General features: G+C 59.1%; 46 protein-coding genes (1 of these 46 only partly in view). 21 read left to right on the forward strand and 25 right to left on the reverse strand.

The window, feature by feature from the left end; genetic code table 11:
* Nucleotides 1–561 precede the first annotated feature (561 nt).
* The 3 genes from EIY72_RS30395 to EIY72_RS21055 all read left to right on the forward strand — a co-directional run bounded on the left by EIY72_RS30395 (nt 562) and on the right by EIY72_RS21055 (nt 2,589).
* The gene (locus EIY72_RS30395) at nt 562–1,266 is read left to right on the forward strand and encodes a methyl-accepting chemotaxis protein (RefSeq protein ID WP_425048631.1); all 705 of its coding nucleotides are present in this window, start codon (nt 562–564) and stop codon (nt 1,264–1,266) included.
* Between the two features lie 196 nt (nt 1,267–1,462).
* Nucleotides 1,463–1,852, forward strand: a complete 390-nt coding sequence (locus EIY72_RS21050) for a hypothetical protein (RefSeq protein WP_093226782.1) — start codon at nt 1,463–1,465, stop codon at nt 1,850–1,852.
* Between the two features lie 263 nt (nt 1,853–2,115).
* Nucleotides 2,116–2,589 (forward strand): hypothetical protein, encoded by a 474-nt coding sequence (locus EIY72_RS21055; RefSeq protein WP_170290047.1) that lies wholly within the window; start codon nt 2,116–2,118, stop codon nt 2,587–2,589.
* 63 nt (nt 2,590–2,652) lie between these two features.
* Here EIY72_RS21055 and EIY72_RS21060 read toward each other — a convergent pair whose 3' ends face one another.
* Both EIY72_RS21060 and cra read right to left on the reverse strand, forming a co-directional pair.
* A complete protein-coding gene (locus EIY72_RS21060) occupies nt 2,653–3,429 on the reverse strand; it encodes a TatD family hydrolase (protein ID WP_093226781.1) in 777 nt (258 codons plus the stop codon).
* Nucleotides 3,430–3,432: 3 nt separating this feature from the next.
* The gene (cra, locus tag EIY72_RS21065; RefSeq protein ID WP_093226780.1) at nt 3,433–4,428 is read right to left on the reverse strand and encodes a catabolite repressor/activator; all 996 of its coding nucleotides are present in this window, start codon (nt 4,426–4,428) and stop codon (nt 3,433–3,435) included.
* Between the two features lie 290 nt (nt 4,429–4,718).
* Between cra and ptsP the strand changes: the two genes are divergently transcribed.
* The 4 genes from ptsP to EIY72_RS21085 all read left to right on the forward strand — a co-directional run bounded on the left by ptsP (nt 4,719) and on the right by EIY72_RS21085 (nt 11,964).
* Complete coding sequence (gene ptsP / locus EIY72_RS21070) at nt 4,719–7,580, forward strand: phosphoenolpyruvate--protein phosphotransferase (protein WP_093226779.1); 2,862 nt, start codon at nt 4,719–4,721, stop codon at nt 7,578–7,580.
* A complete protein-coding gene (pfkB, locus tag EIY72_RS21075) occupies nt 7,580–8,521 on the forward strand; it encodes a 1-phosphofructokinase (RefSeq protein WP_093226778.1) in 942 nt (313 codons plus the stop codon). The genes ptsP and pfkB overlap by 1 nt, the downstream gene beginning before the upstream one ends.
* A gap of 11 nt (nt 8,522–8,532) precedes the next feature.
* Entirely contained in the window at nt 8,533–10,272 is a 1,740-nt protein-coding gene (locus tag EIY72_RS21080) for a PTS fructose-like transporter subunit IIB (protein WP_093226777.1), read from the forward strand.
* 150 nt (nt 10,273–10,422) lie between these two features.
* On the forward strand, nt 10,423–11,964 hold the full coding sequence (locus EIY72_RS21085; protein WP_093226776.1) for an alkaline phosphatase D family protein: 1,542 nt from the start codon (nt 10,423–10,425) through the stop codon (nt 11,962–11,964).
* Between the two features lie 249 nt (nt 11,965–12,213).
* Here EIY72_RS21085 and EIY72_RS21090 read toward each other — a convergent pair whose 3' ends face one another.
* The 3 genes from EIY72_RS21090 to EIY72_RS21100 form a co-directional block, all read right to left on the reverse strand.
* Nucleotides 12,214–12,585: an endonuclease domain-containing protein gene (locus EIY72_RS21090; RefSeq protein WP_093226775.1), complete on the reverse strand. Its 372-nt coding sequence runs from the start codon at nt 12,583–12,585 to the stop codon at nt 12,214–12,216.
* Between the two features lie 231 nt (nt 12,586–12,816).
* Nucleotides 12,817–15,345, reverse strand: a complete 2,529-nt coding sequence (locus EIY72_RS21095) for a PepSY domain-containing protein (protein ID WP_093226774.1) — start codon at nt 15,343–15,345, stop codon at nt 12,817–12,819.
* Between the two features lie 169 nt (nt 15,346–15,514).
* Nucleotides 15,515–17,851, reverse strand: a complete 2,337-nt coding sequence (locus EIY72_RS21100) for a TonB-dependent receptor (RefSeq protein ID WP_093226773.1) — start codon at nt 17,849–17,851, stop codon at nt 15,515–15,517.
* 197 nt (nt 17,852–18,048) lie between these two features.
* Here EIY72_RS21100 and EIY72_RS21105 point away from each other — a divergent pair, with 197 nt between their 5' ends.
* Together EIY72_RS21105 and EIY72_RS21110 are read left to right on the forward strand one after the other, a co-directional pair.
* Nucleotides 18,049–18,729 carry a Fe2+-dependent dioxygenase gene (locus tag EIY72_RS21105; protein WP_093226772.1) on the forward strand — a complete coding sequence of 227 codons (681 nt, stop codon included), beginning with the start codon at nt 18,049–18,051 and terminating at the stop codon, nt 18,727–18,729.
* A complete protein-coding gene (locus EIY72_RS21110; RefSeq protein ID WP_093226771.1) occupies nt 18,726–19,487 on the forward strand; it encodes a tetratricopeptide repeat protein in 762 nt (253 codons plus the stop codon). The genes EIY72_RS21105 and EIY72_RS21110 overlap by 4 nt, the downstream gene beginning before the upstream one ends.
* A gap of 193 nt (nt 19,488–19,680) precedes the next feature.
* On the opposite strand, the gene EIY72_RS21115 is transcribed toward EIY72_RS21110, so the two are convergent.
* The 5 genes from EIY72_RS21115 to EIY72_RS21140 form a co-directional block, all read right to left on the reverse strand.
* On the reverse strand, nt 19,681–20,844 hold the full coding sequence (locus EIY72_RS21115; protein ID WP_093226770.1) for a type III PLP-dependent enzyme: 1,164 nt from the start codon (nt 20,842–20,844) through the stop codon (nt 19,681–19,683).
* A gap of 655 nt (nt 20,845–21,499) precedes the next feature.
* Nucleotides 21,500–22,657, reverse strand: a complete 1,158-nt coding sequence (locus tag EIY72_RS21125) for an osmoprotectant ABC transporter ATP-binding protein OsmV (RefSeq protein WP_093226769.1) — start codon at nt 22,655–22,657, stop codon at nt 21,500–21,502.
* A complete protein-coding gene (locus tag EIY72_RS21130) occupies nt 22,654–23,307 on the reverse strand; it encodes an ABC transporter permease (protein WP_093226768.1) in 654 nt (217 codons plus the stop codon). Before EIY72_RS21130 ends, EIY72_RS21125 begins: the two co-directional genes overlap by 4 nt.
* Before the next feature lie 12 nt (nt 23,308–23,319).
* Nucleotides 23,320–24,213 carry a glycine betaine ABC transporter substrate-binding protein gene (locus EIY72_RS21135; protein WP_093226767.1) on the reverse strand — a complete coding sequence of 298 codons (894 nt, stop codon included), beginning with the start codon at nt 24,211–24,213 and terminating at the stop codon, nt 23,320–23,322.
* Nucleotides 24,214–24,233: 20 nt separating this feature from the next.
* A complete protein-coding gene (locus EIY72_RS21140; protein WP_197678875.1) occupies nt 24,234–24,923 on the reverse strand; it encodes an ABC transporter permease in 690 nt (229 codons plus the stop codon).
* Nucleotides 24,924–25,395: 472 nt separating this feature from the next.
* Here EIY72_RS21140 and EIY72_RS21145 point away from each other — a divergent pair, with 472 nt between their 5' ends.
* Nucleotides 25,396–26,979: a peptide chain release factor 3 gene (locus EIY72_RS21145; protein ID WP_093226765.1), complete on the forward strand. Its 1,584-nt coding sequence runs from the start codon at nt 25,396–25,398 to the stop codon at nt 26,977–26,979.
* Between the two features lie 63 nt (nt 26,980–27,042).
* On the opposite strand, the gene EIY72_RS21150 is transcribed toward EIY72_RS21145, so the two are convergent.
* Both EIY72_RS21150 and EIY72_RS21155 read right to left on the reverse strand, forming a co-directional pair.
* On the reverse strand, nt 27,043–27,390 hold the full coding sequence (locus tag EIY72_RS21150; RefSeq protein ID WP_093226764.1) for a nuclear transport factor 2 family protein: 348 nt from the start codon (nt 27,388–27,390) through the stop codon (nt 27,043–27,045).
* 37 nt (nt 27,391–27,427) lie between these two features.
* Complete coding sequence (locus tag EIY72_RS21155; protein WP_093226763.1) at nt 27,428–28,081, reverse strand: HD domain-containing protein; 654 nt, start codon at nt 28,079–28,081, stop codon at nt 27,428–27,430.
* A 272-nt stretch (nt 28,082–28,353) separates the two neighbouring features.
* Between EIY72_RS21155 and EIY72_RS21160 the strand changes: the two genes are divergently transcribed.
* Both EIY72_RS21160 and EIY72_RS21165 read left to right on the forward strand, forming a co-directional pair.
* On the forward strand, nt 28,354–28,611 hold the full coding sequence (locus tag EIY72_RS21160) for a hypothetical protein (RefSeq protein WP_093226762.1): 258 nt from the start codon (nt 28,354–28,356) through the stop codon (nt 28,609–28,611).
* Nucleotides 28,612–28,918: 307 nt separating this feature from the next.
* Complete coding sequence (locus EIY72_RS21165; RefSeq protein ID WP_132680167.1) at nt 28,919–30,805, forward strand: hypothetical protein; 1,887 nt, start codon at nt 28,919–28,921, stop codon at nt 30,803–30,805.
* 245 nt (nt 30,806–31,050) lie between these two features.
* Here the strand turns inward: EIY72_RS21165 and EIY72_RS21170 are convergent, their stop codons facing one another.
* The 9 genes from EIY72_RS21170 to EIY72_RS21210 form a co-directional block, all read right to left on the reverse strand.
* On the reverse strand, nt 31,051–32,031 hold the full coding sequence (locus tag EIY72_RS21170; RefSeq protein ID WP_093226761.1) for a peptide ABC transporter ATP-binding protein: 981 nt from the start codon (nt 32,029–32,031) through the stop codon (nt 31,051–31,053).
* Complete coding sequence (locus EIY72_RS21175; RefSeq protein ID WP_093226760.1) at nt 32,031–32,999, reverse strand: ABC transporter ATP-binding protein; 969 nt, start codon at nt 32,997–32,999, stop codon at nt 32,031–32,033. The genes EIY72_RS21170 and EIY72_RS21175 overlap by 1 nt, the downstream gene beginning before the upstream one ends.
* Nucleotides 33,000–33,009: 10 nt before the next feature.
* Nucleotides 33,010–33,921: an ABC transporter permease subunit gene (locus EIY72_RS21180; protein ID WP_093226759.1), complete on the reverse strand. Its 912-nt coding sequence runs from the start codon at nt 33,919–33,921 to the stop codon at nt 33,010–33,012.
* 10 nt (nt 33,922–33,931) lie between these two features.
* Entirely contained in the window at nt 33,932–34,942 is a 1,011-nt protein-coding gene (locus EIY72_RS21185; protein WP_093226758.1) for an ABC transporter permease subunit, read from the reverse strand.
* Nucleotides 34,943–35,015: 73 nt separating this feature from the next.
* The gene (locus tag EIY72_RS21190) at nt 35,016–36,611 is read right to left on the reverse strand and encodes an ABC transporter substrate-binding protein (RefSeq protein ID WP_093226757.1); all 1,596 of its coding nucleotides are present in this window, start codon (nt 36,609–36,611) and stop codon (nt 35,016–35,018) included.
* Nucleotides 36,612–36,691: 80 nt separating this feature from the next.
* Entirely contained in the window at nt 36,692–38,107 is a 1,416-nt protein-coding gene (locus EIY72_RS21195; RefSeq protein ID WP_093226756.1) for an OprD family porin, read from the reverse strand.
* Nucleotides 38,108–38,279: 172 nt separating this feature from the next.
* A complete protein-coding gene (locus EIY72_RS21200) occupies nt 38,280–39,881 on the reverse strand; it encodes an ABC transporter substrate-binding protein (RefSeq protein ID WP_093226755.1) in 1,602 nt (533 codons plus the stop codon).
* Between the two features lie 305 nt (nt 39,882–40,186).
* Nucleotides 40,187–41,812 carry an ABC transporter substrate-binding protein gene (locus EIY72_RS21205; protein WP_093226754.1) on the reverse strand — a complete coding sequence of 542 codons (1,626 nt, stop codon included), beginning with the start codon at nt 41,810–41,812 and terminating at the stop codon, nt 40,187–40,189.
* Nucleotides 41,813–42,281: 469 nt separating this feature from the next.
* Nucleotides 42,282–42,998, reverse strand: a complete 717-nt coding sequence (locus EIY72_RS21210; protein WP_093226753.1) for an SIMPL domain-containing protein — start codon at nt 42,996–42,998, stop codon at nt 42,282–42,284.
* A 355-nt stretch (nt 42,999–43,353) separates the two neighbouring features.
* On the opposite strand from EIY72_RS21210, the gene EIY72_RS21220 reads away from it, so the two are divergent.
* From EIY72_RS21220 to EIY72_RS21235, 4 genes are all read left to right on the forward strand, one after another.
* Nucleotides 43,354–44,616 (forward strand): ATP-binding protein, encoded by a 1,263-nt coding sequence (locus EIY72_RS21220; protein ID WP_093226752.1) that lies wholly within the window; start codon nt 43,354–43,356, stop codon nt 44,614–44,616.
* Nucleotides 44,609–45,169, forward strand: coding sequence for a response regulator transcription factor (locus EIY72_RS21225; protein ID WP_093226751.1), 561 nt, complete (start codon nt 44,609–44,611; stop codon nt 45,167–45,169). Before EIY72_RS21220 ends, EIY72_RS21225 begins: the two co-directional genes overlap by 8 nt.
* A 97-nt stretch (nt 45,170–45,266) precedes the next feature.
* The gene (locus tag EIY72_RS21230; protein WP_093226750.1) at nt 45,267–46,994 is read left to right on the forward strand and encodes an ABC transporter ATP-binding protein/permease; all 1,728 of its coding nucleotides are present in this window, start codon (nt 45,267–45,269) and stop codon (nt 46,992–46,994) included.
* Between the two features lie 130 nt (nt 46,995–47,124).
* Nucleotides 47,125–47,874 carry a FadR/GntR family transcriptional regulator gene (locus EIY72_RS21235; protein WP_093226749.1) on the forward strand — a complete coding sequence of 250 codons (750 nt, stop codon included), beginning with the start codon at nt 47,125–47,127 and terminating at the stop codon, nt 47,872–47,874.
* A gap of 6 nt (nt 47,875–47,880) precedes the next feature.
* On the opposite strand, the gene EIY72_RS21240 is transcribed toward EIY72_RS21235, so the two are convergent.
* Nucleotides 47,881–48,027 carry a hypothetical protein gene (locus tag EIY72_RS21240; protein WP_231985507.1) on the reverse strand — a complete coding sequence of 49 codons (147 nt, stop codon included), beginning with the start codon at nt 48,025–48,027 and terminating at the stop codon, nt 47,881–47,883.
* Nucleotides 48,028–48,493: 466 nt separating this feature from the next.
* Here EIY72_RS21240 and kdgD point away from each other — a divergent pair, with 466 nt between their 5' ends.
* From kdgD to EIY72_RS21270, 5 genes are all read left to right on the forward strand, one after another.
* Nucleotides 48,494–49,405: a 5-dehydro-4-deoxyglucarate dehydratase gene (kdgD, locus tag EIY72_RS21245; protein WP_093226747.1), complete on the forward strand. Its 912-nt coding sequence runs from the start codon at nt 48,494–48,496 to the stop codon at nt 49,403–49,405.
* Nucleotides 49,406–49,464: 59 nt separating this feature from the next.
* Complete coding sequence (locus tag EIY72_RS21250; protein WP_093226746.1) at nt 49,465–50,910, forward strand: aldehyde dehydrogenase family protein; 1,446 nt, start codon at nt 49,465–49,467, stop codon at nt 50,908–50,910.
* An 87-nt stretch (nt 50,911–50,997) separates the two neighbouring features.
* Nucleotides 50,998–52,362: an MFS transporter gene (locus tag EIY72_RS21255; RefSeq protein WP_093226745.1), complete on the forward strand. Its 1,365-nt coding sequence runs from the start codon at nt 50,998–51,000 to the stop codon at nt 52,360–52,362.
* Nucleotides 52,363–52,373: 11 nt separating this feature from the next.
* Nucleotides 52,374–53,927 carry a galactarate dehydratase gene (garD, locus tag EIY72_RS21260; RefSeq protein WP_093226744.1) on the forward strand — a complete coding sequence of 518 codons (1,554 nt, stop codon included), beginning with the start codon at nt 52,374–52,376 and terminating at the stop codon, nt 53,925–53,927.
* 209 nt (nt 53,928–54,136) lie between these two features.
* The gene (locus EIY72_RS21270; RefSeq protein ID WP_093226743.1) at nt 54,137–55,078 is read left to right on the forward strand and encodes an AEC family transporter; all 942 of its coding nucleotides are present in this window, start codon (nt 54,137–54,139) and stop codon (nt 55,076–55,078) included.
* Here the strand turns inward: EIY72_RS21270 and EIY72_RS21275 are convergent.
* The 3 genes from EIY72_RS21275 to EIY72_RS21285 all read right to left on the reverse strand — a co-directional run.
* The gene (locus EIY72_RS21275; RefSeq protein WP_093226742.1) at nt 55,075–56,550 is read right to left on the reverse strand and encodes a PhoPQ-activated pathogenicity-related family protein; all 1,476 of its coding nucleotides are present in this window, start codon (nt 56,548–56,550) and stop codon (nt 55,075–55,077) included. The two genes, EIY72_RS21270 and EIY72_RS21275, sit on opposite strands and share 4 nt — an antisense overlap.
* 225 nt (nt 56,551–56,775) lie before the next feature.
* Nucleotides 56,776–57,156, reverse strand: coding sequence for a carboxymuconolactone decarboxylase family protein (locus tag EIY72_RS21280; protein ID WP_093226741.1), 381 nt, complete (start codon nt 57,154–57,156; stop codon nt 56,776–56,778).
* A protein-coding gene (locus EIY72_RS21285) for a calcium/sodium antiporter (RefSeq protein WP_093226740.1) crosses the window boundary here: on the reverse strand, nt 57,153–57,671 show its final stretch. The gene runs 543 nt beyond the window's last position; the window shows 519 of its 1,062 coding nt (coding positions 544–1,062); the start codon falls outside the window, past its right edge; its stop codon occupies nt 57,153–57,155. The genes EIY72_RS21280 and EIY72_RS21285 overlap by 4 nt, the downstream gene beginning before the upstream one ends.

The raw sequence follows: 57,671 nt of genomic DNA on the forward strand, positions 1-57,671 counted from the left end.
GCTGAAAGCAGTCGAGCCTCTTTGAAGAAAACCAGCGAGTTGTTCGAAGAGAAGGTGGTCATGGCCGACACCCTCGATACGCCGTGGCAGAGCTTTTACGATCAGGTCAGCGACCTGATGGACCGGACCTATCAGCTCAATGACGCGACGCTGAAGTTTCTCGGACCGCAATTGCAGGAACGGCTGGAGCAGAACCGCACGCACATGATCCTCCAGGCCGTGGCGTTGTCGGTGGTGTTCGTGCTGATTTTCTATCTCTATGGCGGCTTCTATGCCTCGACCCGCACCACACTCAAACGCCTGGGCGGAGTCATGGACAAAGTCGCGGCCGGCGACATGACCGTGACCTTCAGTGCACACAGTCAGGATGAACTGGGTGAGTTGGGCGAGGTGTTCAACGGCACCGTGAAGAAGATCCATGATTTGATCGAGCGTGTTGGCCACACCGTCAGCGAAGTCGAGCGTCAGGCCGGGCAAGTCGAAAACGTTTCGGCGCAGAGCAACCAGGCGGTTGCCGGTCAGCGCACGCAGATCGAACAAGTGGCCACTGCGATGAACCAGATGTCGGCGACCTCCCAGGAAGTTGCGCGCAGCGCGGCGGCGGCGGTCAGCAGCGCCCACAGCGTCAATCAGGAAACCATCAGTGGTCGCGGACTGGTGGAATCCCAGCAGGGCAGCATTGCGGCCCTGGCCAGCGAGATCGATCAGTCGGTGCTGGTGATCAATCAACTGGCCAGCGACAGCCAGGCCATCAGCCGTGTGCTTGAAGTGATCAAGAGTATTGCCGAGCAAACCAACCTGCTGGCCCTCAACGCCGCGATTGAGGCGGCGCGGGCCGGTGAGCAGGGCCGCGGGTTTGCAGTGGTGGCGGATGAAGTGCGGACGCTGGCCAAGCGCACCCAGCAATCGACCGAAGAGATCGAACAGATGATTGCCAAGCTGCACAGCGGTGTCGGTGCGGCGGTCAAGGCCATGGGCACCAGCCATGAAATGGCCAACGGCACGGTGGGGCAGTCGGAAAAAGTCCAGCGGGCGCTGGAAAACATCCTCGGTGCGGTGGGCATGATCGTTGACCAGAACCAACAGATTGCCGCAGCGGTCGAGCAGCAAACCGCCGTAGCCCACGACATCGATCAAAACATCGTCGAGATCAATCGCGCCGGCGAGCGCACCGCCGAAGGCGCGCATCAGACTGAGGACGCCAGCCGTGCCTTGACGGTTCAGGTGGTGGAGTTGAAGCAATTGATCAGCGCATTCCGGGTTTAACCGGGCACCTTGGAATACGGGGGCTAGCAGGCTCGCTCCCGCATCTGGCGAGCCTCCAGTAGAGGATATTGCTGAATTTTCTGTAATACATTTTCCCTTTCGGAGTAGGCATCCGCCTGTTTTTCTTTACGCCCTGATTTTTGGTCTTCAATGGTGGAAGATCCGCATCACTGACAACATGGAGGGAGGTCCGGTCATGTCCGCTGCAACGACAGGCATCCAGGGACACTGCGCCCATTGCCAGCGCACGCTGTTACTCAAGCCTTGGCAACTGAACGCCATTGCCATCAACGAACCCTTTACCTGCACCTATTGCCAGAAAACCTTGCGGTTGAATGATCCGAAACAGATCAAGCGCTTCAAGTCCCTCGACTCATTGGCCCTGTTGAAGGCAAGTCTGTTGATCATGATTTGTACGGCGCTGTTGGTGGCGTTGGTGCTGGAGTGGATGGGTCTGATCAGCGTCCTAGAGCAACTGAACTTCTCGCTGGGGGCGATTTTCGTTTACTTCATCGCTCTTCGATTGGCCCGTCAACGTCAGCACATGACGCTAATTCTTGAGGCCGCCAAGGCTCATATCGAATGACAACTAGTGTTTTTTGACCTGCGGAGAATCCTCGATTCTGCGGGGTAACTTGTAGCGAGCCTTCTCGCTGTCATGATATTTCCCTAACGGTCATGCTGGCCACCCGATCCATCTGTGTCCAAAGAAATCTAACCGCCAAAAAAGCAATGGTACCTTCGTAAACCATTCGTCGGGACTGTTATTTTTTACAGGTTAAAAGTGCCATCAATCAAGATTTAATGGTTTTAGAGGTCACCATGAAGTAAAAAAAACTGGAGTCAGATATGAAAAGCAAAGATAAGATTCTATCGAATTCCGAGCTTTTAGAGGATGTTTCAACTATCAATTTGATTTCGGATGAGGAGCTTGAGAAGTTAACAAAAGGCGCGAAGGTGGAAGAGGGAATGTTGGTAGTAGGCTGGGAAGGAGCCATTTTTGGCTATGTAACTTATAAGTACTGGTGGGCTAATAATGGGGGGTTATTTTACTGTTATAGCACCAGTTATAAGATCCTGAATAAATTTGGTGGAATGGGGCATAAATCAAATTTGCATTTTAGTTTTGATTCACTTCAGTGGTGGGGGAACGACTCACCAGATAATCTCCGATCAGATGACAAATGGTACCCATATGCGGTCGGTGGGTGGATAGGGGCGAATAAACGGGCGCGTGTTTATGCTAGATTTACGTTTGATTTATCTTTGTTACCCGATCCATCCGTGAGCTCAGAAATATGGATGAAATATTCGGCGCCTTAGTTTTTTGTAAAGGGTGCGGTTTCAGATTTTGTTCTATTGCACTTACTTGCGAAAATCCGCCAATTACCAGTTAAACAGCTCACAGGCGTTGGCGGTGCTGGCGCCAGCCAATTGTTCGGGGCTGACCGCCATGATCCCGGCCAGTGCCTCGCAGATCGCCGGCAAGTGCGCCGGGCTGTTGCGTTGGCCGGCAAACATGGCGGGCGCCATGTCCGGTGAGTCGGTTTCCAGCACCACCGACTCCAGCGGCAATTGCGCCAGGACCCGGTGCATGCGCAAGGCCTGCGGCCAGGTCGCGGCGCCACCCAGGCCGAGTTTGAAGCCCAGCTTGATGTACTCCCGGGCTTCTTCCTGGCTGCCGGCGAAGGCGTGGATGATGCCTGCACGTTTCAGGCGAAAGCGTTTGAGGGTGGCGATCACCGCCGCGTGACTGCGACGAACATGGATCAACGCCGGCAGATTGAAGTCCGCCGCGAGCTGTAGCTGCGACTCGAACAACGTCTGCTGGCGCTCGCGATCCAGGCTTTCGATGAAGTAATCCAGGCCGATTTCGCCCACCGCGCACAGCTGGCGATGGCCGGCCAGCCGAGTCAGCCACTCGCCCAGTTCAATCAGGTGTTCCGGGCGATGATCATCCAGGTACACCGGATGCAGCCCGAACGCCGCGTGAAGGTCGGGATCACTCTGCACCAACTCCCAGACCCGTTGCCAATTGGCCTGATAAACCCCCAGCACCACCATCCGCCGCACGCCGCCGGCGCGACTGGCAGCCATCAACGCCTGCCGGTCGGCGTCGAAGTCCGGAAAATCCAGATGGGTGTGGGTATCGATCAGTTCCACGACTCAATCCTGATGGATACGCTGCTTGAACGTCCGCGCGATGGCTTGCACGCCCGGTTGGTAGTCGGATTGTTCGATGGCGGCCAGCGCCAGTGCCAGTGCCTTGTCGGCAATCAGTTGGTGTTGTTGTGCCATGGCGTTGACCGGCAAAGGCAGGAAGTCCAGCAACTGCGTGTCGCCGAAGGTGCCGAGGCGTAAAGGACGGTTTTTCAGGGGGAAATCATGCAAGGCATCGAACACCCCCTGCAACAGCACGTAGGACGTGGTCAGCAGTGCATCAGGCAAATGGCCCAGGCGCTGCAGCAACTCTTCCATCAACTGCTTGCCGCATTCACGGCTGAAGGCTTCGCCTTGCTCGATCAGCACTTCACCGGTGAACCCGGTCAGCGCCTCTTTGAAACCGGCGGTGCGTTCCTGGCTGATGCTCAACTCCGGCCGGGCGCCGATCAGGGCGATCTGTTTCGGCAGCGGTTCGAGCAAGCTGCGAGTCAGGTGCAGGCTGGCTTCGCGGTCATCGCTGATCACCGAGCAGAAATGCCCCGGGTCCATGACCCGGTCGATGGCGATGATCGGAATACCCTTGGCTTGCAACTGCAGGTAACTGTCGTCACCGCTTGGCAGGCAACTGGCAACGATCAGCGCATCGCAGCGCCGGGCGCGGAACAGTTGCAGCAGTTGCCGTTCGCTGTCCGGTGCATCGTCGGAACTGGCGATCAGCAACTGGTAGCCGCGGGCCCGTGCACCTTGCTCCAGCAACTTGGCAATTCGCGCATAACTGGGGTTTTCCAGATCCGGCAGAATGAAGCCCAATGTGCGGGTGTGCCGACTGCGCAGTCCGGCAGCTTGTGGGTTAGGCGTAAAGCCGTGCTGTTCAACAACCGCGCGCACGCGTTCGACGGTGGCGCTGCTGATGCGCTGCTGTTCGGCCTTGCCGTTGATGACGTAGCTGGCGGTGGTGACGGACACACCGGCCAACTGGGCAATATCACTGAGTTTCAACCCGCTGTTTCCTTGTTTTTTCGAGCTAGCCTCGACATTTTCGTCAATCCTACCCGATTAAGGCAGGCGACCATTGTCGTAACGCATCCGACCGGTTGGACTTCAAGGATGGAGCATTATCGAGTAACGTGCCATTCACTCTAGATTAAACGATTCAGCAAGCGTATTTTCTACGTGATAGGCGACGTTGGTGGTTCTGCCGTGAAACCGCCAAAAGAGATGACCAAACGCCTAAGCTGATTCATTCAAAACAATACCTGGCGCCGCCACGGCGCCAAAAAGGAGAAAGCATGCTCGAGCTCACTGTAGAGCAGATTTCCATGGGCCAGTCGGCTGTGGATAAATCCGCCGCGTTGCAGTTGCTGGCCCGGCATCTGGTCGACGATGGCCTGGTTGCCGAAGGTTATCTGGCCGGATTACAGGCACGGGAAGCCCAGGGCTCGACCTTTCTCGGCCAGGGGATTGCCATTCCCCACGGCACGCCGCAAACCCGCGACCAGGTATTCACCACGGGTGTGCGCCTGATGCAGTTTCCCGAAGGGGTGGACTGGGGCGACGGCCAGATCGTCTATCTGGCGATCGGCATTGCCGCCAAGTCCGACGAACACCTGCGCCTCTTGCAACTGCTGACCCGCGCCCTCGGCGAGACGGATCTGGGGCAGGCGCTGCGTCGCGCCGGCTCCGCTGAAGCGCTGCTGAAATTGTTGCAGGGTGCGCCGCAAGAGTTGGCGCTGGATGCGCAGATGATCGGCCTCGGTGTGCCGGCTGAAGATTTTGAAGAACTGGTCTGGCGCGGAGCTCGTCTGCTGCGCCAGGCTGACTGCGTGAGCAACGGTTTTTCCGCCGTGTTGCAACAGGTTGAAGCGCTACCGCTGGGCGACGGTCTATGGTGGCTGCACAGCGAGCAAACCGTGAGGCGTCCTGGCCTGGCGTTCGTCACGCCGGACAAGCCGCTGCGCTATCTCGGCCAACCGTTGAATGGTCTGTTTTGTCTGGCCAGCCTCGGTGAGGCCCATCAGGCGTTGCTCGAACGCTTGTGCGCATTGCTGATCGAGGGACGCGGTGGCGAATTGGGCCGCGCGACGACGCGTCGTCAGGTGTTGGAAGCCCTGGGTGGCGAATTGCCGGCGGACTGGCCGAGTGCACGTATTGCCCTGGCCAATGCCCATGGCTTGCATGCCCGTCCGGCGAAAATCCTCGCGCAACTGGCAAAGAGTTTCGAAGGTGAAATCCGCATTCGTATCGTCGATGGGCAGGACAGTGCCGTGTCGGCGAAAAGTCTGAGCAAACTGCTCAGCCTCGGCGCCCGTCGCGGCCAGGTGCTGGAGTTGATCGCGGAACCGAGCATTGCCGCCGATGCCTTGCCCGCGTTGCTGGCAGCGATCGAAGCCGGTCTGGGCGAAGAGGTCGAAGCGCTGCCGCCAGTCAATCAGCCGCGTGAGGCGGTTGCCGAGATTGAACCGGTGGTGCTGGCGCCGGCTTCCGGCAGCCTGGTCCAGGCGATTGCCGCGGCACCGGGAATCGCCATCGGCCCGGCACATATTCAAGTGCTGCAAGCCATCGACTATCCCCTGCGCGGCGAGTCTGCCGCCGTCGAGCGCGAACGTCTGCAGCAAGCGCTGGCGCAGGTGCGTCAGGACATTCAAGGCTTGATCGAGCGCAGCCAGGCGAAGGCCATTCGCGAGATTTTCATCACCCATCAGGAAATGCTCGACGACCCGGAGCTGACCGATGAGGTCGACACGCGCCTCAAGCAGGGCGAAAGCGCGGAGGCAGCGTGGATGGCGGTGATCGAAGCCGCGGCCAGGCAACAGGAGGCTCTACAGGATGCCTTGCTCGCCGAACGCGCGGCTGATTTGCGTGACATTGGTCGTCGTGTGTTGGCGCAACTCTGTGGCATTGAGACGCCGAGCGAACCGGCTCAGCCGTACATTCTGGTGATGGACGAAGTTGGCCCATCCGATGTGGCGCGACTCGACCCTGCTCGAGTCGCCGGGATTCTCACGGCGAGCGGTGGTGCCACAGCGCATAGCGCGATTGTCGCCCGGGCTTTGGGAATTCCGGCCTTGGTCGGTGCCGGCCCAGGCGTTTTGCTGCTGGCACCGGGCACCCCGTTGCTGCTTGATGGCCAGCGCGGTCGTCTGCACGTGGACGCTGACGCGACCACCTTGCAGCGTGCCGCTGAAGAACGCGACACCCGCGAACAGCGCCTGAAGGCCGCGGCCGAACAACGCCATCAACCGGCATTGACCCGCGACGGTCACGCCGTTGAAGTGTTTGCCAACCTCGGTGAAAGCGCCGGTGTGTCGGTGGCGGTGGAACAGGGGGCCGAAGGCATCGGCTTGCTGCGCACCGAACTGATTTTCATGGCCCACCCGCAAGCCCCTGATGAAGCAACCCAGGAAACCGAATACCGTCGCGTGCTCGATGGCCTGGCCGGGCGGCCGCTGGTGGTGCGCACCCTCGATGTCGGTGGCGACAAACCGCTGCCGTACTGGCCGATCGCCAAGGAAGAAAACCCGTTCCTCGGTGTGCGCGGCATTCGTCTGACCCTGCAGCGTCCGCAGATCATGCAAGCGCAACTGCGCGCCCTGCTGCGGGCCGCCGACAATCGGCCACTGCGCATCATGTTCCCGATGGTCGGCAGCGTTGACGAGTGGCGCCAGGCCCGCGACATGACCGAACGCCTGCGCGAGGAAATCCCGGTTGCCGACCTGCAACTGGGGATCATGATCGAAGTGCCGTCGGCGGCGTTGCTGGCGCCGGTGCTGGCCAAAGAAGTGGACTTTTTCAGCGTCGGCACCAACGACCTGACGCAATACACCCTGGCCATCGACCGTGGTCACCCTACGCTGTCGGCGCAGGCTGATGGCCTGCACCCAGCCGTGCTGCAACTGATCGACATCACCGTGCGTGCGGCCCACGCCCATGGCAAATGGGTTGGCGTGTGCGGTGAGCTGGCCGCCGATCCGCTGGCCGTGCCGGTGCTGGTCGGCCTCGGTGTGGATGAGCTCAGTGTCGGCGGACGCAGCATCGCCGAAGTCAAGGCGCGTGTTCGTGAACTCAGCTTCACCCAGACTCAAACCCTTGCCCGACAGGCCCTGGCCGTCGGCAGCGCCGATGAAGTGCGCGCATTAGTGGAGGCCCTGTAATGGCCCGGATTCTCACCCTGACCCTCAACCCGGCGCTGGACCTCACCGTGCAGTTGCCGCGCCTGGAGGCCGGTCAGGTCAACCGCAGCGACGCCATGCACACCCACGCGGCTGGCAAGGGCGTGAATGTGGCACAGGTGCTGGCCGATCTCGGGCATCAGTTGACCGTCAGTGGTTTTCTCGGTGAAGACAACCTGCAAGCGTTCGAAACCCTGTTCGCCCGACGCGGTTTTGTCGATGCCTTCATTCGTGTCCCTGGCGAGACCCGCAGCAACCTGAAACTTGCGGAAAGCGACGGGCGCATCACCGACATCAACGGTCCTGGACCGCAGGTCAGTGAGGCGGCGCAGCAAGCCTTGATGGATCGGCTCGAGCAGATTGCCCCAGGGCATGACGCGGTGGTCGTTGCCGGCAGCTTGCCGTTGGGTGTCAGTGCGCAGTGGTTGCAGGCGCTGATCGAGCGCTTGAAACACCTGGGGCTGAACGTAGCCCTGGACACCAGCGGTGAGGCACTGCGTGCCGCGCTCAAGGCCGGTCCCTGGTTGATCAAACCCAACACCGAAGAGTTGGCCGAGGTGCTGGGCTGTGACGTGCTGAGCGTGGCGGCTCAGGCAGAAGCCGCGGAGCGCTTGCACGCCCAGGGCATCGAGCATGTGGTGATTTCCCACGGCGCCGAGGGCGTGAACTGGTTCAGCGTTGGCGCAGCTTTGCATGCCACGCCGCCCAAGGTCAGCGTCGCCAGCACTGTAGGCGCGGGTGATTCATTGCTGGCGGGGATGCTGCACGGTCTGCTCAGCGCCCATACGCCAGAACACTCCCTGCGCACGGCGACGGCGATTGCCGCAATGGCGGTGACCCAGATCGGTTTCGGCATCGGCGATGCTGCGCAACTGGCACAGCTCAAACAGGGCGTACGCGTGCGTCCCCTGACAGAACAATAAGAGGGTTTGTCATGAAGTTAGCCATCGTTACGGCATGCCCGAGCGGCATGGTCACCAGCGTCTTGTGCGCGCGTTTGCTCGATGCCGCCGCCCAGCGTCAGGGCTGGAGCACCAGTGTCGAAATCAGCGATGCCGCGCACCCGGAAAAACAGCTTTCTGCCGCCACCCTCGAAGCGGCAGAGTGGGTATTGCTGGTCACCAGCGCTCCGGTGGATATGTCCCGGTTTGTCGGCAAGCGAGTGTTCCGCAGCACGCCGGCCCAGGCCCTGCAAGACGTTGAAGCGGTGTTGCGGCGTGGGGCGCAAGAGGCGCAGGTGCATGTCGCCCAGGAAGCCGTTACCGAGCCCGCTGCGGATGTACAAAACGCTCCGCGACTGGTCGCCGTTACCGCTTGCCCGACCGGTGTAGCGCACACCTTCATGGCCGCCGAAGCCTTGCAGCAGGCAGCCACGCGGCTGGGCTACGATCTGCAAGTGGAAACCCAGGGCTCGGTCGGCGCTCGCAATCCATTAAATGCCCAAGCGATTGCCGACGCCGATGTAGTGCTGCTCGCGGCCGATATCGAAGTCGCCACCGAGCGTTTTGCCGGCAAGAAGATTTATCGCTGCGGCACCGGCATCGCCCTCAAGCAAGCCGAAGCCACGCTGAAAAAAGCCCTGGCCGAAGGCCAACTGGAAAACGCTGCAACCGGCGCCATTACGCCGGCCCGACAGGAAAAGACCGGCGTCTACAAACACCTGCTGACCGGCGTGTCGTTCATGCTGCCGATGGTGGTGGCGGGCGGTCTGATGATTGCCCTGTCCTTTGTGTTCGGCATCACCGCGTTCAAGGAAGAGGGCACGCTGGCGGCCGCGCTGATGCAGATCGGCGGCGATACCGCGTTCAAGCTGATGGTGCCCTTGCTGGCCGGCTACATTGCGTATTCGATTGCCGACCGTCCGGGCCTTGCGCCGGGCATGATCGGCGGCTTGCTGGCCAGTACCCTGGGCGCCGGATTCATCGGCGGGATCATCGCCGGTTTTCTCGCCGGTTATGCGGCCAAGGCGATCAACCGTTATGCGCGATTGCCGCAAAGCCTGGAAGCGCTGAAACCGATCCTGATCATCCCGCTGCTGGCGAGTCTGTTCACCGGGTTGGTGATGATCTACGTGGTCGGTAAACCGGTGGCGGGGATGCTTGCCGGGCTGACGCATTTCCTCGACAGCATGGGCACCACCAACGCGATCCTGCTCGGCGTACTGCTGGGCGGCATGATGTGTGTCGACCTCGGCGGGCCGATCAACAAGGCCGCGTATGCCTTCTCGGTCGGGTTGCTGGCATCGCAGAGTTACGCACCGATGGCTGCGACCATGGCCGCTGGCATGGTGCCGCCGATTGGCCTGGGCATCGCCACCTTCATTGCCCGCCGCAAGTTCGCCCAGACCGAGCGGGAAGCGGGCAAGGCCGCGCTGGTGCTGGGCTTGTGCTTTATTTCTGAAGGGGCGATTCCCTTTGCGGCGAAAGACCCGTTGCGGGTGATCCCGGCGAGCATTGCCGGCGGTGCGCTGACCGGTGCCTTGTCGATGTATTTCGGTTGCAAGTTGATGGCGCCGCACGGTGGCTTGTTTGTGCTGGCGATTCCGAATGCGATCAACCATGCGTTGTTGTATCTGCTGGCGATTGTCGCGGGGAGTCTGCTGACCGCGGTGGCTTATGCGCTGGTCAAGCGGCCGGAAGCGGTGGAGCTGACCATCGCGCCCGCCAGCGCCTGACACCCGACCTTGTGGGAGCGAGCTTGCTCGCGATGGCGGCGCATCTGTCGACGTAAATGTTGAATTGAGTGCCATTATCGCGAGCAGAGGGTCGGTGTCATCCCCGGGTCACAGGGTCATGTTTTAGTTTTCCATTTCAGGGAGAACACCATGAGCGAATTCGACCTCGGTCGCCGTCGTGTCATCCAGGCAGTAGGCGCCGGATTGCTGCTGCCGGGCCTGGCGCCAGCGGTCATCGCCTCAGTCAAGGATCGTCCACAACTCACCGACGGTGTGCAGTCCGGCGATCTGCTGGGTGACCGCGCGATCATCTGGAGCCGTTGTGACCGCCCCGCGCGCATGGTGGTTGAATGGGATACCCGCAGTCTGTTCACCCAGCCCCGGCGATTTGTCTCGCCACTGGCCGACGCCCGCACTGATTTTACCGCCCGGGTCGAACTCAGCGGGCTGCCCGCCGACCAGGCGATTTTCTACCGTGTGCAATTCGAAGATGCTCAAAGTGGCGTTGCCAGCGAGCCCTGGTTCGGTCACTTGCGCAGCGTGCCGCAGGCGCGTCGCGACATTCGCTTTGTCTGGAGCGGTGACACGGTCGGCCAGGGTTTCGGCATCAACCCGGACATCGGCGGCATGCGCATCTACGAAGCCATGCGTCGGCGTTTGCCAGACTTTTTTATCCACAGTGGCGACACCATTTATGCCGACAACCCGGTGCCGCCACAACTGATCACCGAGGGTGGCCGGGTGTGGCGCAACGTCACCACCGAGGCCAAGAGCAAAGTCGCGCAGACCCTCGATGAGTATCGCGGTAATTACCGTTACAACCTGATGGACGAAAACATTCGCCGCTTCAATGCCGAGGTCCCGCAGATATGGCAGTGGGACGATCACGAGGTGGTGAACAACTGGTCGCCCGGCAAGCAACTGGATGGGCGTTATCAGGACAAGGATATCCACAGCCTGGTGGACCGTGCGCGTCAGGCCTGGCTGGAGAATGCGCCGATGCGACTGCAGAGTGCCGAGGAGGGCAGGCGCATCTATCGCAAGCTCGCCTACGGGCCAATGCTGGATGTGTTTGTGCTCGACATGCGCAGTTATCGTGGGGCCAACGATGACAACCTGGGTGAGATGAAGCCCTTTCTCGGGCGCGAACAACTGGATTGGCTCAAGCGTGAAATGCAGGCGTCGACGGCGCAATGGAAAGTGATCGCCGCCGACATGCCCATCGGCCTCGGCGTCCCTGACGGAGAAGTCAGCCCCGGCGTTGCGCGCTGGGAGGCGGTTGCCAACGGTGATCCCGGTCCGGCGCAGGGGCGCGAGCTGGAGATTGCTGAGTTGCTGGGTTTTCTGCGCGCGCAGCAGGTGCGCAACTTCCTGTTCCTCACCGCGGATGTGCACTACTGTGCCGCCCATCACTACCATCCCGATCGTGCGGCGTTTCAGGAATTCGAGCCATTCTGGGAGTTTGTTGCCGGGCCGCTGAATGCTGGCAGTTTCGGACCGAACCCACTGGACAAGACTTTTGGTCCGCAGGTGATTTTCGAAAAGGCGCCAGCGGTACAGAACACGTCGCCCTTTGCCGGGTTTCAGTTTTTTGGCGAAGTAAATATCGATGGGCAAAGCGGGGCGTTGAGCGTGGTGTTGCGCGATCTGGATGGGGTGAGTGTGTTTGAGCAGCGGTTGGAGCCGGTTTAGGTTTTTGCTTCAAAGATTACCCCTCACCCCAGCCCTCTCCCCAGAGGGGAGAGGGGGAAAGGGAGCCGATTTTCGTGCTGTTCAAGTCCCCGGTTCGGCTCGATGTCTCAGTCCAATACCTCTCAGATCGGCTACGCGATCAGTTCCCTCTCCCTTTGGGAGAGGGTGAGGGGAGCGGTTTCGGATTAGTTACACGATCAGTTCCCTCTCCCTTTGGGAGAGGGCTAGGGTGAGGGTGGCGATTTCGGATCAGCTTCGCAATCTCAGTGCCTTGGCAACTCTGATAATCTGCTCCAACACGTCTTCCATTTGCTCAATCACCTCAAGATTGCTAAACCGCAGCACCTCTATTCCTTTCTCCCGCAAGAAATTTGTCCTGCGTCGATCATGAATTTGCCCCGCGATTTCATAGTGCTGTCCCCCATCCAGCTCAATCGCCAGTTGCAGCTCCACGCAGTAAAAATCCAGCACATAAGGCGGGCAGGGAAACTGTCGACGGAATTTCAGCTCGGCGATTTGCCGGGCACGCAAGCGTTGCCAGAGCAGGTGCTCGCAGTCGGTCTGGTGGGTGCGCAGATGACGGGCGAAATCGCGTAGTTGGAGAGAGGGGCGGTCGGGCATGCTTCACGTCCGTGTGAAGGGGATGAATGATCAAGGTTAGTTGAGGATTCGGGGCTGGTTTGAAATTGATGCCCTCACCCCAGCCCTCTCCCAAAGGGAGAGGGGGCCGAGCGGGTTGTGCTGCGTCACACATCGACCTGAGAGATTGTGTCGACTATGGATTCGGAAAGCGCCTTCAGGCGTCCCTCGATTTGCGCCTTTCCTAGTGGGCTGCAGCGATCTCATGCCTTATCAATAAACATCCCGACGATAACGTCCCGACTCAATCAGGCGCTCCACTTCGTCCACACCCAGCACCTCATTCAGCACCTGGTCCACACCCGAGGCCATACCCTGCAGGCTGCCGCAGATGTAGATCACCGCACCGTCCGCGAGCCACTTTTTCAGCTCGGCTGCCGACTCGCGCAGGCGATCCTGAACGTAGATCTTCTGTGCCTGATCCCGCGAGAACGCCAGGTCCAGTCGTGCCAGATCGCCGTTGATCAACCACTCTTCCAGTTCCGTCCGGCAGAGGAAATCGTGTTCACGATTGCGCTCGCCAAACAGCAGCCAGTGCCGTTGCTGGTTATCGGCAATCCGCGCCTTGAGCAGACTGCGCAGCCCGGCCAATCCCGTACCGTTACCCAGCAAAATCATCGGCACCGGTTCTGCCGGCAGATGGAAACCGCTGTTACGGCGCACCCGCAGGCTGATCGCGCCGCCCACCGCTACGTGTTCGGTCAACCAGCCGGAGCCGACGCCGAGGTTGCCATCGGCATGCACTTCCTGACGCACGATCAGTTCCAGTACGCCATCGGCCGGAATCGAGGCGATGGAGTACTCGCGCATGGCCAGCGGCACCAGGGCATCGACCAGCGCTTGCGCATGCAGGCCGACCAGATGGGTACGGTTTTCCGGCAACTGACGGGTGGCCAGGGCCTGCTCAAGGGTTTCTTCGATACCGTTGAGCTGCACTTTGGTTTCGCCGTGAATGCCCAGGCCGTCAAGGAAATGCTCGATGGCCCACGGGCAATTGCGTGGCAGCACTTCCACCAGGTCGCCCGCCAGCCAGCTGCGTGCGGACGGTGGCTTGAGGCCCAGCAAATACACGGGCGAACCGCTGCTGTCGGGGTTGAGCAATTCACGACTCTGCAAGGTCCAGTTTTCGTAGCTCGGCGCCTGCCAGGTGTCCACCGGTGCCTGCCCGGTCAGCAGGCCCAATTGCTGTTGCCAGTGGCGCAGGGCGTAAGGATCGCCGCTGTCGACTTCCACCGGCGCAAACAGGGTCTTGCCGCCATGCTCACCCAACCAGCTGTGCAGGCGCTTGGCGAAGCCGCAGAAGTGCTGGTACTGACGGTCGCCGAGGCCAAGGATGGCGTAATTCAGGCTTTCCAGGCTCGCTGCGCGGCCGAGGATCTTGCGTTCGAAGCCCCGGGCACTGTCCGGCGCTTCGCCGTCGCCGAAGGTGCTGACCACAAACAGCGCCTTGTTCGATTGGCGCAAGTCCTGCTCACTGACATCCGCCAATGGCTGCACCTTCACCGGCAAACCGGCAGCCTGCAATTGACCGGCGGTCTGCCAGGCCAGTTGCTCGGCAAATCCACTCTGGCTGGCAAAACCGATCAGCCACGCCGGCGCATCGCTGCCCGGTTGCTCAAGGCCTTTGCGGGCATCCTTGATCTGACGTTTCTTGCGGCGCCGGTCCAGGTACAGCAACCAGCCGGTGACGAAGAACAACGGCATGGTCAATGCGCTGAGGGTCAGGATGATGCGCCCGACGATGCCGAAGTAACTGCCGACGTGCAGGGCATAGATGCTGGTCAGTAATTGCGCCTTGAAGCTCTTGTCACTGTAGCGGTCCACCCGTTTGACCACGCCGGTGGCCGGGTCGAGGGTGATCTGGTTCAGTGCGCGCTCGTGGGGCGAGTTTTTCAGCAGGTAATAGACGGTCGCCGGCTGCCCGGCCACGGGCGGCATGCGGATGTTGTAGGAACTGAGCAGTGGGCCGGCAGCGCTGTAGATGCTGCTCCACATCGCCGCGTAATCGGCCGTCGGTGCCGGGCCTTCTGGCGCGGGGCCGCGTCCGTTGCGCACACGCTCGTTCTGCGGGGCGTCGGAGAGCAAGCGGGTCAGGCCCTTGTTGTACCACTCGTAGGACCAGGACAGGCCGGTCAGCGCCGCCAAGAGGTAGAACACCAGGCACCAGGTACCGGCCACCGAGTGCAGGTCCCAGTTGAAGCTGCGGCCTTTCTTTTTCCAGTCCAGGGTCAGCCAGGCGCGCCAGCTTTTCCACTGGCGTGGCCAGCGCAGATAGAGGCCGGAGAGGCAGAAGAACACCAGGATCAGTGTGCACGCGCCAGTGATCTGCCGGCCGCTGTCACCCATGGCGAGGAAGCGGTGCAGTTGCAGCATGAAGCCGAAAAAATCCTGCCCGGTGGCGTCGCCCAGGAACTCGGCGGTGTAAGGGTCGAAGTAACGCATCTCGCCGCGTCGTTCACCCGGCGGCGGGGTGAACCACACCTTGCCCGCGCTGCCGCTGTCGGTTTCCACGGTGAGCATCGAGACTTTCTTGCCCGACGCGCCTTCGAATTTTTCCACAAGCTCGGCAGGCGGCAACACCCCGGCCACCTGTTTTTCGACTTGCAGCACGGAAGGGTTGAGCGCACTCAGGATTTCATCCTGAAACGACACGGTCGCCCCGGTGATGCCCATCAGGGCCAGGATCAATCCTGCGCTGATGCCGAAAAACCAGTGCAACTGGAACAGGGTTTTCTTCAACACGTCGCTCGCCTTGTTCGTTCGAAATTGTTCATCACGGCGCGCATTATGCCGTGGCGTTGTCGAGAAGCATTCTTTTTTACATACAAAAGCCCCGTTCACCTGGATGAACGGGGCCTGGCTTGTGAGCCTTCACCTTCTCCTGCAGGCGTTGGCGCCTGCAGGTTTTCCATTAGAAGTGGAAGTTGGTGCTCAACAATGCCGTACGACCGGCCGCCTGGTTGGCGAAGTGCGTCGAGAACGCCTTGTCGTAGTAGGTCTCGTCAGTCAGGTTCTGCACGTTCAATTGCAGGTCGACGTTTTTGCTCAGCTTGTAGGCCGCCATCGCGTCGTATCGAACATAGGAATCGACCATGGTGGTGTTGGCCACGCTGCCGAACACGTCATCGACGTAGAACGCACCGCCACCGATGGTCAGCTTCGGCGTCAACTGGTAAGTGGTCCACAGGCTGGCGCTGTTTTTCGGTGTGTTAGGCAGTTCGTTGCCGTTGTTGGCCTTGTTGGCCGGCAGATCGCCGCCATCCACTTGCTCGCTGTCCATGTAGGCGTAACCGGCGAACACTTGCCACTTGTCGGTGATCTTGCCGCTGGCCGACAGTTCCACACCTTGAACGCGGGTCTTGCCGACGTTTTCGTAGGTGGTGGTGTCAGTCTGCACGCGGGCGTTGTCTTTCTCGGTGCGGAACAGGTCAGCGGTCAGCGAGAGGCGGTTGTCCAGCAAATCCCACTTGGTGCCGATCTCGTAGTTCTTGGTGGTTTCCGGCTCCATGTCACTGTTGAGCAGATTGCCGCTACGGTCAGTGGTGTTGCCCAGCGGGTTGCCTTCCATGCCTTCACCCAGGGTGTTGCCCGGTGGTGTTGCGGAGGTGGCAAACGACGCGTAGATGCTGCCGTTTTCAGCAGGCTTGTAGACCACGCCCAATTGACCGGTGACGAACTCGCTGGTGTCCTTGCCTTTCGATGCGATGCCTTTGGTCACCACGGTGGCGCCGGTTGCATCGTAGGTGCGGTAGTCGGTTTCGAAGTGGTCGTAGCGCAGGCCCATGTTCACCAACCATTGCTCGGTCAGTTCCAGGGTGTCGAACGCATACAGGGCGTAGGTGTCGGCCTTGGTGTCGGTGCCGGCATAGTTGCGCGAGATCGCGCCATTCCACGGATCGTTCGGCGTCGGGTTGCTCAGCGAGGTGCAGTTGTAGCCGCTGGCCGCGCCGATCAGCGACGGATTGCACTTGTTGGCGCCCAGGGGCGAAGTGGTGTTGGTGTTGACGTTGTACGAGGATTTTTCGCTTTCTTCGTGGGTGTACTCGACACCGGTGGAGAAGCTGTTCTTGAACCCGGCGATGTAGACGGTGCCAAACAGATCGGTCTGGTTGGTGGTGGTCTCGGTGTTGCTGACACGGGTGTTCGCACGACGCCAGACGCTGCCGTTGTTGACGTTGCCCTGGCTGTCATCCGGCTGGGTCAGGATGTAATCCTGCATGCTGGTGCCGTGGCGCAGGGTGTTCTTGATGGTCAGCGAGTCGCTCAGGTCATGCTCGACGGCGATGGTCGCAGTATCGGTGCGGCCCTTGCGGAAATCGCGATCGGTCAGGCCGTAGAAGTTGCTGCTGTCGCCGCCGTCGTTCGGTTTGTCCGGGTTGGACTTGGTCCGCGCCGCCGAGCCACCGGTCGGGATGCTGTATGGAATGCCCGAGTCTGGCGTGTCGTTGCTCTCGAGGTGGTAGTAGTCGAGGTTGACGCGAGTGTCGGTGCCCAGGCCGAAGGCCAGGGACGGTGCCACGCCCCAGCGGTCGTAATCGACGCTGTCACGGCCAGCGACGTTGCTCTCGTGGCTCATCAGGTTCAGACGGCCGGCAGCGGTGTCGGTGAACTGGTAGTTGCCGTCGAAGGTGTAGCGCTGGGTCTGGTCCGAACCCCAGGTGAAACCACCGTCGAGGGAGTCGCCCAGGTGTGCTTTCTTGCTCACCAGGTTGATGCTGCCGCCGGCAGCACCACGGCCGCCAATGGCCGAGTTCGGGCCTTTGCTGACTTCAACCGATTCAACGGCGAAGATCTCGCGGCTCTGGGAGCCGGTATCGCGCACGCCGTCCAGGTAGGTGTCGCCCTGGGCGTCGAAGCCGCGAATGAACGGACGGTCGCCCTGCGGGTTACCGCCTTCACCGGCACCGAAGGTGATGCCCGGAACGGTGCGCAGTGCGTCCTGCAGATTCAGCGAGCCGGTGTCCTTCAGCACTTGTTGCGGCACGACGGTGACCGAGCGCGGTGTATCGATCAGTGGTGCGGTGTACTTGGGCGAGGAGGCTTTCTCGACGTTGTAGGTCGTCTCGTCCTGGGCTTCGCCAGTGATGGCGGTGGCGCCCAGCGAAATCACATTGTCCGGAGCTTTTTCGTCGGTTTTTTCCGCCGCGAATACCATGTGCCCTGCAGAGCCGGCAGTGATTGCCATGCCGATAGCCGATGCGAGCAAACGTGGTGAGCTGACCGGTACTTGTGCGTGTTGACGTGACATTTGAGATTCCCCTCCCCAAGGATTTGAGGCGGCGGAATATAGGTCAATCTCATTTGCGAAACATTACTATTCGCACTGAATTTACATTCTTTACAATTTAACCTTACGGTTTTTGCTGCTTCATTCGTCCCGGGTGTTTTACATCGTCAATAAGAATCAATACCATTGGCACCCCTTTGCCCTACGGTGTCGTTGTCATGCTGTTGCACATTCCTGGCTTGTTCGCGAAAGAAGAAGTGCAGCGCATTCGCCAGGCGCTGGAGCAGGCCGACTGGGCTGATGGCAAGATCACCGCCGGTTTCCAGTCAGCCAAGGCCAAGCACAACCTGCAACTGCCTGAAGGCCATCCGCTGGCCAAGGAAATCGGCGCGGCGATGCTGGAACGTTTGTGGAAAAATCCGCTGTTCATGTCCGCCGCGTTGCCGCACAAGGTCTTCCCTCCGTTGGTGAACTGTTACACCGCCGGTGGCAGTTTCGATTTCCACATCGACAACGCTGTGCGCCAGCCCAAGGGCAGCATCGAGCGGGTGCGTACCGATCTTTCCGCCACATTGTTCTTCAGTGAGCCCGAGGACTACGACGGCGGCGAACTGGAGATCCAGGACACTTACGGCAGCCAGCGGGTGAAATTGCCCGCGGGAGACATGGTGTTGTACCCGGGTACCAGCCTGCATAAGGTCAACGCCGTCACCCGCGGGGCGCGCTATGCCGCGTTTTTCTGGACTCAAAGCCTGGTGCGTGAGGACAGCCAGCGAGCGTTGCTGTTCGAGATGGACGGCGCGATCCAGCAATTGACCCAGGACGTGCCCGAGCATCCTTCACTGATTCGCCTGACCGGCACCTATCACAACCTGCTGCGCCGCTGGGTCGAGGTATGAGTTATCGATTGCGTCGCGAGGAAGTCCTCGACAGTACAGCGCTTAAAGCAATGCTCGACGAAAGCCCGGCACGCGCGGCCCAGGCGATCCTGGTCGCGGCGGGCCAGGGTGAAGTCGAGGCGCAGGCGCTGCTCGGGCAGATCCTGCTGGACGGTCATGGCATCGCCCAGGATCAGCCGCTGGCGCTGCGCTGGTTCGGCATTGCCGCCGGGCAGGGGCACTTGATGGCGCGCAACATGCTCGGGCGTTGTCATGAACACGGCTGGGGCGTTGCGGCTGATGCTGCGATGGCCGCCAGGCATTACCAGCTTGCCGCTGAGGCCGGGCTGGATTGGGCGATGTACAACCTTGCCAATCTGTTGGCCACGGGGCGCGGAGTTATTGAGGATCAGTCTTCAGCGCTGAGTCTCTACCGCCGTGCCGCCGAAATGGGTCATGCGAAATCGATGAACCTGCTTGGGCGGTATTTGGAGGAAGGGCGGGTTTGCACGCCAGACACCAAAGCTGCCCATGACTGGTATCGACGTTCTGCTGAGGGCGGGGATTTTCGTGGGCAGTTCAGCTATGCCGCGGTGCTGGCGGATGAAGGTGAAATCGATGAAGCGTTGGTCTGGCTGCGCAAAGCGCTGGATGGAGGGAATCTGAATTTTCTGCGGGTCGCAGGTCAGACCTTGGTGAACGCAACGGACCCGCTGATTCGCGCCTTGGCGCCCGAATTTAATCAAAAGTACCTTCAGATGAGTGAGGGGGTGGACTGACACTAAAACTGTGGCGAGGGAGCTTGCTCCCGCTGGGCTGCGAAGCAGCCCCAATTGGCGGTTGCTGCACAACCGAACGGGAGCAAGCTCCCTCGCCACGGGGCATTCATTGCTTGTTCTATTCTGAAAGCGAATCGCAGGCACAAAAAAGCCCATGATGCGTCATGGGCTTTTTGAATTCAGCGTGTAGCGCTTACACGTAGAACGATTTCAGCGGCGGGAAGCCATTGAATTCGACCGCGCTGTAACTGGTGGTGTACGCACCGGTCGACAACCAGTACAGACGATCACCGATCGCCAGGTTCAGCGGCAAACCGTACTTGTAGTTTTCGTACATGATGTCGGCGCTGTCGCAGGTCGGGCCGGCAATGACCACTTCTTCCATCTCGCCTTTCTTCTCGGTCCAGATCGGGAACTTGATGGCTTCGTCCATGGTTTCGATCAGGCCGGAGAACTTGCCCACGTCCGTGTATACCCAACGCTCGACGGCGGTGCGGGATTTACGTGCAACCAATACCACTTCGCTGACCAGGATACCGGCGTTGGCGATCAGCGAACGGCCCGGCTCCAGGATGATTTCCGGCAGGTCATCACCGAAGTCTTCTTTCAGGAAGCGGATGATTTCCTCGGCGTAGGTTTCCAGGCTGTTGGTGCGGGTGATGTAGTTGGCCGGGAAGCCGCCGCCCATGTTGATCAGCTTGAGGTGAATGCCGTCTTCTTCTTTCAGGCGTTCGAAGATCACTTTGACCTTGGCGATCGCTGCGTCCCAGACGCTGATGTCACGCTGCTGCGAGCCAACGTGGAACGAGATGCCGTAAGGCACCAGGCCCAGGTCACGAGCGAGGATCAGCAAGTCCATGGCCATGTCGGTCTGGCAACCGAACTTGCGCGACAGTGGCCAGTCAGCGGTGGTCGAACCTTCGGTGAGGATGCGCACATAGACTTTGGCACCTGGAGCTGCCTTGGCGATGTTGCGCAGGTCGGCCTCCGAGTCGGTGGCGAACAGACGCACGCCCTTCTCGTAGAAGTAGCGGATGTCCTTGGATTTCTTGATGGTGTTGCCGTAGCTGATGTGGTCGGGGCTGACGCCACGGCCCAGCACTTTGTCCAGTTCATAGATGGAGGCGATGTCGAAGCTCGAGCCTTTCTCTTTGAGCAGGTCGATGATCTCGACGGCCGGGTTGGCCTTGACCGCGTAGTAGACCTTGGCGAATTCAAAGCCGGCGCGCAGGTCATCGTAGGCCTGGGCAATCATCGCGGTGTCGATCACCACGAACGGGGTTTCCTGCTTGTCGGCGAACGCCTTCATTTTCTGAAAGGTTTCGCGCGCGAAATAGTCTTCGACCTGGATCGACATACGTTGGGAACTCCTAAAGGCAAACGTAAGAAATCAATGGGTGCAAATGAACGTCCTCCGTATCCCCACTTTGGTTCGCCTACTTCCCAAGGCATGTCGCCGAAAGCAAAAAGGCCACGGGGAATTTCCCTTGGCCTTGCTGTCTCGTCGTCAGTACTTGAGCCGGATGGATCGTTTCCAGCATGGACGTTCGGCGCGAACTTTAGGGCGTGAGGGGCCTGAGATCAACAAAAAATGTCGCGTTTTTGCACGCTTCTGACGTGCGTCGCGCAGATCACTCTTTGTAACCGACTCAGATGACAGTCGGATGTTCCCGGAAAATTTCGAAGTGTTAAACATACCTGCACGTTCGCTGCTTTTGCGCACAAAGTCTCGGGAAAGTACGATGGCTGCAACTTCGGCGACGTTGGGGGCGAGAAGGTCTTTCGAGGGGGATTTTGCTTGTTTGAGAGGGCGATTCCGGATCGCTGTTGCAGGTGCTGCTGTTGATATTATTTTCCGCCCTGCCAATCCTTGAAAAATTGCACGAAACCAGTGGGAGCGAGCTTGCTCGCGATGACATTTTTGCAGTCGACATCGTAGTTGACTGACATGGCCCTATCGCGAGCAAGCTCGCTCCCACAGGTTTTGCATTTTTATCGGGTGAATTGAGCTGTCAGGCGACTGCAGTCTCGGCCGGCGAGACGATACTGGTCTTCCCTCCACGGGATTTACCAGAGCTCAAATACTCGGCAATCGACTCCTGCGTCACCTCACCCAGGAACACCCGCTCGGCATCCATCACCGGCAACCACGCCCGATTGAACTCGTACATGCGCGACAGCAAGATGCGCAGATGTTCATCGTAGGCCGCGGTGGCGTTGAACTCGCGCAGGTACTGTCCGCACGTACCGCTCTGACGGTGCAGGTCGCGGCGTCGCACATAACCCAGTGCCTTGTTTTCGGCGTCGGTGACCACGACGTAACGACGGTCATGCTCATCCATCAATTCCAGCGCATCGGCCACAGGGGTTTCCGGGCTGACGGTCGGCGCGTTGTCCGCCGCGTCCTCAGCCTTCACCAGCAGCAGGCGTTTGAGCGTACTGTCCTGGCCGACGAAGTTGCTGACGAAGTCATCCGCCGGATGTGCCAACAGCGTGTCCGGGTGATCGATCTGCAGCAGCTTGCCGGCGCGGAAGATGGCGATCTTGTCGCCGAGCTTGATGGCTTCGTCGATGTCGTGGCTGACCATGATCACGGTCTTGTTCAGCGCCCGTTGCATCTCGAAGAACTCGTTCTGGATCATCTCGCGGTTGATCGGGTCGACCGCCCCGAACGGCTCGTCCATCAACAACAAGGGGGCGTCCGCCGCCAGTGCGCGAATCACGCCGATGCGCTGTTGCTGACCCCCGGACAGTTCCCGCGGATAGCGATGCAGGTACTGCTTGGGCTCGAGCTTGATCATGCTCATCAACTCGCGGGCGCGGTCGTGGCATTTCTGTTTGTCCCAGCCGAGCAGCTTCGGCACGACCACGATGTTTTCTTCGATGGTCATGTTCGGGAACAAGCCAATCTGCTGGATCACGTAGCCGATGTTGCGACGCAGGGTCACTTCGTCAAGGCCAGTGGTGTCTTCGCCGTTGATCAGGATCTTGCCCGAGGTCGGCTTGATCAGGCGGTTGATCATTTTCAGCGTGGTGCTTTTGCCGCAGCCCGATGGCCCGAGGAATACACAGATTTCGCCTTCATTGACGGTCAGGCTCACCGAGTCCACGGCTTTCACATCCTTGCCGTTGCTTTGGAAGGTCTTGCTGAGGTTTTGAAGTTCGATCATTTCAGGAGTCCTTTTGGAGTCAACGAGCGTTGCAGCATTTGCAGGATCAGGTCGGCGATGATCGCCAGCACGCTGACCAGCACGGCGCCGACGATCAGCATCGACATGTCGCTGCGGCTGATGGCAGCGAGGATGAGCACACCGAGGCCACCGGCACCGATGGTGGCGGCGATGGTCATGACGCCGATGTTCATGACCACGGCGGTGCGTACGCCGGCGAGGATCACCGGCACGGCGATGGGCAGCTCGACCATGCGCAGGCGCTGGCCGAAGGTCATGCCGATGCCGCGGGCGGCTTCACGAATGCCTGGCTCGACGTTGGTCAGGGCCAGGTAGGTGTTGCGCATGATCGGCAGCAGTGAATAGAGGAACACCGCGGTGATCGCCGGCATCGGCCCCAGGCCCTGGCCGAACTTCGAGTACACCGGCAGCAGCAAACCAAACAGGGCAATCGACGGGATGGTCAGCAGCACGGTGGCGCTGGCTTGCAACGGCCCGGCCAGGCTCGGGAACCGCGTCATCAGAATGCCCAGCGGCACGCCGACCAGAATCGCCAGGCTCACGGCGATGCCGACCAGGGTGATGTGTTGCCAGGTCAGGTGAATCACTTGCGCCCAGTCGAGGTGGGAAAAGGCGTTGAGAAAATCCATAACGTCCGCTCCTCAGTTCAGTGGGTGTTGGCGCAGGAAATCGGCGGCAACGGATGAAGGGCTCTGGTGATCGACATCGACCCGCGCATTGAGCTGGCGCATGGTTTCGTCATCGAACAGATCCGCCAGCGGCTTGAGCTGCTCGGCGAGTTTCGGGTGTGCATCGAGGTACGCCTGACGCACCACGGGCGCGGCGGTGTAGTCGGGGAAGTAATGTTTGTCGTCTTCCAGCAGCTTGAGTTTGAAGGCACTCAGACGACCGTCGGTGGTGTAGACCAGACCGGCAAACACTTGGCCATTGCGCAGGGCTGTGTAGACCAGGCCAGCGTCCATCTGCCGGATGTTCTTGCGGGTCAGGTCCATGTCGTAGAGCTTGACCATGCCGGCCAGACCGTCGGAGCGATTGGCGAACTCGGTGTCCAGTGCAACCAGTGGGTTGTCCTTGGCTTCGGCACGCAGTACACGATCCAGATCGCTGATGGTGCGGATCTGTGGGTACTCCGCAGCGGTTTTTTCCGGCAAGGCCAGCGCGTAGGTGTTGCTGAATTTCGATGGTGAAAGCCAGATCAGGCCTTTCTTCGCGTCCAGTTCCCTGACCCGCGCCAGGGACTGCTCGCTATCGAGTTTTTCCGTGACGTGGTTGTAGGACACCAGCGAGACACCGGTGTATTCCCAGACCATGTCCAGTTGGCCACTTTCCTGTGCACTGCGCGCCAGAGTGCTGCCCAGACCGCCAGTGACCTGCGCGTCGTAGCCTTTGCTGCGCAGGTATTGCGCGGTGATTTCCGCGAGCAGGGTCTGTTCGGTGAACACCCGGGCGCCGATGCGGATCAGCGGTTTTTCCGCGGCGTGGGCAAATCCTGCGCACAGCAGGACGCAGCCTAGTAAAAAGCTTGTGGTTTTCATGACGATTCCTTTGCCGGGGCTTAAGACGGGCGCAAGCCGCGTTCGAGCCAGAGTCGGCTGCTGAGTGTCACCAGGCCATCGAGCAGCAAGGCCAGCAGGGCGGTGCAGGCCGCGCCGAGCAACAGCTGCGGCTGATTGTTCAAGGCAATGCCGGGGAAGATCAGGCTGCCAAGGCTATTGGCACCGATCAGGAACGCCAGCGGCGCGGTCCCGACATTGATCGCCAGTGCCACACGCACGCCGCCGATGATGATCGGCACGGCGTTGGGCAATTCGACTTTCCACAGCACCTGGCGCGGGGTCATGCCGATGCCGACGGCGGCTTCCTTGAGCGAGCCCTGTACATTTTTCAGGCCTTCATAGGTGTTGCGCACGATGGGCAACAACGAGGCAAGGAACAGGGCGAAGATGGCCGGACCACTGCCGATGCCGAGGATGCCCAGGGCGATGGCCAGTACGGCCAGGGGCGGCACGGTGTTGCCGATGTTGAAGAACTGCATGAAGCGCTCGGCGCGGCCGATCATGCTCGGGCGGCTGAGGAAGATGCCGGCTGGGATGCCCACGACAAGGGCGGCCAGCATGGAGGCGAGGACGAGAACCAGATGAGCTTGCAGGTAAAACAATAAATCGTCGCGGTAGTGTTCGATCGTATTGATGCCGATCCATTGGATCAGCAGGGCCAGGAGAGCGATTACCAGCGCGCCTCCCATCAGCCCTTTGCCATAGCGGATAGCCACAGGCGGACTCCTTTTTTTCAGTCGGCGAACGCAGTCCCGTGTGGCAGGCCATCATTGGCTGCCGGGCAAGGCGTTCGCGAGAAGCAGCTTTCAATACCGAACGCCGTCCCCTGTAGGAGCAAGCAGGCTCGCGATGGACGCCAACGATTACGCGGGGCACCTGAGTGCACGCGGTGTCTGGACGTTTTTCGCGAGCATGCTCGCTCCTACAGAGGGGGTAAGCGCACGGCAATCAAGCCATGAGCACAGCCTCGTCAGGCTGAAATGCAGGTGTTTCTAGCCCCCGACGAGTGGTCGTAACGAGGGAGTGGACGTCTCCGTGCTTTAAAAGGTTCCCATCTGCGGCAGCATTTAGCCACCCCTAATGTGCTCAACGGTTCGGTTCTTGGTTCAACTTGGGCTATAATCTGCGCCCTTTTTTGAATCCCCTGCCAGGCGATTTCCCATGACCAAACAGGCCGCCGAAGTCGCGAAACGCCGCACTTTCGCCATTATTTCCCACCCCGATGCCGGTAAGACCACCATCACCGAGAAGCTCTTGCTGATGGGCAAGGCGATTGCGGTAGCCGGTACGGTGAAATCCCGTAAATCCGACCGCCACGCCACTTCCGACTGGATGGAAATGGAAAAGCAGCGGGGGATCTCGATCACCACGTCGGTCATGCAGTTCCCGTATCGCGAGCACATGATCAACCTGCTCGACACCCCGGGCCACGAAGACTTCTCCGAAGACACCTACCGCACCCTGACTGCGGTGGACTCGGCCTTGATGGTCCTCGACGGCGGTAAGGGTGTAGAGCCACGGACCATCGCCCTGATGGACGTCTGCCGCCTGCGTGATACGCCGATCGTCAGCTTCATCAACAAACTCGACCGTGACATCCGCGACCCGATCGAACTGCTCGATGAGATCGAAGCCGTCCTCAAGATCAAGGCGGCACCGATCACCTGGCCGATCGGTTGCTATCGCGATTTCAAAGGCGTGTACCACCTCGCCGGCGACTACATCATTGTCTACACCGCCGGTCACGGCCACGAGCGCACCGAAACCAAGATCATCGAGAAACTCGATTCCGATGAAGCGCGTGCGCACCTGGGCGACGAATACGAGCGTTTCCTCGAGCAGTTGGAACTGGTGCAGGGTGCCTGCCATGAGTTCGATCAGCAGGAATTCCTCGACGGTCAGCTGACGCCGGTGTTCTTCGGTACCGCGCTGGGCAACTTCGGTGTTGACCACGTGCTCGACGCCGTCGTCGATTGGGCACCGCGCCCCCTGGCTCGTGTGGCCAACGAACGCACCGTGGAGCCGGTGGAGGAGAAGTTCTCGGGCTTCATCTTCAAGATCCAGGCGAACATGGACCCCAAACACCGCGACCGCATCGCCTTCATGCGTATCTGCTCGGGCAAGTACGAAAAAGGCATGAAGATGCGCCACGTGCGCACCGGCAAGGACGTGCGTATCGGTGATGCGTTGACCTTCTTCTCCTCCGAGCGTGAGCAACTGGAAGAAGCCTTCGCCGGCGACATCATCGGCCTGCACAACCACGGCACCATCCAGATCGGTGACACCTTCAGTGAAGGCGAAACCCTGGGCTTCACCGGTATCCCGCACTTCGCCCCGGAACTGTTCCGCCGCGTGCGTCTGAAGGACCCGCTGAAATCCAAGCAACTGCGCCAGGGTCTGCAACAGCTGGCCGAAGAAGGCGCGACCCAGGTGTTCTTCCCCGAGCGCAGCAACGACATCATCCTCGGCGCCGTCGGTGTGCTGCAGTTCGATGTGGTCGCCAGCCGCTTGAAAGAGGAATACAAGGTCGAGTGCTCCTACGAGCCGATCACTGTCTACTCCGCGCGTTGGATCGAATGCAGCGACAAGAAGAAGCTCGAGGAATTCTCCAACAAGGCCGTGGAAAACCTGGCACTGGACGGCGGCGGTCACCTGACCTACCTGGCGCCTACGCGGGTCAACCTGGCGTTGATGGAAGAGCGCTGGCCGGATATCAAGTTCCGTGCGACGCGTGAGCATCACTAAGCGCTGAGCTGCAAAATCCAAAGCCCCGACGCGAAAGCCTCGGGGCTTTTTCATGCACCCATGTCAGGCCATGGAGGAAATTGTTCCTTGATGGAAGATCATTTGCCATTGCTCGTCCTGCTTGCGCCAGATTGAGCTTCGCAAGCTGTTGCTTGCGGCGCTGTGGCAGTGATAGGTCACCAGGACGGTGCATTCCGAAAGCCGTTTCGTTGTGAATCGGGAGATGGTGCGCGGTGTAAAAATATCCTGAGGCAGTTGCTCGACCACTTGGGCCTTGCTCCAGATCATGCCGCTAGCGCCAAACTCAATGAAGTCGTCCGCGAGGAGGTGTGAGACTTCCTCTGCATTGCATCGCGTGCTCTGCATGAGAAGGCTTTGTTCGAGGTGAAGCAGTGTTTGGGACAGATCCATGTCGGTAAACCTTACTGAGATGTTATGAACGTGCCAGTCAGCCAACGCCGATTTCTTCTTTGAAATGCTCCAGGAATTCTTTGAGGCGCTCATGGCGGATCTCTGCCAGGCGTTGCCCTGCGAGCGTCTGGAATCCGTCGGCCAAGTGCAGCAGTTTGGTCTGGAAATGGTCCAGGCAAAAACGCGTATCGTCGTACGCGCGATCCTTGGCTTCAGGATCCTGTGGGTCATACAGCGCATTGCCCATGCGCCCGGCAACGTAAAAGGTGCGTGCAACCCCGAGCAAACCCAGCGAATCGAGACGGTCAGCATCCTGGAGTATTTTCGCTTCCAGCGAGATCGCTGGGATATGGGCGGAAAAGCTATGGGCTTCGATGGCATGGACGACAGCAGCGATTTTGCTGTCGGACCAACCCATGTCCGCCAACAACTGTGATGCTTTTTGCGCCGCCAGCCTTGATGCCTGTGAGCGCAATGGAGAGTTCTTTTCTACCGCCACGCAATCGTGCAGCAGCGCTGCAGTCAACAAGACTTCGAGATCACCGCCCTCCTGTGCTTGAAGCAAGCGCACGTTGTTCCACACTCGTTGCAGATGTGACAGATCGTGTGCGCCATCTCCCGAGGGTTCCAGCGAGTAGGGCAGTAGTGTGTCGGCGAGGGATTGCAGTGGCGCGAATGCGTTATTGATCATCCTGTGTTCCTTGAAAGGCGCAGGCCTTTTTTGTGCAGTCGGTCAGTCCGGTCTTATCAGCCGCTGCATTCAAACCGCCGTGACCACGTGGGAGGTCGAGACAGATGTTTAGTTGATCTGGTTATACACCTTATTCAAAACCGTTCTGCCGCACGGTCGCATTTCCTTCCATTCATTAGCGTCCTATCTGGAGAACCGGGCTGATCGGAACTAGATTTCACTCAGCGCCAGTCAGGCACTTTTGCCTCACCTACGAAAGGATGGAATCGGTCATGAGCATTTTTCAACGCGTGGTGTTGTTGCTGAAAGTTTTGGTGATGCTGTCTATCGGCATATCTTCGGCCTGGGCAAGCCAGTCGCCTCATTTGCAGGGTTTCAATTCAATACCGGGGCATGATGCGGGGCTCGTGCTGGCGAAGTCAGATGCAGAGGGCGGAGATAAAGGACAAGGCGGTAGTGAGGGTGATGACGACTCCACCACCGATGAGCCAGATTCGGATGATTCTGACGACGGTGACAGCCAGTCGTAAATCCAGGGCAGAAGCAAATACCTCCAACGACGATTCACAACCCCATTGAAGGTAATGGTGATGTTGTTTTTGGGGATATCAATGGCTTGGGCTGAATGTGAATAGCCTGATGCCCGGGCTTTGTTATGAATTGGACTTTGGCGACAAAGGGGAGATCTTTGGCTGACTGAGACAGATAACCGGTTGTCCGAAAATTTGTTAAATAAGCCGTCTACTGTCAAATCTGACAGTAGACGGTTTTTTTATGGTGCTTATAAAGTCTGAATTAGAAGATTTTTCCCAAGGCACGACGGATCAAGGTGGCGACATGAACGGACAATATGAAGGTGAGCTCAGTTTTTCTATTGATGGCGTTGGTGATTTCACGACTAAAGATGTTAAGTTTTTGCGGGCGGGTGATGCATCTGGCTTTATTTTGCAGGGAGTGGATGCCGAGAGGAGTCTTGTTTTTCACATTCCGAATTCTAAGGGTGGGAAGTACAGCTTGGCTTCAGGGGGGGCGGCAAAGGCTTTCTACTTGGTAGCTGGGCGGCCTTATGGTGAAGTCGAAAGGGGTTTCATTGATGTAATGCCGAGCAATTCAGGCACAGTGGGGATTGCGTTCGATATTTCGGTAAAAGGATATTCTCGGGGGAGTATTGTTCGGTTAACTGGCAGTGGCACTTTTAAAGATGCTGGCCCTTCCGTAGATAAATGTGGAGAGTTATCGAGTGTTATGCGAAACGGAAGCTCTACGTCGTGGCCCAAACCTACTATTGGCCCGTTTCGTGGAGAGGTATCGCCTGGTTTTGAAGTTATGGGTTCTACTACAACTGGTCCTGGTACGCCACATCGGTGGGAAGCTATTTTTTATGTAGACGATCTAATGGCACATCACGTGGAGCAGGAGTTTAGCGGTAGACTTTTTTTACTCTCCACCCCGGTTGATATGGTCAAGCCAGGACAGTTCTTGTTTTATAGACTTCGCTACTTATTAGATGGGATTTGGAGTGGTTGGGCCGATTCCGATGATCTTCAAGTGCTAAATCCCTCTCCGGTTATTTTGGAGCCGATTAATGGAGCCACAGTCTTCCCTAATCAGCCGGTTCAGGGTCAGGGCATACCAGGCGCTGAAGTTAGTTTGTGGGGTGTCTATGGGGGTGGTTGGAATTTGCAGGGCACTGCTACAGTAAGTTCAAGTGGAAGCTGGGAAGTTACGAGCCATGAACCTTTCCCTGTCAGAAATAACTTCTGGATTTTTGCTACTCAGGTGGATAAAGGGATAGATTCCGTTTGGAGTAAACCTGTTGACTTAATTGTCGTCCCGGGGGAATGGAAACCTGTAAAGCCTATTGTTGAGCCGTTACGTGGCGAAGTTTCGCCTGGTTTTGAAGTCATGGGCTCTACTGCAATTGGCCCTGGTACGCCAAATCGCTGGGAAGTTGTTTTTTATGTAGACGGTCAAATGGCACTTCGCGTGGAACAGGCGTTTAACGGTAGAGTTTTTTCACTTTCAACGCCAGTTGGTATGGTCAAGCCAGGAGAGTCCTTGACTTATAGCGTTCGCTACCTATTAGAAGGGTTTTGGAGTGAGTGGGCAGATTCCGATAATATTCAAGTGTTAAATCCCTGTCCGGTTATTTTGGAGCCGATTAGTGGAGCCACAGTCTTCCCTGATCAGCCGGTTCATGGTCAGGGCATTCCAGGTGCTGAAATTAGTTTGTGGGGTGTCTATCAGCAGGAAAGGGTATTGCATGGCACTGCTACAGTAGGTCCAAGTGGAAGCTGGAAAGTTACGAGCTCTATACCTTTTCCTGTCTCAATTGACTTCTGTATTTATGCTACTCAGGTGGATAAAGGGATAGGTTCCGTTTGGAGTAAGCCTGTTAACTTAATTGTCGTCCCGGAGGTGATAAAGCCTGCAAAGCCTATTATTATGCTTCCTAAACAAGGGGAAAATGTGACAAGTATAGGGCCGGTCACTGGGCTCGCCGACAGGCCCGGTGCATATGTTAAATTGTACCAGGTTGGTGATGAATACACTGTTTATGGCGAGACTCCTGTAATGGATCATGGAGTGTGGGCCATGTTCACGACGAAAAATCTTCCGTCGGGACAGTTCTCTATGACAGCCAAACTCTTCGATCATGATATGGAGTCTGATTGGGCTGATCCTGTTGAGTGTTTTGTCATTGCTGTATCGTCTACGAATTAGGTAATTGGATTTTCCTTATCTGTTTGATAGTTGAGTCAGAAGTAAAAGAAAACCCCTTCTGCGTGATTGATGCGCAATCAAAGCAGAAGGGGTTGGGTTAACACTTTAATGCTGTAAACAACTCAAGTCATGTGGGAGCCAGCCTGCTGGCGATTGCGGTGGATCAGTCGATGCAAATATTGGCTGGATCAACGCTATCGCCAGCAGGCTGGCTCCTACAGTTTTGTATCTGCCTGCAAATCTCCTTATGCCGCGCCGTCGAGGAATTGCTCGGCGTAGTGGCAAGCCACCTGGCGGCTGTCGAGCAGGCGCAAGGCCGGCTCTTCAGTGCTGCAACGCTCGGTGGCGTACGGGCAACGCTTGTGGAACGCGCAACCCGGTGGCGGGTTCAACGGGTTGGGCAACTCGCCGACGATCTTGATTTTCGGCTTGTCCGGGTCCGGGTGGATGGCCGGGGTCGCCGACAGCAGTGCCTGGGTGTAGGGGTGCAGCGGACGCGAGTAGATGTCGTCTTTCGCGCCCATTTCCACCGGCCGACCGAGGTACATCACCATCACGTGGTCGGCAACGTGGCGAACCACGGCCAGGTTGTGGGAGATGAACACGTAGGCGGTGTTGAACTCTTGTTGCAAATCCATGAACAGGTTCAGCACCTGCGCCTGGATCGACACGTCCAGTGCCGAGGTCGGTTCATCCGCCACCAGCACTTTCGGTTGCAGCATCATGGCGCGAGCCAGGGCGATCCGCTGGCGCTGACCGCCGGAGAACATGTGCGGATAACGCTGGTAGTGCTCGGGACGCAAGCCCACCTGCTTCATCATCGCCTGGACTTTCTCGCGGCGTTCGGCAGCGGAAAGGTTGGTGTTGATCAGCAGCGGCTCACCGAGTTGATCACCGACTTTCTGCCGTGGGTTCAACGAGGCGTACGGGCTCTGGAACACCATCTGCACGTCTTTGCGCAGTTGCTTGCGTTGGGCCTTGTCGGCACCGGCGACTTCCTGGCCGGCGATTTTCAGGGAACCGGAGGACGGCTCCTCGATCAGGGTCAGGGCACGGGCCAGGGTGGATTTGCCACAGCCCGATTCGCCAACCACGGCGAGGGTCTTGCCAGCTTCCAGTTCGAACGACACGCCGTTGAGGGCGCGCACGGTCGCGTGGCCCTTGAACAGGCCGCGGGACACTTCGTAGTGACGGGTCAGGTCGCGGGCGGTAAGTACGACGGCCATTACGCCACCTCCTGGTTCAGCGGGTAGAAGCAGCGGGCGAGGCTGTTGGTTTTCGGGTCAAGCGCCGGGCGTTGCTGGCGGCAGTTGTCTTTGACATACGGGCAGCGTGGCGACAGCAGGCAGCCTTGCGGACGGTCGTAGCGACCGGGAACGATGCCCGGCAGGGTCGACAGGCGCGAGGCACCCAGGCTGTGTTCCGGAATCGCCTTGAGCAGCGCTTCGCTGTACGGATGCGCCGGGATGTCGAACAACTGAGGTACCTGGCCCACTTCAACGGCTTGACCGGCGTACATCACGCACACGCGCTGGGCGGTTTCGGCCACGACCGCAAGGTCGTGGGTGATCAGCACCAGGCCCATGTTCTGCTCTTTCTGCAAGGCCAGCAGCAGGTCCATGATCTGCGCCTGGATCGTTACGTCCAGTGCGGTAGTCGGTTCGTCGGCGATCAGCAGTTTCGGCTCACCGGCGATGGCCATGGCAATTGCCACACGCTGGCTCATGCCGCCGGACAGTTGATGCGGGTAGGCGTCCATACGGCTGGCCGCTCCCGGGATCTCGACTTTTTCCAGCAGTTCGATGGCGCGTTTGCGCGCGGCCTTGCCGGACATTTTCAGGTGCAGGCGCAACACTTCTTCGATCTGGAAGCCGACGGTGTAGCTCGGGTTCAACGCGGTCATCGGGTCCTGGAAGACCATCGACAGGTCTTTACCGACAATCTGCCGACGCTGGCGATTGTTCAGCTTGAGCATGTCCTTGCCGTCAAAGCTGAGCGAGTCGGCGGTGACGATGCCCGGATGTTCGATCAGGCCCATCAGCGCCATCATGGTCACGGACTTGCCGGAACCGGACTCGCCAACGATGGCCAGCACTTCGCCCTTGTCCACTTTCAGGTCGAGGCCGTCGACCACGGGCGTGGCGTTCTTGTCGCCGAAGCGAACGTTGAGATTCTTGATTTCTAGCAGTGACATGGGAATCTCCTCAGGCGGCGTTCTTGAGTTTCGGGTCCAGCGCGTCGCGCAGGCCGTCACCCATCAAGTTGATTGCCAGCACGCTGAGCAAAATGGTCAAACCCGGCAGGCTCACGACCCACCAGGCGCGTTCGATGTAATCGCGGGCCGAAGCCAGCATGGTGCCCCACTCAGGGGTTGGCGGTTGTACGCCAAGGCCGAGGAAGCCCAGGGCGGCGGCATCGAGAATCGCCGAAGAGAAGCTCAGGGTGGCCTGAACGATCAGAGGCGCCATGCAGTTGGGCAGCACGGTGATGAACATCAGGCGCGGCAGGCCGGCACCGGCCAGGCGTGCGGCGGTCACATAGTCGCGGTTCAGTTCGCCCATCACCGCGGCGCGGGTCAGACGCACGTAGGACGGCAGCGATACCACGGCGATAGCGATCACGGTGTTGATCAGGCCAGGGCCGAGGATGGCGACGATCGCCACGGCCAGCAGCAGCGATGGCAGGGCCAGCATGATGTCCATCAGGCGCATGATGGTCGGGCCGAGCACGCGCGGGAAGAACCCGGCGAACAGACCCAGGAGGATGCCGGGGATCAGCGACATCACCACCGACGACAGACCGATCAGCAGGGACAGGCGCGAACCGTTGATCAGGCGCGACAGCAGGTCACGGCCCAGTTCGTCGGTGCCGAGCAGGAACTGCAGTTGCCCGCCTTCCAGCCAGGCTGGCGGGGTCAGCAGGAAGTCGCGGTATTGCTCGCTCGGGTCATGGGGCGCAACCCACGGGGCGAAGATGGCGCAGAAAATCACCAGCAGCATGAACATCAGGCCGGCGACGGCGCCTTTGTTCTTGGCAAAGGCTTGCCAGAACTCTTTGTACGGGGACGGGTACAGCAGGCTTTGATCGACTGCTACCGATGGAATTGGAGTGGTCATGGTCATGATCTCAGCGCTGATGACGGATGCGTGGGTTGGCAAAGCCGTAGAGGATGTCCACTACGAAGTTGACCAGAATCACCAGGCAGGCGATTAACAGGATGCCGTTTTGTACGACGGGGTAGTCCCGGGCGCCGATGGCTTCGATCAGCCATTTGCCGATGCCGGGCCAGGAGAAGATGGTTTCGGTCAGGACCGCACCGGCCAACAGCGTGCCGACTTGCAGGCCGACCACGGTCAGCACCGGAATCAATGCGTTGCGCAGACCGTGCACGAACACGACGCGCGACGGCGACAGGCCCTTGGCCTTGGCGGTACGGATGTAGTCTTCACGCAACACTTCGAGCATCGACGAGCGGGTCATCCGCGCGATCACCGCCAGCGGAATGGTACCGAGCACGATGGCCGGCAGGATCAGGTGATGCAGGGCGTCGAAGAACGCACTGACGTCGTCGGCCAGCAGCGTGTCGATCAACATGAAGCCGGTGCGCGGCTCGATGTCGTAGAGCAGGTCGATCCGCCCGGACACCGGGGTCCAGCCCAGACTCACCGAGAAGAACATGATCAGGATCAGGCCCCACCAGAAGATCGGCATCGAGTATCCCGCCAGGGAGATACCCATCACCCCGTGGTCGAACAGGGACCCTCGCTTGAGTGCCGCGATCACCCCGGCCAGGAGGCCCAGGATGCCGGCGAACAGCAGGGCGGCCATGGACAGTTCCAGGGTCGCGGGAAACAGGGCGGTGAATTCGGTCCAGACACTTTCACGGGTTCGCAGGGATTCACCGAGGTCGCCGTGGGCCAGTTTGCCGATGTAATCCAGGTACTGGGCATACAGGGGTTTGTTCAGACCTAGGCGTTCCATTGCCTGAGCGTGCATTTCCGGGTCGACTCTGCGTTCGCCCATCATGACTTCCACGGGGTCGCCAGGGATCATGCGAATCAACGCGAATGTCAGCAAGGTGATGCCGAAAAACGTGGGGATCAGTAACCCCAGTCGGCGGGCAATAAAACTAAACATCGTGTGGTGTACCTCATCAGCCGGTTAGGCGTGCCCGGCATGCCTTTGTCAGGAATGCCGGGAGTTTTCTTATCTACTTCACCTGGGTGGTGGCGAAGTTGTTAGTGGTGAGGGGGCTAATGTGATAACCCTCTACGTTGTTACGCATTGCGGTGAACATTCTAGTGTGTGCCAGGCTGATCCATGGCTGATCCTGGTTAAAAATAACCTGGGCCTGCTCGTAGAGCGCTGCGCGTTCGGCCGGATCGGTCTTTTCCCGGGCCTCATCGAGCAGTGCCTGGAACTTGTCATTGCACCAGCGGGCATAATTTTCGCCGTTCTTTGCCGCTTCACAACTGAGCATAGGCGTCAGGAAGTTATCCGGGTCACCGTTGTCGCCCGCCCATCCGGCCGCCACCATATCGTGTTCGCCGTTTTTCGCGCGCTTGAGCATCTCGCCCCATTCCATCACGCGGATGTCGAGTTTGATCCCGACCTTGGCCAGATCCGCCTGCATCATCTGGGCGGCGAGCATCGGGTTGGGGTTGGTCGCACCGCCACCGTTGCGGGTGAACAGGGTGAGCACGGTACCTTCCGGTACGCCGGCTTCCTTGAGCAAGGCGCGGGCCTTGTCGAGATCGCGTGGCGGATTCTTCAGGCTGTGGTTGTAGCCCAGCAGGGTATCAGGGTACGGGTTGACGGCGACGGTGGCGTTGCCTTTGCCGAACAGCGCATTGACCGCCGCTTCCTTGTCGAAGGCGATGTCGATGGCTTTGCGCACGCGCACGTCGCTCATGTACTTGTGCGAGGTGTTCATGGCGATGTATGAAACCGTCATCGCGTTCATCTCGTCGACCCTCAGGTTCGAGTCTTTCTTGATGCTCGGGATGTCATCCGGTTTCGGGTACAGCGCGACCTGGCATTCGTTGGCCTTGAGCTTCTGCAGGCGCACGTTGTTGTCGGTGGCGATGGCCAGGATCAGCGCATCGGCGGGCGGCTTGCCACGGAAATAGTCCGGGTTGGCCTTGAAACGCACCTGGGCGTCCTTGTTGTAGCGCTGGAACACGAACGGGCCGGTGCCGATCGGCTTGCTGTTCAGTTCGTCGGTCTTGCCGGCCTTGAGCAGCTTGTCGGCATATTCGGCGGAGTAGATCGACGAGAACGCCATGGCGATGTCGGCCAGGAACGGCGCTTCGCGGCGGGTCAGGGTGAACTTGACCGTGTGTTCGTCGATTTTTTCGACGCTTTTGAGCAGCTCCTTGAAGCCCATGCTTTCAAAGTACGGGAAGCCGACGCTCGACTGTTTGTGCCACGGGTGATTCGGGTCCAGCTGACGCTGGAAGCTCCAGAGCACGTCGTCGGCATTCATGTCGCGGGTCGGCTTGAAGTATTCGGTGGTGTGGAACTTGACGCCTTTGCGCAGGTGGAACGTGTAGCTCAGGCCGTCTTCGCTGATGTCCCAGGATTCGGCCAGGGCCGGAATCACGTCGGTGGTGCCGGGCTTGAAATCGGCCAGGCGGTTGAAGATGGTTTCGGCCGCCGCATCGGCGGTGACTGCAGTCGTGTACAGCGCCGTATCGAAGCCTTCCGGGCTGTTTTCGGTGCAAACCACCAGGGGCTTGGCCGAGGCACCCACGGCAACACTGAGCAGCGTGGCGGCGATGGCCGCACGTAGGGGAAGCATTTTCATCTAAAACCCTCTGCAATCGGTTAATGGACAAAAGCCGAACGGCCGATTCATCGCGGAATCCGCCGTTCGACAGGGTGCATTTACAGAATGTTGAACGGAATCGTGGTCACGAGACGGAACTCGTTGATGCTGCCGTCAGCCTGGTTTTCGCTGGCACGGTGCGCAGTGTAGGTTGCGCGAACAGTAGTGGCCTTGAGCGGGCCGCTCTGAATGGCGTAGCTGGTGCCGATGCCGTATTCGTAGTGGGTTTCGCCGTCCATTGCCTGTACGCCGTCGTAGCCGCCACCCTTGTAGTGAGTGCCGTCGATACCCCAGCCGCGTGCCTGGTAGATGTTGAACTTCAGGCCTGGCACGCCGTATTCGGCCATGTTCAGGCCGTAGGCGATCTGGAAGGATTTCTCGTTCGGGCCGTTGAAGTCCGACAGCAGGGAGTTGGCCAGGTAGATGCCGTTGGTTTCGTGCAGGTAGTCGAAGTACTCGTTACCGTTCACTTCCTGGTACGAGAAGGTCAGGCTGTGGGCCTGGTGGGTCAGGCCGAGCGACAGCGAGTAGGTGTCGTTGTCGATTTCGCCCAGCTTGGCTTTGCCTTCGTCGACGGTCTTGTAGTAGTTCAGGCCGGTGGTCAGGCTCAGGATCGAGCTGTCACCCAACACGTGAGTGGCGCCGAAGTAGTACTGGTTCCACAGGTCTTCGGCCTGGGTGCCCCAGAGGCTGGTGGTCAGGCTGGCGAATGGCTGGTAGGTGATGCCGGCGGTGTTGACGTGATCGGCTTCGGCATTGATGTTGCCGTATTCGGAGCGGAACTTGCTCAGGCTTTCTTCGGTACGCGGCGATACGCGGTCGAAGGTGGCGAGGTCGAAGGACAGGTTGTTCAGCTCTTCGCTGTGGATCGCGATCCCTTCGAAGCTCGAAGGCAGGGCACGGTTACCGATGACGTCGACCTGCGGGCTACTGAAGTTCATGCGGCCGGCGGTCAGGGTGGTGTTGGAAACGCGCGCCTTGACGTTGGCCAGGCCCAGCTTGCTCCATTGGCCTTGAGCGTCGCCGCCTTCCTTGGTCAGGGTACGGTTGTTGCCCGCGCCTGGGCGAGTGCCCGGTGCGCCGCCGTTGTTGGAGGCCAGGTTCTCGCGATCACGCTCCAGCGCCACAGCGTTGTAGGCCGCGACTTCGGTGCTGAAGCCGACTGTGCCCTGGGTGAAGCCCGAGTTGTACTTGACGATGGTGCCCTGGACCCAGTTGATCCGGCGGTCGGTGTCGACCGATTGACCATCTTTTTTGTACTTGAACTTGCCACCGCGTTGCAGTTGCTCGTTGGCGTACCAGTTACGCGTGGTGCCGCTGATCGACTGGCCTTCGACGAAGCCGGTGGCTTCGCTCTGGGCGCTTTTATCGTTCACGGTAACCGGGGTGAAAGCCTGGCTCTGGGTTTCTGCGTAAGCCGTGGCGGTTACGCTGCTGATGGCCAAGGCCAATAACGCGGTGCTGCTCAGTTTCATGGGTAAAGCTCCTTACTTTCTTTTTTTTATGCCGGTCTTTTTGGTTGATCGGCTATTGGTTTAGAACTCATTCAAGGCATCGCAAACGTTTGCTGTAAGCCGAATTGACGAATTACGGCAATACGCTTGCGTGAGGGTGGAAAATCCACCCCCGGCGTTTCTGGCTAGTCGGTTATTTTTCTATGCTGACACCCGAGAACACGTTGCGACCGAACGGACTCACTTTGAAACCGTCGATTTTGGCGCTCAACGGCTGGTTGACCGTCGAGTGGGCGACAGGCGTGATCGGCACTTGCTGCTTGAGCAACTGCTGGGCCTGTTTGTAGAGCGCGGTGCGCTGGTCGCGGTCGGTGACGACCTTGGCCTGCTTGATCAGCTTGTCGTAAGCCGGATCGCACCACATGGAGTAGTTGTTGCCACCAATGGCATCGCAGCTGTAGAGCGTGCCGAGCCAGTTGTCCGGATCACCGTTGTCACCGGTCCAGCCGATCAGGCTGATGTCATGTTCGCCGTTCTTGGTGCGCTTGATGTACTCGCCCCATTCGTAGCTGACGATCTTGACCTTGAGGCCGATCTTCGCCCAGTCGGCCTGGAGCATCTCGGCCATCAACTTGGCGTTCGGGTTGTACGGACGTTGAACCGGCATCGCCCACAGGGTGATTTCGGTGCCTTCCTTGACGCCGGCAGCCTTGAGCAGCTCCCGGGCTTTTTCCGGATCGTAGGCGGCGTCCTTGATGCTGTCATCGTAGGACCACTGGGTCGGCGGCATGGCGTTGACCGCCAGTTGTCCAGCACCCTGGTAAACGGCGTTGAGAATGCCTTGCTTGTTCACCGCCATGTCCAGCGCCTGACGTACTTCGAGCTGGTCGAATGGTTTGTGGCGCACGTTGTAGGCGATGTAACCGAGGTTGAAACCAGGCTTCTCGATCAGCTTGAGGGCCGGGTCGTTCTTCAACGCAGTGACATCGGCAGGGCGTGGGTGCAGGGTGATCTGGCACTCGTTGGCCTTGAGCTTCTGCACACGCACCGAGGCGTCGGTGTTGATGGCAAAAATCAAGTTGTCGAGTTTGACCCGGCTCGGGTCCCAATAGTGCTTGTTGCCGGTGTAACGAATGTTCGAGTCTTTCTGGTAGCTCTTGAACACGAACGGCCCGGTGCCGATCGGCTTCTGGTTGATGTCGCTCGGCTTGCCTTCGGCCAGCAGCTTGTCGGCGTACTCGGCCGAGAGGATGGCGGCGAAGCTCATGGCGATGTTCTGGATGAACGCGGCATCTACGCTGTTGAGCGTGAAGACCACGGTCAGCGGCCCGGTCTTTTCGACCTTGGCGATGTTCTTGTTCAGGCTCATCCCGTTGAAATACGGGAACTCCGTCGGGTAAGCCTTACGGAAAGGTTGCTGCGGATCGAGCATGCGATTGAAGGTGAACAGCACGTCATCGGCGTTGAAATCACGACTCGGTGTGAAGTACTTGGTGGTATGGAACTTCACACCGGGGCGCAGGTGAAAGGTGTACGTGAGGCCGTCCTCGGAAATGTCCCAGCTGGTGGCCAGGCCCGGTACGACATTGGTCGCGCCTTTTTCGAACTCTGCCAGGCGGTTGTACAGCGGTTCGGCGGCGTCGTTGTCGGTCGCAGTGGTGTACTGCGCCGTGTCGAAGCCGGCGGGGCTGCCTTCAGAGCAGAACACCAGGCTGTTGTTGGCGGCCTGGCTGATGGAAGTCGCGGCCAACAGGCCGGTGCCCAGCAATGCGGATAAAACCAAGGTATGGCGCATGACGCTCCCTCTCTTCTTAAAATGTTTTTCAATGCGCCGTCGTCCCGTCCCGGGGACGTGAAGGCAACATTGATTCCAAACCATGTAACCAGCAATAAGCGATAAAGCACGCATAAGCTGGTCGGACCCCGACGGTATGAGCCGTGGGGCCGGCAGTAAATGCGAACAGTCCTAAAGACTCGTAGGAAATAGCGACGCGTCCTTACCCGGTGCTGTAATCAGCTTCGGATTCGGATGTAGGCTTTTTCCTGCTTTCTCGGTGGGAAAGGCAACGGCAACGTCAGAAACGTCGCCGTTGCATCACCTTACTTGCTGACGCTGACGCCGTAGAAGGAGTTCAAGCCGAACGGGCTGATCTTGAAGTCCTGTACTTCGGCACGCATGGGTTGGAACACCGTCGAGTGAGCGATAGGTGTGTATGGAACTGCATCTTTGAGGACGTGCTGCGCCTGCTTGTACAGTTCGGTGCGCTTGCCCTGGTCCGAAGTCCGTTTGGCTTGCTTGACGAGGTCGTCAAACTTCTTGTCGCACCACTTGGAGAAGTTGTTGCCATCGAGCGAGTCGCAACCGAACAGCACGTTCAGCCAGTTATCGGGGTCACCATTGTCACCGCTCCAGCCAATCAGCATGCCTTGCTGTTCGCCACCCTTGGCGCGCTTGATGTATTCGCCCCATTCGTAGCTCTGGATCTTGACGTTCAGGCCGATCTTCTTCCAGTCGGACTGCAGCATCTCAGCCATCAACTTGGCGTTCGGGTTGTAGGGGCGCTGTACAGGCATGGCCCACAGAACGATTTCGGTGCCTTCTTTGACGCCAGCTTCCTTGAGCAGCTCTTTGGCTTTCTCAGGGTCGTACTTGGCATCTTTGATGGTGGTGTCGTAGGACCACTGGGTCGGCGGCATGGCGTTGACGGCCAGTTGGCCAGCGCCCTGATAGACCGATTCGATGATCTGTGGCTTGTTGACTGCCATGTCCAGCGCTTGACGCACTTTCAGGTCGGCCAGCGGGTTAGGAACAGTCTGGCCCTTGAGTTGCGGCATCACGTTGTAGGCGATGTAACCCAGGTTGAAACCAGCCTGGTCAGGCACTTTCAGGGTCTTGTCTTCCTTCAGTGCTTTCAGGTCGGCCGGACGAGGGAACAGGGTGACCTGGCACTCGTTCTTCTTCAGCTTCTGGATACGTACCGACGGGTCGGTGGTGATGGCGAAGATCAGGTTGTCGATCTTCACGTCATCCGGCTTCCAGTAGTCCTTGTTCCCGGTGTAGCGGATGTTGGAGTCTTTCTGGTAGCTCTTGAACACGAACGGACCAGTGCCGATCGGCTTCTGGTTGATGTCGGCAGCCTTGCCTTCCTTGAGCAACTGGGCAGCGTACTCGGCGGACTGGATGGAGGCGAAGCTCATGGCCATGTTCTGGATGAACGCGGCGTCCACTTCTTTCAAAGTGAATTTGACGGTGTGGTCGTCGACTTTATCGATCTTGGTGATGTTGGTGTCCATCCCCATGTCGGTAAAGTACGGGAATTCGGTCGGGTACGCTTTGCGGAACGGATCATCCTTGTTAATCATGCGATTGAAGGTGAACAGCACGTCGTCGGCGTTGAACTCACGAGTCGGCTTGAAATACGGGGTGGTGTGGAACTTGACGCCTTCACGCAGGTGGAAGGTGTAGGTCAGGCCATCGTCGGAGATGTCCCACTTGGTCGCCAGGCCAGGAATAACGGCGGTGCCGCCGCGCTCGAACTGGGTGAGGCGGTTGAACATGGTTTCAGCAGAGGCGTCGAAGTCGGTTCCGGTGGTGTATTGACCTGGATCGAAACCGGCCGGGCTCCCTTCGGAGCAGAACACCAGGTTGGTCGCTGCTTGGGCGAACGGTGCGCTGGCTAACAAGCTTGCGCCAACTAGAAACGGAATGACCGCGTGTTTAAGCATGGTGGCCTCATGATTTGTTGTCATTTTTGGAATTAGAGGACGACCTCGTGAGTCGTGCCTGCGGATACTTATGCAGGGGCCATACCCATTGCAAGATCCAGAGTGACTACAAGCGTTAAACGGTGGCACGAACGTACCTTAATGTCGCATTTGTATAAAACTTGACGCATTTGACCGTTTGCGCTGGTTTTTTTCGGTGCAAGTGACGCACTTTTTTGGTGCGGCATGGACGCCGGTTGCTCCTGGTCAGTGCGGGGTGTTACTAATTCATACCTCTTCTTTCGGGAGTGGGTATGGCCTGAATAAGAGTGGTTATTGTTGCACTGGAAGTGATCAATCAACGCCCGCTGCAGGTGGGCGCTTTCTGGCTTTCCCCCAGTCATCTCCAGTTATAGCTCAAACTCGAAAACTGCCCAAAAAAAACGGCGAGCATCGAAATGCTCGCCGTTTTTGTTGACGACTTATCGAGTCAAGGCATCAGCACTTCAATGGAGCCATCGGCGGTCATGCCAACCTGGCTGGTGCCGGCTTCAACGTCCGGCGTTACCGGTGCTGCATCCATGGCTGCAGCTTTCATCATCATCGGTGCACGCAGGTACGGTTGTGGGTAACCGTTGCTGTTGAGGTTCAGGTTGACGATTTTATAGCTCTTGCCGCCGAGTGCATCGGTGGCCAGTTGCGCGCGGGCCTTGAAGGCATTCACGGCCTCCTTGAGCAGAGCGTCTTCACTGGCCTTGCGGGTCGGCGTGGCGATGGCGAAGTCCATGCCGCCCATCTTCATGTCAGTGAGCAGTTCGCCGGTCAGTTTCGACAGCGCGGCAAAATCGGTGCTTTCCAGGCGCAGTTCGGCGCGTTCACGCCAGCCGGTGATTTTCTGGCCCTTGGTGTCGTAGATCGGGTAGCTGTTACGACTGCCCTGGCGCAGGTTGATGTCCTTGACCTGTTTGGCCTGGGCCAGCGCCTTGTTCATGGTGGTGCTGACGTCGGCGGCGAGTTTGGCCGGGTCCGTATTCTGTTCTTCGGTATAGAGGGTCACGATCATCAGGTCGCGGGCCACTTCCTGGCTGACTTCGGCGCGCAGGGAGATCTGGTTGTAATGAAGCTCGTCGGCAGCCAGGGCCGGAAGGCTGGCGGCGGTGCCAGCGGTCAGGGCGAGAAGGGCGGCGCTGCGGCGCAATGCGTACATGAAGGCTCCTAATGTGGTGTGCAGGCTGATGGTCCGAGCCTGCATGAACCCATCAGACTCTAGCGTTGATGATCCGGTTCGCCCAGTTACAACTTCAATACAGATATCACTGTCAGCGCGCAGGGCTTTTTGTGGCGAGGGAGCTTGCTCCCGCTGGACTGCGAAGCAGGCCCAAAAACATCCAAACCGATTTTACGACTGCTACGCAGCCGAGCGGGAGCAAGCTCCCTCGCCACAACAGCACTGCCGACGATCATTGCCTCTGACTGTGGCGGTTTGCCGCACTTTTGCCTGTCGGCCCCCACGCTTGGTTATACTCCCTGCGATCCGCCTGGAGCGCTCATCAGGAGAGCTCATGCTCGCCCCCGTTCAACTGACTTCCGCCACTCGCCAGAACCTCTGGCGGCTGACCTTCATCCGCATTCTGGTACTGGCCGCCCAGGCCGGCTCCGTGGGCCTGGCCTACTGGCTCGAGTTGCTGCCGCTGCCCTGGTTCCAACTGGCGGCCACCCTGGGCTGTTCGATGTTGCTGTGCGTGTTCACCGCCATTCGCCTGCGCACCTCGTGGCCGGTGACTGAGCTTGAATACGCGGTGCAACTGGCCTGCGATCTGTTTATCCACAGTGCGTTGCTGTATTTCTCCGGTGGCTCGACCAACCCCTTCGTCTCCTACTACCTGGTGCCGCTGACCATCGCCGCCGTGACGTTGCCGTGGCGTTATTCGGTGATTCTGTCGGGCATCGCCCTGACGATGTACACCTTGTTGCTGGCGCAGTTCTACCCGCTGCAAACTTTTCCCATTGCCCGGGAAAACCTGCAGGTTTACGGGATGTGGCTGAGTTTCGCCCTCGCCGCCGCGGTGATTACCTTTTTCGCCGCGCGCATGGCGGAAGAACTGCGTCGTCAGGAGGAGTTGCGGGCGATTCGCCGTGAAGAAGGCCTGCGTGACCAACAGCTGCTGGCCGTCGCCACCCAGGCGGCCGGTGCCGCCCATGAGCTGGGCACGCCATTGGCGACCATGAGCGTCTTGCTCAAGGAGATGCGCCAGGATCACCATGACCCTATGTTGCAGGACGACCTGAGCGTGCTGCAGGACCAGGTCAAGCTGTGCAAGGAAACCTTGCAGCAACTGGTCCGAGCTGCCGAGGCCAACCGACGTCTGGCCGTGGACATGCAGGACGTCACCGACTGGCTCGACGAAGCGCTCAATCGCTGGCACCTGATGCGACCGGAGGCCAGCTATCGCTTCCAGCGTCTGGGGCAGGGCGCGGTGCCGCGCATGGCGCCGCCGCCGGACCTGACCCAGGCCCTGTTGAATCTGCTCAACAACGCCGCCGACGCTTGCCCTGAAGGGTTGCAAGTGACGCTGGACTGGAATGAGCAAGACCTGACCATCAGCATCCGCGACCACGGTGCGGGTGTACCGCTGGCGATTGCCGAACAGATCGGCAAACCGTTTTTTACCACCAAGGGCAAAGGCTTCGGCCTGGGCCTGTTTTTGAGCAAGGCCAGCGTGACACGCGCCGGCGGCTCAGTGAAACTCTATAGTCATGAGGAAGGCGGCACGCTCACCGAGCTGCGCCTGCCCCACGGCGCCCGAGGAGACCAACATGAGTGACGAGATCCAAGTCGAAGGCGAAGAACTGCCGCATCTGCTACTGGTCGATGACGACGCCACATTCACCCGCGTCATGGCCCGCGCCATGGCCCGCCGTGGTTTTCGCGTCAGCACCGCAGGTTCCGCCGAAGAAGGTCTGGTGATCGCTCAGGCCGACCTGCCGGACTACGCCGCTCTGGACCTGAAGATGGACGGCGATTCCGGCCTGGTTTTGCTGCCCAAGCTGCTGGAGTTGGACCCGGAAATGCGCGTGGTGATCCTCACCGGTTATTCGAGCATTGCCACTGCGGTCGAAGCGATCAAGCGCGGTGCCTGCAATTACCTGTGCAAACCGGCCGATGCCGACGATGTGCTGGCGGCGTTGCTGTCCGAGCACGCCGACCTCGACAGCCTGGTACCGGAAAACCCGATGTCCGTGGATCGCTTGCAGTGGGAACACATCCAGCGGGTGTTGACCGAGCACGAAGGCAACATTTCCGCCACTGCCCGCGCCCTGGGTATGCACCGCCGTACCCTGCAGCGCAAGCTGCAGAAACGCCCCGTTCGCCGCTGAACCTGCGCTGAACAAATGCGGGTCGTTCCTCGCGACAAACCGAACCGATCATCTATGATCGGTTCGTGCGTGTTCTTTTCCTTATCGAGCCTTATCCATGAATCAGAACGCTGAGTACTCCGCGGTCAACGACGCCGTGCGCGGGCAGTTTTTTCGCAAAGTGTGGGCGATGATCACGCCCTACTGGCGCAGTGAGGAGAAGGTCAAGGCCTGGACATTGCTGATTGCAGTGATTGCATTGTCGCTGATCAGCGTGGGCATCTCGGTGTGGTTCAACACCTGGTACAAGGACTTCTACAACGCCCTGCAAAAGAAGGACGAAGCGGCCTTCTGGCAACTGATCCTGTACTTCTGCGCCATTGCAGCAGTGGCGATTGTCGGTGCGGTGTACCGACTCTACCTGACCCAGATGCTGACGATTCGCTGGCGGGCGTGGCTGACCGAACGGCATTTTGCCCGCTGGCTCGGCGACAAGAACTACTACCAGCTGGAGCAGGGCGGCTACACCGATAACCCGGACCAGCGGATTTCCGAAGACCTCAACAACTTCACCTCCAACACCCTTGAGCTGGGCATCGGCCTGTTGCGCAACATCGTCAGCCTGGTGTCGTTCTCGATCATTCTGTGGGGCGTGTCGGGCAGCATTGAAGTCTTCGGCATCACCATTCCCGGCTACATGTTCTGGTGTGTGCTGGTGTACGCGGTGGTCGGCAGCTGGTTGACGCACTTGATCGGTCGCCGTTTGATCGGCCTGAACAACCAACAACAACGCTTCGAAGCCGACCTGCGTTTTTCCATGGTGCGGATTCGCGAGAATGCCGAAAGCATCGCGCTATACAACGGCGAGCCGAACGAAAACCGTCGCTTGAGCGGCCGCTTCTCGATGGTCTGGCATAATTTCTGGGACATCATGAAGGTGTCCAAGCGCCTGACATTTTTCACCGCCGGTTACAGCCAGGCGGCGATCATTTTTCCGTTCATTGTCGCTTCACCGCGTTACCTGGCCGGCAAGATCGAACTCGGCGAGCTGATGCAGATCAGTTCGGCCTTCGGCAATGTGCAGGAAAGCTTCAGCTGGTTTATCAGTGCGTACCAGAGCCTGGCATCCTGGCGCGCCACCTGCGATCGTCTGCTGAGTTTCCATCAGGCCATGCGTGACAACGAAGAGCGCGCACCGGCCATCGACGTGCAGAACTCGGGCTCGGTGCTGAAGGTGCATAACCTCGGCCTCGACCTGGCTGAAGGTCGTCATTTGCTGAGCAACGCCGACATGACCGTGGAAGAGGGCGAGCGGGTGATGCTCAGCGGCCGCTCCGGCAGCGGCAAGTCGACCTTGTTCCGGGCGATGGGGCACCTGTGGCCGTCCGGCCACGGCAGCATTCGTCTGCCGGCGTCGCGCTATCTGTTCCTGCCGCAAAAACCGTATTTGCCGATTGGCACATTGCGTGACGTGCTGAGTTATCCACAACCCGGTGATACCTATGCGCAAGAGCGCTATGTGCAAGTTCTGGAAAAATGCCGCTTGCCGCACCTGATCGCCCGTCTCGACGAGGCCAATCACTGGCAACGCATGCTGTCTCCTGGCGAGCAACAGCGCCTGGCCTTTGCCCGCGCGCTGCTGTACGCACCGCAATGGTTGTACATGGACGAAGCCACCTCCGCGATGGACGAGGAAGATGAGGCGACGCTGTATCAGGCGTTGATCGATGAATTGCCGGGGCTGAGCATCGTCAGCGTTGGCCACCGCAGCAGCCTCAAGCGTTTCCATCCGCGGCATATCCGCATCGAGAATGGGCACCTGGTGGATCAGGCTGTGACGGCCTGATTGATGGATCGAGCTGTGGTGAGGGGATAAATCCCTTCGTCACAGTACGCTCCGCAAGGGGTAGGGTGATCGTACAACTGCGTTGCGCTATGATGCGGTTTCAGCCGTTTTTTCGAGATTGATGTTCACCATGGATAACCCGAACGCCGTACCACGCCTCGCTCGCAAGCGCCGCAGCCTCGCTCAGGAGCTGGTCACGGTGCTGTCCGAGCAGATTCGCGACGGTCATCTCAAGCGCGGCGACAAACTGCCGACGGAGTCGGCCATCATGGATGCCCATGGGGTCAGTCGTACCGTCGTGCGCGAGGCGATTTCCCGTTTGCAGGCGGCGGGGCAGGTGGAAACCCGCCATGGCATCGGCACGTTCGTGCTTGATACGCCCAGCCCCAGCGGCTTCCGGATTGATCCGGCAACCGTGGTGACCTTGCGTGACGTATTGGCGATTCTCGAATTGCGCATCAGCCTGGAAGTCGAATCTGCTGGTCTCGCCGCGCAACGCCGCAGTCCGGAGCAACTGGCCAACATGCGCGCTGCATTGGATGCCTTGCAGGAAAGCGCTTCGCACGCCAGTGATGCGGTGGCCTCGGACTTTGCCTTCCACCTGGAAATCGCCTTGTCCACCGGCAACCGTTACTTCACCGACATCATGACGCACCTGGGTACCAGCATCATTCCACGCACACGGCTCAACTCCGCGCGGCTGGCCCATGACGACCAGCAGCACTACATGAGCCGGCTGAGCCGCGAGCATGAAGAAATCTACGACGCCATTGCCCGCCAGGATTCAGATGCGGCACGGGCGGCGATGCGCCTGCACCTGACCAACAGCCGCGAGCGCTTGCGTCATGCTCATGAAGAGGCTGAGGCGCAGCGCGGGTAAGGTGTGTCAGGCCGGTTCGGTACTGTAGTCGACGTGCTCGACCGTGTTGTCACTCAACACTTTGAATTTCTTGCGAGTGATTAACCAGTTCTGCCCCGGGATCATTTCAAACTCAACGAAATCTCCGACGTTCACATGGAGGTCGAATTCCATCGGCCACTCCAGGGCGGCATGCTTGGTTTTGGAGGGGAATATAAATCGGTGGAGAGTTCTCATTGGGCTATCGCCTACGCAGTGATTGATCTCCAGATTTAGCCTCGAAGGCAGATAGGGGGGTAACTGTTATAAATAACAGTTACGACGAATGGTGTAGGCAGCTGCCAATTCACAATCCACCTCAAGGCGGCACCTCCTCTTACGACGTTCTATAACCTGGGCGCGCGCAACTGGATCGGCGGAACTGCCCGCCACAATGATTATTTTTTACTTTTTTATTCGTCTATGCCCGCCAGTTTAAGGGCTCTGGTGGCCGCTGCGGGCTGGAGGCGCAGGTAAGAAATCCACGATGACGATGAAATGCAGTTGACGGTTGTCTTTTAAGTTGTACGATGACCTACAACTTCAGCGCACAGGCTGAACGGTTTTCTCACACGTCGTCGCAACCCAGGGTGTTCGAATAATGAATCCACAAGAACTGAAGTCCATCCTCTCTTCCGGTCTGCTGTCCTTCCCGGTGACCGATTTCAATGCTCAGGGCGATTTCCATCGCGCGGGCTATATCAAGCGCCTTGAATGGCTGGCCCCCTATGGTGCCTCGGCCCTGTTCGCCGCGGGCGGCACCGGTGAGTTCTTCTCCCTGGCGGCCAGCGAGTATTCGCAGGTCATCAAGACCGCCGTCGACACCTGCGCGACCAGCGTGCCGATCCTGGCCGGTGTGGGTGGTTCCACCCGTCAAGCTATCGAGTACGCACAAGAAGCCGAGCGTCTGGGTGCCAAAGGCCTGTTGCTGTTGCCGCACTACCTGACCGAAGCGAGCCAGGACGGCGTTGCCGCCCACGTTGAAGCAGTGTGCAAGTCGGTCAAGATCGGCGTGGTGGTGTACAACCGCAACGTCTGCCGCCTGAACGCGGTACAGCTGGAGCGTCTGGCTGAGCGCTGCCCGAACCTGATCGGTTACAAGGATGGTCTGGGTGACATCGAGTTGATGGTGTCGATCCGTCGCCGCCTCGGTGATCGCTTCAGCTACCTGGGTGGCTTGCCGACTGCCGAAGTCTACGCCGCTGCCTACAAGGCGCTGGGCGTACCGGTTTACTCCTCGGCGGTGTTCAACTTCATTCCGAAAACCGCGATGGACTTCTACCACGCCATCGCCCGCGAAGATCACGCCACCGTCGGCAAGATCATCGACGACTTCTTCCTGCCGTACCTGGACATCCGTAACCGCAAGGCTGGCTACGCCGTGAGCATCGTCAAGGCCGGCGCGAAAATCGCCGGTTACGACGCCGGTCCCGTGCGTGCGCCGCTGACTGATCTGACCGGCGAAGAGTTCGAAATGCTCGCCGCGCTGATCGACAAGCAAGGCGCGCAATAAACCCCGACAACACCAGGGCCGCTGCGCAATCAGCGGCCTTTTGCGCAGGAGACTTTCAAGTGGCAGATGCAAAGCGTTTTGATAACTACATCAACGGCGAATGGATTGCCGGTGGCGACTACTCCACCAACATCAACCCGTCCGAGTTGACCGATGCCATCGGCGACTACGCCAAGGCGGATCTGGCTCAGGTCCACGCCGCCATCGACGCCGCTCGTGCTGCGTTTCCAGCCTGGTCGGTGTCGGGCATTCAGGCACGTCACGATTCGCTGGATAAAGTCGGCACTGAAATCCTCGCCCGTCGCGAAGAACTTGGCACCCTGCTGGCTCGGGAAGAGGGCAAGACCCTGCCTGAAGCCATCGGTGAAGTGACCCGCGCCGGGAACATCTTCAAATTCTTCGCCGGTGAATGCCTGCGCCTGTCGGGTGATTACCTGCCGTCGGTGCGCCCAGGCGTCAACGTTGAAGTCACTCGCGAAGCCTTGGGCGTGGTCGGGCTGATCACGCCGTGGAACTTCCCGATTGCCATTCCGGCCTGGAAAATTGCTCCGGCGCTGGCCTACGGCAACTGCGTGGTGCTCAAGCCAGCCGATCTGGTGCCGGGCTGTGCCTGGGCACTGGCTGAAATCATCTCCCGCGCTGGCTTCCCGGCCGGTGTGTTCAACCTGGTGATGGGCAGTGGTCGTGTGGTCGGCGATGCACTGGTGCAGAGCCCTAAAGTCGATGGCATCAGCTTTACCGGTTCGGTGGGCGTTGGTCGGCAGATCGCGATCAGCTGCGTCTCGCGCCAAGCCAAGGTTCAGTTGGAAATGGGCGGCAAGAACCCGCAAATCATCCTCGACGACGCCGACCTCAAGCAAGCGGTCGAACTGTCGGTGCAGAGTGCGTTTTACTCCACCGGCCAGCGTTGCACGGCATCGAGCCGCTTCATCGTCACCGCCGGCATCCACGACCAGTTCGTCGAAGCCATGGCTGAGCGCATGCAGTCGATCAAGGTTGGGCACGCCCTGAAGGCCGGTACCGACATCGGTCCGGTGGTGTCCCAGGCACAGCTTGAGCAGGACCTGAAGTACATCGATATCGGTCAGTCCGAAGGTGCCCGTCTGGTCAGTGGCGGTGGCCTGGTGACTTGCGATACCGAGGGGTATTTCCTCGCGCCAACGCTGTTTGCCGACAGTGAAGCCGCGATGCGCATCAGCCGTGAAGAGATTTTCGGCCCGGTTGCCAACGTGGTGCGCGTGGCCGATTACGAAGCCGCGCTGGCCATGGCCAACGACACCGAGTTCGGCCTGTCGGCGGGTATTGCCACTACCTCGCTGAAATACGCCAACCACTTCAAGCGTCACTCCCAGGCCGGCATGGTGATGGTCAACCTGCCGACCGCCGGTGTGGATTACCACGTTCCGTTCGGTGGCCGTAAGGGTTCATCCTATGGCTCACGTGAGCAAGGTCGTTATGCGCAAGAGTTCTACACCGTGGTGAAGACGAGCTACATCGGTTCCTGACGCAACACCCCTGTAGGAGCGAGTTTGCTCCTACAGGGAACACAAAGATTCACCCCGCATAAAAATAATCAGTGGGAGTACATCTACATGCAATCGTCCAAGCCGACTCACGTCCGCTATCTGATCCTGCTCATGCTGTTTCTGGTGACCACGATCAACTATGCCGACCGCGCTACCATCGCAATCGCCGGCTCCAGTCTGCAGAAAGACCTGGGCATCGACGCCGTTACCCTCGGCTACATCTTCTCCGCATTCGGTTGGGCCTACGTGGCCGGGCAAATCCCCGGTGGATGGCTGCTCGACCGTTTTGGTTCGAAAAAAGTCTACGCGCTGAGCATCTTCACCTGGTCGCTGTTCACCGTGCTGCAGGGCTATGTTGGCGAGTTCGGCATGTCCACCGCCATCGTCGCGTTGTTCATGCTGCGTTTCCTGGTCGGGCTGGCTGAAGCGCCATCATTCCCTGGCAACGCACGCATTGTTGCGGCCTGGTTTCCGACGGCTGAACGCGGCACCGCGTCGGCGATCTTCAACTCTGCGCAATACTTCGCCACCGTACTGTTCGCGCCGCTGATGGGCTGGATCGTCTACACCTTCGGCTGGCAGCACGTGTTCATTGTCATGGGCGCGATCGGCATCGTGTTTTCGCTGGTCTGGCTGAAAGTTATCCACAGTCCCCGTCAACACCCGCTGGCCAACGAGGCCGAAGTGCAGTTCATTGCCGACAACGGCGGCATGGTCGACATGGACCAGAGCAAGGGCAAAAAAGTCGACGGCCCGAAGTGGGACTACATCCGCCAGTTGCTGACCAACCGCATGATGCTGGGCGTTTACCTGAGCCAGTACTGCATCAACGGCATCACTTATTTCTTCCTGACCTGGTTCCCGGTGTACCTGGTGCAGGAGCGTGGCATGACCATCCTCAAGGCCGGGTTCATTGCCTCGCTTCCGGCGATCTGCGGCTTTATCGGTGGTGTTCTCGGTGGAGTAATTTCCGATTACCTGCTGCGTAGGGGCCATTCCCTGACCTTCGCCCGCAAGGCGCCGATCATTGCCGGCCTGCTGGTATCGAGCAGCATCGTGGCCTGCAACTATGTCGACATCGAGTGGATGGTCGTGGGCTTCATGGCCCTGGCGTTTTTCGGCAAGGGCGTCGGTGCCCTGGGCTGGGCGGTGGTCTCCGACACGTCACCCAAGCAGATCGCCGGTCTGAGTGGCGGCCTGTTCAACATGTTCGGCAACATTGCCTCGATCACCACGCCTATCGTCATCGGTTACATCATCAGCTCTACCGGTTCGTTCAAGTGGGCGCTGGTGTTCGTTGGTTGCAACGCACTGGTTGCGGTGTTCAGCTACCTGGTGATCGTGGGTCCGATCAAGCGTGTGGTACTCAAGGAGCCGCCTGCCAACGGCGGTTCTGAAGTCACCGGTAAATTGTCTCAAGCGCATTCCTGAGGAGCGGCGTCATGCAGTTGATTGAACATTCCGACTCGCCGCGCTACATCCGCTTGCACGAGCGGGATAACGTAGTGATTGTGGTCAATGATCAGGGGGTCCCGGCCGGCACCGAATTCGCCGACGGCCTGGTCACGGTGGATTTTGTGCCGCAGAGCCACAAGGTCACCCTGGAAGACATTCCCGAGGGCGGCCAGGTGATTCGTTATGGCCAGACCATTGGCTACGCCTTGCAGCCGATTCCTCGCGGCAGTTGGGTCAAGGAAGATCAATTGCGCATGCCGACCGCGCCACCGCTGGACAGCCTGCCGCTGTCCACCGATGTGCCGGCCGCGCAGGCACCGCTGGAAGGTTTCACGTTCGAGGGTTATCGCAACGCTGACGGCACTGTCGGCACGCGCAACATTCTCGGGATTACCACCACCGTGCAATGCGTGACTGGCGTGCTCGATCACGCGGTCAAGCGCATCAAGGACGAGCTGCTGCCCAAATATCCGCACGTCGATGATGTCGTCGCACTGACCCACAGCTACGGCTGTGGCGTGGCCATTACTGCGACCGATGCGTACATCCCGATTCGAACCGTGCGCAACCTGGCGCGCAACCCGAATCTGGGTGGCGAAGCGCTGGTGATCAGCCTGGGTTGTGAGAAATTGCAGGCCGGGCAAGTCATGCATGAAGACGACAGTTCGGTCGACCTGAGCGAGCCTTGGCTGTATCGCTTGCAGGATTCCAGTCACGGTTTTACCGAGATGATCGAGCAGATCATGGCGCTGGCCGAAGTCCGTTTGCACAAGCTCAACCAGCGTCGCCGGGAAACAGTGCCGGCATCGGAGCTGATCCTCGGCATGCAGTGTGGTGGCAGTGATGCGTTCTCCGGTATCACCGCCAACCCGGCCTTGGGTTATGCCTCGGACCTGTTGTTGCGGGCCGGTGCGACGGTGATGTTTTCTGAAGTCACCGAAGTGCGCGACGCCATTTACCTGCTGACCTCCCGCGCGGAAAACCAGGCGGTCGCCGAGGAACTGGTGCGGGAGATGGACTGGTACGACCGTTACCTGGCCAAGGGCGAAGCGGATCGCAGCGCCAACACCACGCCGGGTAACAAGAAGGGGGGGTTGTCGAACATTGTCGAGAAATCGCTGGGCTCGATCGTCAAGTCGGGCAGCAGTGCGATCAATGGCGTGCTGGGGCCTGGCGAGCGCTTCAAGCGCAAAGGCCTGATTTTCTGCGCGACGCCGGCCAGTGACTTTGTCTGCGGGACCTTGCAACTGGCGGCAGGGATGAACCTGCATGTGTTCACTACCGGCCGCGGCACACCGTACGGATTGGCCATGGCGCCCGTGGTGAAGGTGTCGACCCGCACAGAGTTGGCGCAGCGTTGGCCGGACCTGATCGACATCGATGCCGGCCGGATTGCGACCGGGCGTGCATCGATCGAGGAACTTGGCTGGGAGTTGTTCCACTACTATCTGGACGTGGCGAGCGGCAAAAAGCAGACGTGGGCCGAGCAGCACAAGCTGCATAACGACATCACCCTGTTCAATCCGGCGCCTATTACCTGAATTTGTGGCGAGGGAGCTTGCTCCCGTTGGACTGCGCAGCAGTTCCATTTTTGGGGCCGCTTCGCGACCCAGCGGGACGGTGCGGCGGTCCGACAAGCTCCCTCGCCACAGGGTATTCATTTCTTGCCCGAGAAGACTAATCCCGACGCTGGCGTCGTCGGTGGCTTATCATTAGCTCACTAACGACGCTCACCCAAGGTTCTCCCGGCATGCTGGCAATCTTCCTCGAAACCCTGAACATCACCGCGCCGGTGTTTGCCATGCTGTTTCTGGGTGTGCTGCTCAAGCGCATCGACTGGATCAACGACAACTTCATCCACACCGCGTCGGCCCTGGTGTTCAACGTCAGCATGCCGGCGCTGCTGTTTCTGGGCATCCTGCATGCCGATCTGCATGCCGCGTTGAAGCCGGCGTTGCTGATCTACTTCTCCGTGGCAACCCTGGTGTGCTTCGCGATTGCCTGGGGCTGGGCGATCCTGAAATGCCCGCGGGAGGACCGCGGGATCTACACCCAGGGTGCCTTTCGCGGAAACAACGGGGTGATCGGCCTGGCACTGGCGGCGAGCATGTACGGCAGCTACGGGATTTCCCTCGGGGCAATCCTCGCGGCGCTGGTGATCCTGTTCTACAACACCCTGTCGACCATCGTGCTGGCGGTGTACAGCCCGGTGATCAAGTCCGATCCCTGGAGTATCTGCAAAAGCGTGTTCAGCAATCCGCTGATCATCAGCGTGATTGCGGCTGCACCCTTCGCCTATTTCCAGATCGGCTTGCCGGGCTGGCTCGAGACTTCCGGTCAGTATCTGGCACAAACCACCTTGCCGCTGGCGCTGATCTGCATTGGCGGCACGCTATCGCTGGCGGCGCTGCGCAAAAGCGGCAATCTCGCGCTGAGTTCGAGCCTGGTGAAGATGATCGGTCTGCCAGTGCTGGCAACGCTGGGCGCGTGGCTGTGGGGCTTTCGCGGGGCGGAGCTGGGGATTCTGTTTCTGTACTTCGGCAGCCCGACCGCCGCGGCCAGTTTCGTCATGGCCCGGGCGGCGGAAGGCAATCACGAGCTGGCGGCAGCCATCATCGTGATCACCACGTTGATGGCTGCCGTGACCACTAATATCGGCATTTTTTTGCTGCAGTGGGGCGGCTGGATCTAGCGGCTTGCCAGGTCCGGCAAGGTTTTGCACAGCGGCCCGGTCTCCGGTGGCGGGGAGGTCGGGTAGCGATCAGGCGTGATGGTGACCGGTGTGGTGGCGACGAAACCATCGGCAAAGGTCGCCTCGACAAATGTCGCTGTCCAGCCTTGCTCTGGCATCGCGATCTGGATCTGGGCGCTTAGCGGGGTCGAGGGGCTGATGTGTCTCGGTTCGTAGCGGACTCCGCAGGCATCGCGGAAATCGCGGGCCAACGGGTTTACCGCAGTCCATTGCGTCACTTGAATCGGTGCCTCGCTGAATTGCAGCGACACGCTATTGCCGGTTGTCTGGCGGGTCTGGATAGTCGGCAACGGTCGTTCCTGCTGCCAGCGATTGACCACTGAAATCAGTGAGTTTTCAACAAACTGCCGGATCCCGCCGTGGCTCGAATTTGGCGCGATACGCAAACTCTTCGGGCCTGGTAGTTGATCAAAGTAAAAGCCCGAGTTGTCGGGCGCGAAAAAATCATCGCTGCTGGCATTCACTACGTATTTTGGAATCGCCAGGCGATCGGCATAGGCGCTGTCCAGGTAGGTCAACGGATCCACGACTTTCATCAGTTTCTTGAAGTTCTCGCTGTGCCGCTGACGGAGAATCCCCTCTGCATAGTAGTCATAGAATGCCAGCGGCCAGTTTTTTCCAAAGGTCTGAAGGGTGTGCTCGAAGACCCTCTCGGTATTAAGACCGTCGATGACAAAGGGCACGACAGCGTTGACTCGCTCATCGGCAATTGCCGAGAGCCAGGCCGCCCAGGCCCGTTTCGATACGCCGCTGGCAATGAATCGTTCAACTTGCCAAGGGGCAAGTTCCTTCTGGGCCAGATCCATGGTCTTGACCAGCGCAGCCATCATCGGAACATGAGCGGATAGATAAGGGCGCGCTTCAGGGTTTTCCAGAAACAACTTCCAGCTATGGGCAACACTTGAGTCTTCTGTACGGGCAAGGCCATCATCGGCATAGATCAGGTATTGATTGGGAATATTACTGAGGGAAATAACAATGGTGCCGGTTTTACGTGCAACTTCCAGTGCCATGGCTTGGGTAAAGTCTGTAGGGTCGGAAGTCGTCTTGTTGCTGGCCGGTATGTTGGTGCCGTTATTGGCTACAAGTACCGCCTGCCCGCGGGCGGCGTTTTGTGGGATGTATATATCAACGTCATGCTTCCATTGTTCCGGACTGACCCGCCCCTCGGGAGACCAGTGCTGCGAGGACAGCTCGAAGCGGCGCTTTTCAACACCGGGGAATACCTCGACGCCTTTTGCGACGTAGAGTAAGGGTTTGGCGTGTTGTTCTTGTTTATAACAGTTTAATACTTCGCTGAAGTTGTTCGGGTTGCCGAGACATTGATTGGTTGAAGTATCGGCCTGCGTACTGAAGCTGGAAAAGGCAAGAATGCAGGTGCTCGAAAGAGCAAGACAAAGACTGGAGCGCATGGAATGTCTCTCAATGGTTGTATTTGTTTGATTTGTTATTGCGGAAACTTATGCGACCGGTAAAGATTGTCTTTGTCAGGGCGATATTGAAAGTGCTTTTCGCTATTGTTGTTTTTCTGGATATTTGTATTGGGAAGTTGCAAGCGTAACTGTCGGGGGAGTTGATTCTTCAGGCGTCCATTCAACGGGAAAACCAGGATTTCCCGTTGAATGATGGTTCTGGAGTTACTGCGCTGTCTGGTATTGCTCGATCACTTCCTGCGCCGCGCGAAACGCATCGATCGCCGCCGGCACGCCGGCATATACCGCACAATGCAGCAGCGCCTCGCGAATCTCTTCCACGGTGCAGCCATTGTTCAGTGCGCCGCGCACGTGGCCTTTCAGTTCCTGCGGGCACTTCAGCGCCGTGAGTGCAGCGAGGGTGATCAGGCTGCGGGTTTTCAATGGCAGGCCTTCGCGATTCCACACGCCGCCCCAGGCGTGTTCATTGACGAAGTCCTGTAGCGGTTGAGTAAACTCCGTGGCATTGCCCAGCGCGCGGTCGACGAAGACATCGCCCATCACTTGGCGGCGGACTTCAACGCCGGATTTTTTGTTCTCGGTCATGGGATTTCCTTCTTGTGGTGTTGGCGACGCCAGGCGCGCAGCGACGTGAATAGCAGGAACGCTACCAGCGCTGGCAGGACGAAAAACAGCATCAGGTTCTCGAGTTTGCTTGCCAGGGGCATGCCGGTGGTGAAAGACACCACATGCAGCCCATAAGCCAGGTACAGGCCGAGCAAGAGCAAGCCTTCGGCGCGGGTGACCCGATAACCGGAATAGAACACCGGTAGGCACAGGACTGCGACGCCGAGCATCACCGGCAGGTCGAAATCCAGGGCGTTGGGCGATACCGACAGCGGCGTGGGCGCTATCAGTGCGGTCAGGCCGAGCACACCCAGAAGGTTGAACAGATTGCTGCCGATCACGTTGGCCACGGCGATTTCCCGCTCGCCGCGAAGCGCTGCGATCAAGGACGTCGCCAGTTCTGGCAGGGAGGTGCCGATGGCGACGACGGTCAGGCCGATGATCCGCTCCGACAGGCCCAGGTCGGTAGCCACTGCCACCGCCGCGCCAAGCAG

The organism is Pseudomonas vancouverensis (assembly GCF_004348895.1).
In the GTDB taxonomy this organism is placed as follows: domain Bacteria; phylum Pseudomonadota; class Gammaproteobacteria; order Pseudomonadales; family Pseudomonadaceae; genus Aquipseudomonas; species Aquipseudomonas vancouverensis.

What these genes read in the sequence shown, in the direction of transcription:
- garD (WP_093226744.1), top strand. Translation starts at nt 52,374, where the DNA reads ATGCAGTTGATTGAACATTCCGACTCGCCGCGCTACATCCGCTTGCAC.
- ptsP (WP_093226779.1), top strand. Translation starts at nt 4,719, where the DNA reads ATGCTCGAGCTCACTGTAGAGCAGATTTCCATGGGCCAGTCGGCTGTG.
- EIY72_RS30395 (WP_425048631.1), top strand. Translation starts at nt 562, where the DNA reads ATGTCGGCGACCTCCCAGGAAGTTGCGCGCAGCGCGGCGGCGGCGGTC.
- EIY72_RS21135 (WP_093226767.1), bottom strand. Translation starts at nt 24,213, where the DNA reads ATGAAAACCACAAGCTTTTTACTAGGCTGCGTCCTGCTGTGCGCAGGA.
- EIY72_RS21190 (WP_093226757.1), bottom strand. Translation starts at nt 36,611, where the DNA reads ATGAAAATGCTTCCCCTACGTGCGGCCATCGCCGCCACGCTGCTCAGT.
- pfkB (WP_093226778.1), top strand. Translation starts at nt 7,580, where the DNA reads ATGGCCCGGATTCTCACCCTGACCCTCAACCCGGCGCTGGACCTCACC.
- EIY72_RS21090 (WP_093226775.1), bottom strand. Translation starts at nt 12,585, where the DNA reads ATGCCCGACCGCCCCTCTCTCCAACTACGCGATTTCGCCCGTCATCTG.
- EIY72_RS21150 (WP_093226764.1), bottom strand. Translation starts at nt 27,390, where the DNA reads ATGGATCTGTCCCAAACACTGCTTCACCTCGAACAAAGCCTTCTCATG.
- EIY72_RS21240 (WP_231985507.1), bottom strand. Translation starts at nt 48,027, where the DNA reads ATGGAATTCGACCTCCATGTGAACGTCGGAGATTTCGTTGAGTTTGAA.
- EIY72_RS21180 (WP_093226759.1), bottom strand. Translation starts at nt 33,921, where the DNA reads ATGACCACTCCAATTCCATCGGTAGCAGTCGATCAAAGCCTGCTGTAC.
- EIY72_RS21195 (WP_093226756.1), bottom strand. Translation starts at nt 38,107, where the DNA reads ATGAAACTGAGCAGCACCGCGTTATTGGCCTTGGCCATCAGCAGCGTA.
- EIY72_RS21130 (WP_093226768.1), bottom strand. Translation starts at nt 23,307, where the DNA reads ATGGATTTTCTCAACGCCTTTTCCCACCTCGACTGGGCGCAAGTGATT.
- EIY72_RS21175 (WP_093226760.1), bottom strand. Translation starts at nt 32,999, where the DNA reads ATGTCACTGCTAGAAATCAAGAATCTCAACGTTCGCTTCGGCGACAAG.
- EIY72_RS21115 (WP_093226770.1), bottom strand. Translation starts at nt 20,844, where the DNA reads ATGTCGATCCAGGTCGAAGACTATTTCGCGCGCGAAACCTTTCAGAAA.
- EIY72_RS21155 (WP_093226763.1), bottom strand. Translation starts at nt 28,081, where the DNA reads ATGATCAATAACGCATTCGCGCCACTGCAATCCCTCGCCGACACACTA.
- EIY72_RS21125 (WP_093226769.1), bottom strand. Translation starts at nt 22,657, where the DNA reads ATGATCGAACTTCAAAACCTCAGCAAGACCTTCCAAAGCAACGGCAAG.
- EIY72_RS21230 (WP_093226750.1), top strand. Translation starts at nt 45,267, where the DNA reads ATGAATCAGAACGCTGAGTACTCCGCGGTCAACGACGCCGTGCGCGGG.
- EIY72_RS21110 (WP_093226771.1), top strand. Translation starts at nt 18,726, where the DNA reads ATGAGTTATCGATTGCGTCGCGAGGAAGTCCTCGACAGTACAGCGCTT.
- EIY72_RS21205 (WP_093226754.1), bottom strand. Translation starts at nt 41,812, where the DNA reads ATGCTTAAACACGCGGTCATTCCGTTTCTAGTTGGCGCAAGCTTGTTA.
- EIY72_RS21170 (WP_093226761.1), bottom strand. Translation starts at nt 32,031, where the DNA reads ATGGCCGTCGTACTTACCGCCCGCGACCTGACCCGTCACTACGAAGTG.
- EIY72_RS21220 (WP_093226752.1), top strand. Translation starts at nt 43,354, where the DNA reads ATGCTCGCCCCCGTTCAACTGACTTCCGCCACTCGCCAGAACCTCTGG.
- EIY72_RS21160 (WP_093226762.1), top strand. Translation starts at nt 28,354, where the DNA reads ATGAGCATTTTTCAACGCGTGGTGTTGTTGCTGAAAGTTTTGGTGATG.
- EIY72_RS21225 (WP_093226751.1), top strand. Translation starts at nt 44,609, where the DNA reads ATGAGTGACGAGATCCAAGTCGAAGGCGAAGAACTGCCGCATCTGCTA.
- EIY72_RS21080 (WP_093226777.1), top strand. Translation starts at nt 8,533, where the DNA reads ATGAAGTTAGCCATCGTTACGGCATGCCCGAGCGGCATGGTCACCAGC.
- EIY72_RS21235 (WP_093226749.1), top strand. Translation starts at nt 47,125, where the DNA reads ATGGATAACCCGAACGCCGTACCACGCCTCGCTCGCAAGCGCCGCAGC.
- EIY72_RS21165 (WP_132680167.1), top strand. Translation starts at nt 28,919, where the DNA reads ATGAACGGACAATATGAAGGTGAGCTCAGTTTTTCTATTGATGGCGTT.
- EIY72_RS21085 (WP_093226776.1), top strand. Translation starts at nt 10,423, where the DNA reads ATGAGCGAATTCGACCTCGGTCGCCGTCGTGTCATCCAGGCAGTAGGC.
- EIY72_RS21100 (WP_093226773.1), bottom strand. Translation starts at nt 17,851, where the DNA reads ATGTCACGTCAACACGCACAAGTACCGGTCAGCTCACCACGTTTGCTC.
- EIY72_RS21280 (WP_093226741.1), bottom strand. Translation starts at nt 57,156, where the DNA reads ATGACCGAGAACAAAAAATCCGGCGTTGAAGTCCGCCGCCAAGTGATG.
- kdgD (WP_093226747.1), top strand. Translation starts at nt 48,494, where the DNA reads ATGAATCCACAAGAACTGAAGTCCATCCTCTCTTCCGGTCTGCTGTCC.
- EIY72_RS21270 (WP_093226743.1), top strand. Translation starts at nt 54,137, where the DNA reads ATGCTGGCAATCTTCCTCGAAACCCTGAACATCACCGCGCCGGTGTTT.
- EIY72_RS21255 (WP_093226745.1), top strand. Translation starts at nt 50,998, where the DNA reads ATGCAATCGTCCAAGCCGACTCACGTCCGCTATCTGATCCTGCTCATG.
- EIY72_RS21050 (WP_093226782.1), top strand. Translation starts at nt 1,463, where the DNA reads ATGTCCGCTGCAACGACAGGCATCCAGGGACACTGCGCCCATTGCCAG.
- EIY72_RS21145 (WP_093226765.1), top strand. Translation starts at nt 25,396, where the DNA reads ATGACCAAACAGGCCGCCGAAGTCGCGAAACGCCGCACTTTCGCCATT.
- EIY72_RS21275 (WP_093226742.1), bottom strand. Translation starts at nt 56,550, where the DNA reads ATGCGCTCCAGTCTTTGTCTTGCTCTTTCGAGCACCTGCATTCTTGCC.
- EIY72_RS21140 (WP_197678875.1), bottom strand. Translation starts at nt 24,923, where the DNA reads ATGGGAGGCGCGCTGGTAATCGCTCTCCTGGCCCTGCTGATCCAATGG.
- EIY72_RS21105 (WP_093226772.1), top strand. Translation starts at nt 18,049, where the DNA reads ATGCTGTTGCACATTCCTGGCTTGTTCGCGAAAGAAGAAGTGCAGCGC.
- EIY72_RS21200 (WP_093226755.1), bottom strand. Translation starts at nt 39,881, where the DNA reads ATGCGCCATACCTTGGTTTTATCCGCATTGCTGGGCACCGGCCTGTTG.
- EIY72_RS21210 (WP_093226753.1), bottom strand. Translation starts at nt 42,998, where the DNA reads ATGTACGCATTGCGCCGCAGCGCCGCCCTTCTCGCCCTGACCGCTGGC.
- EIY72_RS21185 (WP_093226758.1), bottom strand. Translation starts at nt 34,942, where the DNA reads ATGTTTAGTTTTATTGCCCGCCGACTGGGGTTACTGATCCCCACGTTT.
- EIY72_RS21055 (WP_170290047.1), top strand. Translation starts at nt 2,116, where the DNA reads ATGAAAAGCAAAGATAAGATTCTATCGAATTCCGAGCTTTTAGAGGAT.